Origin of the sequence: Nocardia sp. NBC_01730, from assembly GCF_035920445.1 — a bacterium.
Classification (GTDB): domain Bacteria; phylum Actinomycetota; class Actinomycetes; order Mycobacteriales; family Mycobacteriaceae; genus Nocardia.
The window spans coordinates 7,932,761-7,990,431 of record NZ_CP109162.1 but is presented as its reverse complement, the minus strand read 5'-3'; the positions used below and the strand labels follow the sequence as shown (position 1 = coordinate 7,990,431).

Below are 57,671 nucleotides of genomic sequence, written 5' to 3'. Positions count from 1 at the left end.
TCTGCACGATCGACTGCCAGCGTTCCTTGGCCGTCGGCTGCCGCCCGGCGAGCATGTCCTCCGCGATCGGACCGGCCTGGCTCAGGAATTCCCGCCACTCACCCGTGTCTTCGATCCCCGCCCCCGGCGGCCTGGTCAGCCATTCCGGCAGCACCGGTCGCGGCTCGACATACTGCGGCGGTTCGGCCATCGTGGTGCCGACGCGGAAGTCCCCGGTGGTACGGCGTAACGGCGGGAGGGTTTCGTCCGCTCGGCGCGCCGGACTCGACCGGCCCGTGTTGTCCAGGAACAGCCCCAGCACCGGGCGGCCCCCATCGCCACGAGACACCGTGAAATCACGGTCCACCACGCCGATTCCGACATCGCGGCGCTCGATGCGGACCGTCTTGTCCGGGTCGACGATGCGCACCAGCCAGTAGGCATGGCCGAGGCCGTTGTCGCCGGGAACGAACACCAGCACCCCGACGCCGTTGCCACCGCCGGGGCGGATCCGCTCCTGCCGCGCGGCGAACGCGTGCAGCGTCTGTTCCGCGTCGGCGACACCCGACAACTGCTGCGCGGGCCACCCGCCCAGCGCCCACTCGACCTGGCTGACCAGCGTCCCGTTCCCGTCGACATCGCCGAGCCGCTCCAGTAGGAGGTCGAGGTCGAGGTTGTAGAAGTCCGCGAGGTCGGTCAGCACTTCCACCGCGCACCGGTTGAGGTCGTGCGCCGACAACCATCCCAGCGGCGTGAGCTGTTCCGCGGTGCCGGGATGCTGATAGTCCGCCAGTGCAGGCCCGGCCCCGGCGGCCACATCGGCGAACACCTCGTCCACAGCCTGTCCGGCCAGGTAGCGGTCCACCTGGCCCTCGAGATCGTCCAGATGCCTGCCGAGGCGGCGGACCTTTTCGGCGCGCGGCAGCAGGCTGTTCAGCTCGTGAGCCTGGGACATGGCCGCATCCCTGGCCTTGTGCTGCCCCTGGGTCCACCACTCGACGACGTCGGCGATCACCTCGTCGCGATGGCGGCGCACCTGTTCCGGCCACCGCGGTCTATCACCGAGCTGGCTGGGTGACATCCCGTTGCGATCGGCCGCCGCGACCACCTCGTCGTAGCCACGCAGATGTTCGACCAGAAGCGCATTCCTATGTACGACTGCGTCATCGAGGTGCCGCAGTCGCGCTTCCAACCGCGCCGACTGCACCTGCCAGTAGCGGTAGGTCTCCGCGGCCGAGCGCAACCGGTCCAGCAGCCGCAGCGCCTGCGCCAGCTCGGGTGAATCCGTCGGCTCCGGAGCCGGAATGCGCTCCAGCCGGGCGCGCAGCATGACGGCGTCCTGTTTCAGCTGCCGCATCCGCTTCGATTCCCGCAGCATCGTGTACTGCTCGTCGGCGGCCTGCTGCTGCGCATGCGCCTGTCGGCGCGCGGCAATCAAGGCATCCAGCCCCCATCCCCACTTCGCCATCCGCCGGGCCTCGGCGGTGTCGGCGATCAGCTGCTCGAGCAGGTAGTGGATCCGCGCCGGGCCGGTCGCCGGACCGATGTCCGTGCGCCCGAGTACCGCCAGTACCAGCTCCGGAGTCGCATCGGACAGCAGGATTCCCTCGGCGTCGGCCAGCTCCTGCCGCACGACGCCCAGTGCCGCGGTCAATTCGGACATCGACACGGTGTCCGGGTCGAACTCCAGCCGCCCCCGGGTCACCTCGGCGAGCTTGCGCGCCTTCTCCCGCGCCATCTCGGCGAACCGGTCCCGGTCGGTCTCGGTCTTGGCGGCGAACTGAAGCACGTTCTCCGCCACGGTGATTCCCGGATGAGTGCGTGGGATCCTGGCCAACTCCACCGCGGCGTCGAACGCTTCGGCGGCTTCGCGCATCCCGGAGATGCGCTGCTCGGTTTCGGCGATCGTGTCACGCAGCGCACGCAGCTCGGCGACCGCGTAGACCATCTCCAGGGTCTCCACCGACCGGACGTTGCCCACGATTCGCTCGAGTTCGTCGTCGTCGGGCACCGCCTTGCGGCGCAGCCGCTTGCGCAACTTTTCCTCGGCCTCGGCCAGCCGCTGGTCCAGGTTCAGCTCGGCTCGCTTGTCCGCGCCGAGCACCGACCTCAGTTCGTCGACGCTGACGTGGTATTCGTCCAGGTCGAACGGCCGCCCGAGTGTGGTGGGCGCGGGCACCGGTTGCTGTGCCTCCTGCAGTCCCGCCAGCAGCTGTCCGGCCAGGTCGTCCAGGCGCACCGAATCGGCGACCGCCGTGGCGTATTCCTCGGCGGAGATCTCACCGTGGTCGCGCCGCGCGTGGGCCGCGTGCAGCCCGTCGTCCACCTCGTCGATCCGACGCTCCCACGACGCCATCCGCCGTATCTCGCTGATGCGGGAGACCGCCCAGTGCAGGCCTTGGAATGACTCTTCCGCCTCGGCCACGGCCGGGGGCTTGTCGGCCCACTCCGCCAGGTTGGCGAGTACCTGCTGCACCGACAGTTCGTCGTTCAGGTTGTCCGGCAACAGCAGTGCCGCACGGCGGTCGTGATCGGCCACCGAGGCAGTGATGCGCTCGTTCAGCCGTGCCCGCGCCTGAGCACGTTCGGATATCCAGTTGCCGTACTCGGGCGACCGTTCCGTCAGCAGGCCGGCGACAGCATCCGGGGCAGGAGACGACCCCGACTGTTCATCCGGGTCACCGAACAACAGCGACAACGACACTTGCAGCTCCCGGCGCCGGACACCGGCGTACTGCCGCAGCCGCACCAGTGCGGGTCCCAGTTCCGGAGCCGGATCCACCACCCCGCCAGAGTCTCCGGGCGGCCGGAAGATTGGTTCCTGTTCGCGGTCGGACCGCGCACCCAGGTTGCGGACCGGGTGGTCCTTGCCCGGGTGGTCCGGCGGCTGCTCGCCCGGGGCCAGCGGGTTCAGCGGCTTCCTGTGCTCGTCGAAAAAGATGCCGTACAGCGGGCCCTCGGGTTTGTCCCACTCGTCGAACGGCACGTCGCGCACTTCGTTGCCGACCAGCTCGTGTACCCGTACGTGCCCATCGGTACCTCGGTACACCACGAACATGTGCGCGTTGCCGTCGTCGAGATCGACCGCGCCGAACACCACTCCGCCGCGTTCGGCGACGACGTACATCTCGTCGTACGAGCCGACTCCGCCCGGCTGCCATTTCGCGTGCGCGGCCAGTGCCGCCGCTTTCGGGGTGAATCCTTGTAGTTGCAGCACCCGGTCCTGCATCGACGGCGTGTCCACCGGCAACCCGAGGGCCTTGGCGCCGAACCAGAACGCTTCGGCAGCACACAATTTCGGCATGCCGGGCGACAAGTGCAGCAACGAGGGATCGGTCGGCCGCTGCGGCGGTGTCGAACCGTCGCTCTCGCCGGCAGGCAGCCGCCCGGCGGGCAAGCGAGGGGGTCGGGAGCCCATCCCGTCGATCGGGGTGGTCGCGGGGCTGCCGTCCAGGATCTCCGCCTCCCGGTGCCGGCCGAGATCGATCGTGACGGCCAGCCCCATGGACAGTTCCCGGTCGAGAACCGAAAGCTCGGCACTGCGGGCAGCATCGGCGAGCATCTGCGTGGCATCGCCGACCGGTTCCCGCATGCGCTCATCGAGTTCGGCCTGTTCCGCACGAGAGCGTCGCAGCCGGCCCGCCACCTCGTCGAGCTGTTGTATCCGCTGTTGCAGCGCACCGACATCGCTGCCCCGGTCCCGGCGGGTCTGCGCGGCCGCGAGCAGTTCGGCCACCTCGGGCAGGATCCAGGCGTGGTCGGGGTTGGCTTGCTGCGACCCGAGCTGCTTCCGGTACTCGGCAAGTTCGGTGAGCCAGGCGTCACTGCCCCGATCCGACAATCCGAGCAACTCGACCAATCGGTGCGGAACCCGCGCCTGCCATCCGTCGTGTTGCGTCGCGCGCCACACGGCAAGCTGCAGGTCACGCATCTTGTTGTTGAATCGTGTTTTCGAACTGGCACTTTCGGTCTGTGCCCTGCGAAGGTCCCCCGACAGCATGGTGAGCTGATCGATCCGCTCGGTGGCGGCCAGGAACTCGTCGCGCTCCCGGATCGCTTCATCGTGGCGGCGTAGCTGTTCCACGAGCTGCAACTGCCGACTGTCGGCACCAGCGTCCCGCAATTCCCGCATCGTTTCCCGGAATCGGCTCTGCAGGTCGGCGGTACTGGGCATGCCGAGGCCCAAACTCTGCAACAGCGCCTCGACCGGTGCGAGCAGGGCCGGACGCCCGGCAACCAGGTCGTCCCGTTCGGCGCGCACCGCGGCGGGATCCGGGGCCGTCGCCTGGTTCGAGCCGCTATACCGGTATCGCATGTGGTCGGCGACGGCGGCACGCCGGGCCCGGACCAGTTCGGCGGGCAGCTCACCGCGCCGTGCCGGGGGACGCAGCGCCGGGTCACGAACCGCCTCTGCCAGCCCACTGTCGAGCAGGCTGTCGAGTAACCGGGCGGTCACAGCCTGCTCCTCGAATTCCCGGGACCACTCTTCCAAGTGCCGCAGATCCCGGAAAAGCGCTGCCAACCGTGCCCGTTCGCGGGTGAGCTCGTCGGCGTCGTCGGGTACTCGGGCCAGCTCGTCCAGCTGCGTGAACGACAGATCCCGCGGCTTGGTGCCGTCGTCGAGCAGATTGCCCAGCAGTATCTCGACCGTTTCCAGCTCGGTCCGCTGTTGCGAATTCGGCCGGATCGGCCACGACCCACGACTGTTCGACCTGCGCAGGTCCCCCGCGAGATCGTCGAGCCGCTCGGCGCGAGCCACCAGATCGTGGAACCGGTCGGGGTCGTCACTGTGCCGGGCGTTGAACAACAGCCGCCGCAGCTCGGTGATATCCCGGGCACGCTGTTCGGCGCGGTCGATCTGGTGTAGCAATCGGGTGGTTTCGTGCCGCCACCGGAATTGCTGTTCGGCGTCGCGCAGGGCCTCGGATTTACTGATCAGTGCGCGCAGGTTCGCGAGTTGCTGGTCGACGAGCGCGTCGTCTTCCAACACTGCGATCGGTATGCCGGCCAGCACCGCGAGCCGGTTGCGTGCCTCGGCGAGTGTGTCGTACCACTGCGCGCGTTCGCCCGAACTCGACTCCAGCAACTGCGGCAGCAGTTCCCGGACCCGCTGCCGGCCGGTGGCTCCCAGCTGACGGTCGTATTCGTGCCGCAGCTGGGCCTCGACCGCGCTGCGCCAACTTCGCGTCCAAGTGCCGGATTTTTCCACCAGCCGTGACAGTTCCGGCCCGATCCGACCAGCGGTGAGCAGCCCGGTGTCCATTCGCGCGCCCATATTCGACGCCGCGTAGGCCTTGCCTGCCTCGCCGCGGGTGTTGCCGTGCTCATCGAGCTGGTGCGCCGGGGTCCCGTCGGCGTTGAGGACGATGCCGTGCCAGCCGACCACCCCGGACAGCCCCCGGCGCCACACCTCGAAGTCCACCGGCGGCCGGTCGCCGTCGACGACCATGACATGGCCGTTCTCCCGGTAGAGCTCGACCGCGTGCGAGCCGACCACGCCCGCGTACTGGAAGCCGTCGAACGCCACCGAGCCGATCATCACCCCGCCCTCGGGCACCGCGTCGCGCATTGCGTCGAAACCGTTGTACCCGGCTGGATCCCAGCTCGCTCCGACCAGCCAGGCACCGAACTCACCGGCGATCCCGGCTTCCTGTACCCCGTACCATTCGATCAGCTGCAGCCGTTCCCGCAGATGGACGATGACCGGGTCGTTGTCCGGGTCGGTGATACCGAGGTGGCGGATCCGGTTCGCGATCGCCCGCTCCAAAGCCTTCCGAGCCGCTTGCGTGTAACAGTTGTTGACGGTGCCGTCCACCTGGCGCGAGAGCCGCCACCGCTGCGGGTACGCCGCGATCCCCTGCTCCGGCGCCGTGGCCACGACCCGGCCTTCGTCTCGGTGGTTGGCCAGGTCTTCGTGATCGAGTGCCGCGGCTACCAGGTCCACGCCCGGCTCGGGCCGGCGGGCGGTGTCGGTTGTATCGAGGTCGTGGTGACCGACCAGACGCACCAGCGGTAGCGGCTGGTCGGCCGAGACCCGGTCTTTCAGGAAACGGGCTACTTCCTGGGCGAGGGCCGGTGCGTCCGGGCCGGCCCACACGACCGCTGCGGTCGGCACTCCGTTCGCGGTGCCGGTCGCGACATCGTCGACTGCGGCGGCGGTCGCACGCATCGTGGTGGCGGCGTTGCCGCGCACGGCGTGGAAACTGACTTCCTGCGCATTGTCCAGGTCGCCGATCACCATCAGCGAACCGCCCAGCCCGAGCAAGGTCACCGCCGGATGCCCGGGTACCTGCGCCGCCCAGTTCTCGGCAGCGGTGACCATGTCGGTCCGGAAGTTCCACACGCCTTGCTGTTGTTGCAGCTGCTGTCGCTGCTGCGGGTCGAGGTGGGCGGCCGACTGCTGCGTCGATCGGCTGCGCATGCGCAGCATCAGCAGACGCGTCGCCTCGTCGCGCACCGAGCGCGGAAGGCCCTCGGTGCCAGCGAGTACCTCGGGCATTGTCTGGATCAGCGCCCGCCGGGTCCGCTCGTCGGTCCACTCCCAGCCGAACGCGTAATCCTGCGGCGACCTCGCCCAGTTCTGGATCGTCCGCCACCGCCGCTGTGCCCGCTCCTGTTCTTCGAGGGTGGGCTCGGGGTCGATAGCCGGCAGCGTCCGACGTGGCTGGGCGTGCACCGCGTCTATGCCGCCACGATGATTTTCGATGCGCTCTTCCAGCGCCAGCACCTGATTGTGTGCCCGGTGATAGCGTTCGGTGAGGTCCTGTACCCATTCGATCCGGCGTACCAGTTCTTGCGAGGCGGCTAGCTCGGTGGTGACCTGTTGTAGCTGCTGCGGGTCGGCAGCTACCTCGAGGGCCAACTGTCGTAGCACGTCCTGCTCGGTGCTGGCCTCGGCTGCCAACTCGCGTAGGGCTTCCAGCGCGGTGTGGTGGTCGGCACCGGTCAGATCGGTGATCGTGACCGGTAGCGAGCCGAGTATCCCGCTCAACCGCTGCCGGGCGTTGTCGTGTTCGGCGACCAGTATCCGGTAGCCGCGGCGCAGCCCGGGCGGGATCTCCAAGCTCCCGTCGCGGGAGCTGGTGTCCGATAGCCGGCTTCGGTGGCGGGTCAGATCGGCGGCGGCCTCGCGGTAGCGGCCGACCGCGAGTGCCACTGCCGGGCCGGCCGGCAACCGACCCAGACCGGCAGGATGGTCGAGGTCGAGGTGGTCGAGGTCGAGGTCGGGGTGGTTGGGGTCGAGGTTGTTGAGGTTGGGGTCGGGGTTGTTGGGGTCGGGGTTGTTGGGGTCGGGGTTGTTGAGGAGTTGTGGTAGTTGTAGCAGCAGTTGTGTGTGTTCACCGCGTTGTTGTAGGAGTGACTCGTCGACCGCGGCCAGTATCGCGGTGTGTAGCTCGCGGCGGGATACCGCCCAATTCGACAACGCGATCAGGTAGTCGGTGTCCTCGTCGGAGAATTCGGGTGTCGGGTGGGTGTCCGGGCGGGTCAGCCACCGTTGTAGTTGACGTTGTCGGGTGTCGATGTCGTGGAAATGATTCGCCGCCAGTTCCAGACGCAGCCGCACCCCCCGGACCAGGCCCGCCTCGGTCAGCTCCGCGATGACCGCGGCCGATCCCTGCGGGGTCACCACCGTTTCCGGGTCCACCCCCACCTCGGTGGCCAATCGCCACAACTCGTCGTGGGCGTGACTGTATTCCTGCGACAACACCCGGTAGGAGCGACGCAACCAGACCGGGATCCGCGTGGCAGGCGGGGGCAGTTGCCGCGGAGTCGACTCGACAGTAGTCGCTGACACCAGCGCCACGGTGACATTGCCCGGCGCACCATTGAGCAGTGCCCGGTTCACCAGTCGGGTGCCCATATCCCGCAGGTCGCGGTTGGCCCCCTCATCCAGCACGAGATCCATCTCGTCGGGGTCGGGGTTGTTTACCCACAACCCGCGGGTGGCCAGCACCACCACATCGGTGCCCGCCAGCTCACCGGTGTGTACATAGTCCCCGTGCAGCGGATCGTCACGCTCGCGTGGACCCCCGTCACGGCCGAGCGCGTTCGGGTCCTCGTCGGTCACCGTCTCGGACTCGCCACGGGCCCGCAATATGTGGACCCGGGTATCACCGACACTGCCCGCGGCATACCGGGACGGTTTCCCGTCCCGACCCGGTGTCACGATCACCGCCGCGATCGTGGTCTCGGGCGGATGCGGGTCCTGCGCGTAGTCACTGTCGGTCAAGGCCACCACCGCGGCCTGCGCGGCGTCGATGGCATCACGCACCGCCTGGCCGGCCTGCTCCGCGGTGAACTCGCCCTGCTCCTCAACAGCGAAACCCGCCAGCCGTTGCCGGGCTACCCGCGCGGCCACCCGAGCAGCCCGACGCGCATCGGTAGTGGCGTCTTCACCGTGACACACCACCGAAATCCGGATCGGCCCGACCGGGGTATGCACAACCTCGCAGTCCATCCAGTCCTGGTTATCGGGCCGGGCCGCGTTCGCACCCTGATCACTGACCCCGAAAACCTCACCCAGATCGATATCGAAATGCGCGACCGCAGCATTTATGTCCTCGGCGATGGTGGCGTCATCAGCGAACTCGACTCGGCCCCAACCACCGTCCACCTGCGCGATCGGGCGTAACACCGGATCAGCGGCCAGCCGCGCGGCAGCGGCGTGCACCGCCCCGGTGGCCTCCTGATGCGACCGCCTCGTGGCCTCGTCTACCGGATCAGCGGCCCGGAACGCGGTATCGACCAGGTTCCACCGCGCCACCACCACACCGAAGTCCCGCAACCGCTGCTGCCGCGACAGCGAAAGCCCCACACCCACACCCACACCGGCGTCGGCGTCGGCGTCGGCGTCGGCGTCGGCGTGGGCGTCGAGTGTGTCGAACAGTGCATCGATCCGGGTCTGCAACTGTGCCAGCCTGCGGGCCGCGTGCCGGGTCAGGGTGCGTGCCTGCCGTTCCCGCCGGCCGGGCCCATCCCCCGGCCGGTGTCCGGCTTCCCGATCCAGCCGCCGCGCCGCACGCAGCGCCTCGGCTGCCTCGTTCAAATCTTGGCGGGCCAGGTGATACCCGGCCAGATCAGCCACCCCCGCCGCCAGCACCGCATCAGCCATCCGCCCCGACCCCGGTCCTGGCCGCGGTGTGGTGGGTGGCTGTGGTGTGGTGGGTGGTCGCGGTGTGGTGGGTGGTTGTGGTGTGGTGGGTGGTTGTGGTTCGGTCGGAGCGCATGACACCGCGACACCGGCCAGAGCCCGGTCTTGCGGGGAGTTGTCGGCCAGCGCGGTCATCGCCGTGCTCAGATCATCCGGATGCCTAGCGAACTCCCCGGCCAGCGACGCCACCGAACGCGAGGTCCCCCCCAACCCGGCGGTATGCAGCAACAACACCTGGGAGTCGGTGACCACACCACTGCTGATGTAGCGGCCCGGATCGGTCGGCGGTCCACCCGCAGTCACAACACCAGCACCAGCACCGGTGTCGGTGTTGTTGAGGTCCGGCACACTGAAGCCGAGGGTGTGACCGACCCCGGAAACATCGGTGTCGGTGTCGGTGTCGGTGTCGGTGTCGGTGTCGGTGTCGGTGGTGATGGTGTGGGAGTTGTCCGGGTTGTTCGGGTCGAGTACTTGGACCCGGTCACCGCCGACCGAGCCCGCGGTGAACTGTCCCGGCTGGCCATCGATCCCGGTATCCAACACGACCACCGCGATACTGGCCTGTGGTGGCCGAACACCCTCGAGTAGTTCGGTGTCGATCTGGCGGCGCACCCGCGCACGGATCTGCGCTTGGGCGGGTTCACTCAACGGGTCAGCGTCTTCGGGCAGTTGTGCTTGCGCCGCGGTCAGCGCCTCACTGATCCGGCGGGTGTGATCTCGGCGGGTCAAACGCACGACCGCGGCCTGCGCGGCATCGATCGCGGCACGCACCATCTCGGCCCGATCGGATTCGGTGACCGGTGTCGCGGGGTCATGCTCCTGCAACGAGGTCCGCAGACTGTCCCGCGCCGCCGCGGCCGCGACCGGCGCCGCCCGATACCCCTCCACACTGTCGGGCACCCCCGCCGAAGTGACCGCCAACCGGAACGGGCGACCAGCCACCATGACGACCTCACCGACCATCACACCCCGATCGGCGTCACGCTGCTGGTTCGTGTCGGTGACCCCGGCCACCGAACCCAGATCCAGCTGCTCACGCTCCAGCTTCTGCCACGAATCCCCCAACGCATCAGAACAATCGAAAACCCGACGGATCAGCTTGCCCATCTCCGCCTCCGACACCCGCCCACCCCACGCCCGCAGCCCACCATCACGGTCGGTATCAGGGCCGGCAGCCGTATCAGGGCCGGAATCGGGGTCGGTGGCCGTATCGGGGCCGGTGGCCGTATCAGGGCCGGAATCGGGGTCGGTGGCCGGGGTCGGGGGTGGTTGGACGGGTAGTTGTGCTTGGAGCTGGCCGATCCGGTGTCCGAGTTCGTTGATCTGTTGCTGGGTTTCTGATTCTTCCAGTGCACGCAGTTGCGTGGTCAGCCGCTGTCTGGAGCGGGCAAGGCTATCCCGCTGCCGTTGCAGCATCCGCTGGCGTTCACCCAGCTGCTGCTGCTGGCGGGCCAACTGCCCCTCTCGCCGGGCCAGCTCTTGCGGCGACAACGCCGGCCCGTCGCGCCACCGGGGCCCCCCTGCCGCGAGGTCACGTTCGGCCTGTAACCGGCGATGCTGGGTAGCCGACACGGTCCGGTCGGAATCCAGCGCGGCCAGGTCGGATTCCCGCTGCGTGATCTGCGCGGCGGCCTGAGCGATCGCGGTTCCCAACCTTTCCTGTTCGGTCTGCAGCCGCGCGCGTGCCTGCTCCCGCAGCTCACCCAACCGCGCGATCTCCGCACGAAGCTCCTGCGGGGTGCGGGCCTGCCCCCGCGCATCAGGCAGCCCGTCGGGACCGGTCGCATCCGGGGCCGCGTCCGGGGCCGCGTCCGGGGTGGGTTGGGGTCTGCCGTAGGTCGTGGCCTCGTGCATGGCCTGTACTGCCGCAGCCCATGCCAGTGCCTGCGTCGCGTAGGTGGTGGTATCGGTCAGCCATTGCGGGGAATGCCGGGTGCGGTCGTTGATCCGCGACAGCAGCCCGGTGCATTGGTCGGCGATAGCGGAAAGCTCGTGGTAGTAGTGCGCGTTCGCCGACACCACCCGCCACTGCGAGGAATCCGGTGACCGGGCCAGCGTGGTCTCGAATTCCGGGGACAGCAACCCCGCGTGGGTGTCCTCGTCCACACCCAACCCTGCTGCCGCGGTATTCAATTGCCTACGGGCGGTATCCAACTGCTGGTTCAACCGCGCCAGCACAAAACCCACCTGCCGGCTCACCTGACTCTGCAATCCAGCCCCAGCCCCAGCCCCGGCCCCGGCCCCGGCCTGCCCGGCCCCGGCCTGCCTGGTGGGGGTCGGGTTCGCGAACCTGGCCAGCAACTCCTGGGCGGTCTGCAGGTTCTCGGCCATCACCGGGGCGCGGCGCACCACCGCCGCCAACCTACCCAACCGCTCACCGGGCCTGGTCTCGTCGGGCCTGGTCTCGTCGGGCCTGGTCTCGTCGGGCCTGGTCTCGTTCAGCCAGGCCAGTTCTGCTTCGAAGTCTCCGGCCAGCAACCGGTGTAGTTGGGCTTGTGGCACGCCCGCGGCCAAGGTCCGGATATCCTCGAGCGCTCCGACCCAGTCGGTGACCGCGCCCAGCAGCCCCACCACCCGCTGCTGGTGGCGGGACTGCTGGGCGGGGGTCGCTGTCGGGTCCGGTGGCTGCCCCAACGCTTCCTGTAACGAGTCCATGGTCTGCTCGACCTTGTGCAGGTGAGCGACGCTGTCACGCAACCGGTCCCGTGCCTCGAGCAGACGCACCTGCTCCGCGACGGTCATTGTCTCGGTGAGCGCGGGCGCGGGGAGCCGGGCCAGCGCATCGGTGTAGCGGTCGGGGTCGCGTAACGCATCCAGCACGTCCGGGTCGCTGACTCCCGCCGCCCGCGCGAGGTCATCGAATTGCGTACGGGTATCGCGATGCTCGGCGCGTAACCGGTCCAACGCGTAATCCAGTTGCCGTTTCAACCGGTCTTGTTCATCCGCGTCGAGGAACCGCCGCACCCGGTCACGCTCGTCTTCGTCGTCGGCGCCGTTGACGACATTCACGGTGTAAGGGGTCAGCTTCGAGCCGTCGAACCGGATCGCGGTCACCCAGATCTTGTCGGTGACCTCCGGGATCGCCTCCGGAGTGAAAACCTTCTTCAACCCGGTCTCCGGGTCGTAGATCATCACCACACCATGCTCAACAGATAAATGGACCACATGCCCACCGACGGTGTTGTCCCCGGAGGTATCGAAAGCCAGCACCGTCACCAAGGTGGCGCCCTCACCCAGAACCATCGTCTGGTGTTCGAGCTGATCGAACCGCGACATCCGCCGCCACCGCTCACCAGTGACCTGCCCGGTATCCCGAGACAGTTTCAGCAGCCGGTCTCTTTCCGTACCGGCCTTGGTTTCCAGCTCTTGTTCACGCTCCCGGGTCCGCTGCCCCTCGACCCGCTCACGGCTCTGGGCACGGTCCTGCAGTTGCTGGATACGCTGTGTCAACACCTGCTCGGTGGTTCGACCGGTACGCGCGGACACCCGATCCAACTGCTGCTGCAAACCCGCAGCGATCGGCTGCCCGTCCCGCACCCGCGCCAACGCGGTCTCCAACCGCCCCTGCACACGCCCGACCCGCCTCGTGCGTTTCTTCTGACGCGTACGCTGCTGCCCTTTGACCCGCTCGGCTTCCTCCCGCAACCGGTTACGCTCAGCCGCAGCCTCGCTATACAACCGTTTCGACTCCAACGACGCACTCGGCGCCAACCCACTCCCCGACCGGACCAACTCCGCACCGATCTGCCTCTGATACACATCCGAACCCACACCAGCAGGATCCGACGACCCCACCGGCCGAATACCCGCAGTCGGATACTGCGCAGCCAACACATTCGTCGACCGAGCAGCACACTGCCCCGTCAAATCGACACTGCCCACCTCCGGACCCGGACCAACCCCATCACCCCGACCACCCGAACCCGAATCACCATCCGAACCAGCCCGAGACCCACCATCAGACTCCGGCCCGACCTCACCATCAGACTCCGGCCCGACCTCACCATCGGACTGTGCGTCATCCGGAGTGCGCGAATCCGAATCCGAATCACCATCCGGATCAATCGAAGACTCACCATCAGCCCGAGCGCCGCCATCAGTGTCCGAACCAGCCCGAGACTCACCCTCGGACTCCGGACCGACCTCACCATCCGGCTGCGCGTCATCCGGAGTGCGCGAATCCGAATCCGAATCACCATCCGGATCAATCGAAGACTCACCATCAGCCCGAGCGCCGCCATCAGTGTCCGAACCAGCCCGAGACTCACCCTCGGACTCCGGCCCGACCTCACCATCGGACTCCGGCTTGACCTCACCGTCGGACCGCGTGTCATCCGGAGTGCGCGAATCCGAATCACCACCCCTGGCCGGGTCATCGGAAGTCGCGCCATCAGCCCGAGTGCCGCCATCAGTGTCCGAACCAGCCCGAGGCTCACCGTGGGATTCCGGTCCGGTCTCGCCGTTGTACTGGGTGGTTGTGGCGGGGTCGGGCGAGTGGGTTGGGGCCTGTTGGTCATCTGCCAGCCCCCCGCCGGTCTCGCTCGTGTCCGGTTGCGCGGTCGAGGAATCGGCCGCCGATTCGGGGATAGTGGCCGATTCGGGGGTGGCGGCCGATTCGGGGGTGGCGGTTGATTCGGCCTGGGTGCCAGCTGTGTCGCTGGTGGTGTCGCTGGTGGTGTCGCTGGTGGCGTGGCTGGGCGCGCTGGCCGCTTGTATTTCTGCGACGATTCCGGTGGTGTCGCGAATGATGTTGCGGAAAGCGGCCGCTGCGTCGGATCCGGCGGCCCCGGCACCGGCAGCGCGTGGCGTTGTTCGTGGCTCGGTATCGGAGGTATCCGGTACCGCGCTCGACCGTGACCGGTCCGCGCTCGTACCGCGCCGACCCGACGCGGCAGACGACGAGCGCCCGGCACCGGCAGTACTCGATGCACTACCGCTACCGGCCTGGCTCGAGCCACCCGGCACTGCCGCCGAACTCCTGCCCGCACCCGACCCCGACGCCGGTCCACCAGCAGCAGGCCCACCAGCAACAGACCCACCAGCACCAGCGGCAGGGGCGCCGGTGGCAGGGGCGCCGGTGGCAGGGGTGTCGGTGGCAGGGGCAGGGGTGTCGGCGTGTGTGGTGGCTTGCCCGTCGACCGGGGTGGGGTCTGCGGCTGTGTTCCCGGTGGATCCGAGGCCTGCTGTGGGTTCGCTGTGCTGGGTTCCGGTGACCAGCGCCCCACCGTGCGGGTCGGTGCCTACCGCACCACCAGCCGGTCCGGCACCGGTCTCGGTAGTGGTGGTGGCTGCCGCGGCAGGCGGCGCGGTCGACGCCGAGGCTTGCGATGCTTGTGGGGATCCGTCCTCGGCGGTGTTCGATGCCGCCGCAGTATCGGACCCGTTCCCCTCGGCGTGGCCGGGCTCGGTGGTGGTGTTGCTGTGCCCTTGATTCGTGGTCGTGTTCGCTGTCGGCGAGGTATCGCCGGACGCCCGACCGTTCCCGACCCCGACCCCGGTGCCGGCCCCGGTGTTGGTGCCGGTGCCGGTGCCGGTGTTGGTGCCGGTGTTGGTGTTTATCGGGGGGGTTGTGGTGGTGGTTGTCGGGTTGCTGGTTGTGGTGCCGTCACCGATATCGGGTTGTCCGGCGATGAGGGTGAAGTCGCTGCGGCGCATCCGTTGGCCTTCACCGACCCGGGGTGCGCGGAACCCGCCGATCACTCCGGGGACCGCGCCACCGGCGACGCCACCGGACCACGCGTAGATATCGGTCTGCCAGTTGTTGTAGATCAGGCCGTTGGAGACCATCGCTCCGACCTGGCCGATGAGCCCCGCGCCACCACCGACGACGACACCGGTTCGTATCCGGTCCCAGCGGGCGCCGCTGTTCCAGTTGAATTTCTGGGTCAGCTTCTGCATACCGAGCCCACCGATACCGCCGATACCGCCGGCGATGGTGGAGATCACCGCGTTCTGTTTGATCGCTTCCCAGTCCAGTTTTTCTTGATAACCCTCACGGATCATCTCGGCCTCGACGAGAAGCTCCTGCCCGGTCCCCTGGTAGAACTCTTGGAACGCTTCCTTCCCCATGTGTTTGAAGATTTCTTTCGCCACGTCACTGGTGATCCACTGCACCAGCCGTGGGGTGTCCTCGATCGCGATCCTGGTGGCCATACGCGCCAGGATCTCCGCGGTTTCCTGTGTCACACGCGAGGCCAGCCAGCGGAAGAAGATCCGGGTCGAGGCGACCGCGTACGCCTGTTGCAACGGCGCACCCGGACCCCACAGACTACTGCTGGCGAACTCGGTGCCCATCCAGATCAGCCCGAAGATACCGTTCAGCTTCGCCGAGACGACCTGACCGCGGTAACTGTGAATCCCTTTGGCCAGCTCACCATAGCCACCCGCGACACTTTTGTTGTGCGAGATGATCCGCGCCAAATATTTGTCGATACCATCCGCGCCGTCACCCTCCGGATACGCCCGACGCGATTTGTTCCGCGCCATGGCCACCACCGGAATCACCGTGCCGTTGATGTTCTGCTGCAGATGCTCGAAACCCTGCTGCACCTGGCCGACGTCGTCTTCATCGATCGTCGGCAGCTTGACACCGACCAGATAACTGAGCCACGCCATCCCCGGAGGAGGAAACGGAATACCCATGTCAGATCACCCGGACCCGACGGAAATAAGATCGGACACACAGCCCGAAATACTCAGGGACGGACCGACCACACCACACACGCGCTACCGAAACCCCATCGAAATTCGATAGCACCGAATCAGCGGACATGGCAACCCATCTCAGGTCACCAGCTGGAATCGTAAACTCCAGAAGACCGATCCGACGGCCTTACCCGACCCGGTTCGTCGTCGGCTACCTCTTGACGTTCCACCGCGTTCGGTGGGGCCAGCGACACGACCGGCGCGGCGGGGATCTGTCCCTGCACGTCGGGGAACCCCTCGACCAGGTCCGAGAACTTGGGCATCGTCATCTTCTGCTCGGTCAACGGCGCGAGGAGTTCGTCGGTCCGGCGAGCGATCTCCGCGGCGGCCTGCTGCGCGGCCTGGGTCATCGCCGCGGCGATCTCGTCGTAATCCAAATCGTCGATATCCGAGGAGAACTTGGTCTCGATCACCACACCGTCGGCGTTGACCGTCACCGTGACCCGCCGATCCCGCACCGAAGCCGACGCGGTCAACCGGGCCCGCTGCTGCTGTAACCCCGAAATCAACTGCATCTGCTGGGTAAAGGAATCCATCGCTTCCGCGAAGGAAGCGTCGGCAAAATCATCCGCCATGCCTCAACCCTTCACCGTGACGTTCGGGACAGTGTTGGCGATGGTGTGACCGGACCCGATATCGACATTCTTCAACGAATCCGCCGCATCGACCTGCCCCTTGGACGCGGCACCGACCACCTCGGCGGCACTGTTGTTTCCGTCGTGCACCGCGGTGAACTGTGTCCGCAGGCCTTGCTGCCCGCCCTTGTCTCGGATGAAGTCCTCGCTGAAATCATCACCCGCGGCGACGGTCAGGAACTTGCCCCACAACGACGCCGCTGTCCTGCTGTGGTTGATCAACGCTTCCTGGGCCTCGGCGAGAGCACCGCCGGCTTCTTTCAAAGCTGTGGTGTCGACGTCGAGGCTTTCGTTCTGCGTCATGCGCAACCCTCATCTTTCCCGCGTAACCGAGCTGGACCTGGTCATACCTGCGCGCCTTGGCGTTGCTGGAAACGCTGCTCGAAACCCTTCACGAACGTGGTCGGAGCGATCGAGGACGACGAGTGCTCCAGCACTCCGTCATCAGCGATATAGAAGATGGCCCGGCCGATCGCGATCTCACCCCGAGGTACCGGCACATACACCATCCAGCCGCAACTGAACCGGTCACCGACCAGCTGATCGAGTGGGTAACCCGTCGTGTCCAAACCACGACCCTCGACATAGGAACGGACCCGGAAGATCGCTTCCTCTTCCGGCATCTGCTGTGGCAGCGACGCCACCACCCCCGCCAGCGTCAACTGATACATCGCGCCATCGATATCGAACCGGTCGTCCTCGGCGAACAGGTTCACCACCGTGTCCCGGGTCACCACACCCACCTCGGCGGCAGACACCAAAGCCGCCGCGGCGCTGCGGTGTTGCGCGCTCGGTGGCTGCGCGGCCAAACCCGCGACGATCCCGACCACCGTGTTCGCCGTCCACACCCCCGGCACCGCCGTAGCGCACTGCTCCGCCGACGGGGACTCACCCCGATACCAACGCCCACCCTCCCACCAATAAACAAACGACATCAACCCCGTCGCTGCCCGCGGGTTCAGCACCGGATTAGCCACCCACTCCGGTGCGCCCGCATAAAACCTCGGCATCGGCGCACCATCGTTATAGGTGGCATCCAGATTCGCCGACTCCCACACCCCACCCGACAACACCGCACGACCACCCGGCAGCGAATACAACGTGCACCCACCACGCCGCGAGCTTTCGAACCAGCCCATCGACGGCAACACCCGCGGACCCCAATCCGAACCCGCCGCGACGAAAGCCGCCGAAATACACGCCCACCGCGCCCACATCTCCGGGAAATCAGGAAACTCGTTCTCCGCCAACGACGGCCACACCTTGCCCGCCCGGTCGGCCCGAGCCCCTACCGCCGCGTCCTGCGGGGTACGCGCCTGCCGCCCACCATGCCCGATATACGCAGCCAGCCACACCGGCAACGTCTCACGCGGGAACACTTCCACATCCGCGCGATAAGACTCGGGCTCGAACAACTGCCCATCCGGGAACGGCTCATCACCGAAGTCGTAATCGACCTCGAACTCCCCCACCGCACTCAACCGGACCAGCAACCGCCACCACGGCTCCCCATCCAACTCCGCGACCAACCCCCGATGCTCCCGCACCCGCTCCAACACCACCGCAGGCGGCTCCGCGCGCATCGAACGCTCACCATCGGTATAAACCACCTCGGCATACCCATTGACCGTGGTCAACGCGAACACCGCATCCAACTGCCGCCACCCCTCCGGAGCAGCCCCAGCCAACGCATCCGCGATCTCCCGCGCCAACACCCGATCCCGGCCCTCAGCCGCCTCACCACCCCCCTCAGCCGCCTCACCACCCCCCTCAGAAACCACGACACCCTCAACTACATCCGGCGCATCCGCAGCATCCGGCGCATCCGCAGCATCCGGCGCATCCGGGGCATCCGGGGCATCCGCAGCATCCGGGGCATCCGGCGACAAACTGAAACCGACATCCGGCGCCTCGTTGTTCTCGTTGGCGTCGCCCGGGATTTCCCCGCCTGGGTTGTCCTTGTCCTGATCGCTCACTGTTCGCTTCCGCCGGTCATCCTCATCGGCCCCCATGGCCTTGCCTACAATCCCCCCATTCTTGCATGCCGCCTGAAACGCACGTCCCCAATCACAGGCTCCCACGAGCGGGAAGCCTCCCGGTGCGGCAGGATCGACATCGCCGCAAAGGCCGACCACCCCACCGCACCGTGCACCGACAGTGAAGGTGGGTGTGCCGCGCCAGTCGACCACGCGGCACGCCTGGCGCGACGTCCTGTTGCGCCCGCCATTTACTTCAGGCGACGTCGCGGTTCGAGCACGCTACTGGTCGGACAGCGGACACTCGGGCCGACGTCACCGTCGAAGGGAATGACTTTGTGTGTCAATGCACCTTTTGCGTCAATACATTCGGCAGAATCACTGCCCGCTGCCTTCGGTGAGCCACTCGGCATGGATTTGGAGATCGTCGGCAGCGCGCACCCGGTGGGGCCTTCTCGCTCGATCCGGTCGGCCGACCTGGGCACCGGTGACAGTGTCATCATCGAGAACCAGGAGAGGCCACCGACCATTCATATCTCGGGCGGCTGCTGACCTACGCGGCGCGCACGGACGCGGTCGATATCGTCTGGGTGGCGCGCGAGTTCCGAGGAGCACCGTGCCGCTCTGGATCGACTCGACATCCACACCCACGCCACGCAGATCGGCGGGCGTCGGGGGCGGCTGCCAGTTTCGGGATTGTTTTGGGTGTAACGGTTTTCGATCGCGCAGTGGTCATGACGCGCTTCCGTCAGAGCTGATCTCGTAGGCGTCCGGAGACCGTGTCGGCGCAGTCTGCTGATTCGAACCGCACCGCCCCCGCCTCAGGCAACGGCACTCCGACCTGATCACCGGCTGAAGCCGGATAGCCGAGCTCGAATCCGGTGACCACCTCCAGCGAGCCACCCTCGATCGAACTCAGCACCGTCATGGCCGACGACTCTGCGGCAACCAGCCGCCACTGTGGTCGGAATCGCCAACCAAGTCCGAACTTCGCCGACTACCGAGGATCTCCATCGGCGATCAGTCGCGCAGCACCCTCGCCAGCGAGGAGATCTCGCGCGGCGCGGCGGCCAGTGGCGAGCAGCAACAGCGCGGCGACGGGTCCTTCGATGGCGAGCCCGTCGCCAGCAGTCCATCCCACATCAGTTGCCACGAGCCGATACCCGGTCAACTTCTTGCGTGCATCGAACGGAATATTCATAGTCCAGACTCGTTCGAGAGCCGATCGTGCAGCGTTGATGGGCATTTCGCGGGCGATGCCGAGTGGAACCGCGATGTCTTGGCCGTGTACGAGCAAGTCCATCAGCCGATCGGCAGGGGTGGTGCCGACCACAGTCGAGCGAAGTCCGATACTGTCGCTCAGCTCCGTGAGCAGCTGCGCGGTCGTCGTGTTCTCGGCGTGGTGGATGGCGGTGTCTCGGATCGCTCGGTCCAGGTTGCCGCGGGCGCGAATCAGGTTGACCAGAATCCAGCCGACGCTGGGGCGTGCGGACAAAACGATATGCGCAACGACATCACGAACTCGCCAGCCCTCGCAGAGGGAGCCATGGTTCCAGCTGTCCTCGGACAACGTCTCCAGTAATTCGACCAGGCTTGCCCGCTCGGCGGCAACAGCCCGCCAAATCTCTTCGTTGGTCATCGTTGCGTCGTTCGCCATTCGCGTCGCTCCATCTCCCGTGGGTGTTCCACTACGGTAGGAACTCCACCAGGGTGGAGGTTCCAGCAATCGTGACGGACATCACACAAGACGGCAGCTTGGTCAGCATCGGCGAACTGTCGCGACTGACCGGTGTTCCGGTCCGCACCATCCGCTTCTATTGCGACGAAATGATTCTGGAGTCTCGACGCACCTCGGGCGGGCACCGGATGTTCGACCCGGCCACCGCCGTCGATCAGCTCCTACTGGTGCGCCGACTTCGTGCGCTCGGTCTGAGTCTGGCCCCGATCATGGACGTACTCGCCGGCACGATGTCACTTGCCGAGGCGGTCGCGGCAGAACGTAGGACGCTCGACACCGAACTGGCCGCGTTGACGTGGCGGCGGGCCTCGCTGCTCGCAGTCGAAGACGCGTCGCCCGCCGAGCGGGCCGCCCGCTTGGAATTGCTTGCCGCAGTCCAGGACCGACACAGCGCCCACGACTCGCTCGTGCGGTTCTGGCGACACATGCTCACCCCCATACCACTGGAAATGTTCGACGGGTTCATCGCGATGAACGTGCCGGACCTGCCGGACGATCCGGCACCCCACCAGGTAGTGGCCTACGCCGAACTCGCCACACTCATTACCGATCCCGCGCTTCGCGCCGTGATCTCACGCCAGCTCTGGCGATCCGACCAGGCCCGGATCCGCCACAGGCAGGCACTCCTCACCGGAGTCGCTCGAGCATATGAGTCCGCAAGCCACCTCCTCCTCGCCCATGAGCGGCCTCGGCCCGGCCCCGAGCTCGACCAATTCGTCGACGCCCACGCAGCTGCCCGAGGCGAACGCGACACGCCACAGTTCCGAAGGCAACTCCTGGTCGGCGCCGCCGACACCGACTACCGCATCCGCCGGTACTGGAGCCTCACCGGCGAGTTCACCGGCACCCCCACGGTCGGCGCTGCCGCCGACTGGCTGTACGAGGCGCTCAAACGATCCGCCACCCCGGCATCCGCGCTCACGTCATGACTACCGCACCGCCCTGCTCCATCCCACACCGTCGCGTTGTACCTGGCTGGTCATGTGACACGTTTACGTGCCCACACTCGAAACACCACGCCGCCGCGGCTGGCGCCGTCGAACACTCGATGGCGAACCCGGCGGCGGTGAGGTAGCCGACCGGCTCGCGTGTCAGATGATCGGCCGCGATCCGCACCACCAGCGGTTCGGCCCATCTCATCACGGCCGCAACCGCCCTGGCGCAGGCCGATGAATGCGACGAAGCCCCTGGCGATGCCCGATGCAGCCAGGGGGCTTCGTCGTGCCGAATCCGTTCAGCCCTTGACCAGTTCGGGAGTCGTGGTCTCGGGCTCCTCGGCTTCTTCCGGGATGGCGGCCCGGCTCGGCAACAGCACTGCCATGACGATCACGATCAGCGCCAAGGCCGCGGAGACGAAGAAGGCCACGCGCATGCCATCGAGGTGGGCGTTGAGGGGGTCGGTGCCATCGGCGACGAGCGTGGTGCTGCGGGCCGACATCACCGTCACCACCAGGGCGGTACCGAAAGCCGCGGCGACCTGCTGCAGGGTGCCGAGCATGGAGCTGCCGTGCGAATACAGATGCCGCGGAAGCGCGCCGAGGCCGAGAGTGAAGACCGGGGTGAAGGTCGCGGCCAGCGACACCATCAGCAGAATATGCAGGGCCAGCAGCTGCCAGTACGGCATGGTCGCCGAGATCTGGGTGAACCCGGCCAGCGACGCGGCGATCCCGATCGACCCCGGAATCACCAGCAAGCGTCCGCCGAACCGGTCGAACAAGCGCCCAATGGTCGGCCCGAGCAGACCCATCGCCAACCCACCCGGCATCACCAGCAAGCCGGTCTCCAATGGGCTCAGGCCACGCAGGTTCTGCAGGTACAACGGCAGCAGGATCATCGACCCGAGCATCGCCATGAACGCGACCGACATCAGAACCAGCGCCTTGGTGTAGGTACCGGACAGCAGGACCCGCAGATCCAGCAGCGGAATGCCGGTGCGCTGCAGCCGCAACTGACGTAATACGAACGCGATGATCAGCGCCGAGCCCGCGGCGACGATCAGCGCCGGGCTGGTGAGGTTGCCGCTCTCGAACCGGCTGAGCCCGAAGACCAGCCCACCGAACCCGAGGGCGGCCAGTGCCACGCTGGCTGCGTCGATCCCCCCGGCTTGCGGTTCACCGACGTTCTCCAGCCGACGCAGGCCCAGCCAGGTGATCACCCCCGCGATCGGCAGCACCAGCACGAAAAGCCAACGCCACGAACCGATCTGCAGCACTGCTCCGGAGATCACCGGACCCATCGCGGGTGCCACCGAAATGGCCAGCGTGACATTGCCCATCACCCTGCCGCGGTCATGCTCGGGCACCACCGTCATCAGCGTGGTCATCAGCAGCGGCATCATCACCGCGGTACCACCGGCCTGGATGATCCGTCCGAGAAGCAGCACCGCGAACGACGGCGCGAACGAAGACAGCGCGGTACCGGCCAGGAAGACCCCCATCGCCACGGCGTAAGCCTGCCTGGTCGACACGCGCTGCAGGAACCAGCCGGTAGTCGGGATGATCGCCGCCATCGTCAGCATGAACGCGGTGGACACCCATTGCGCCGCCCGCTCGGTGACCGCGAGGTCTGCCATCAGCCGCGGGATCGCGTTGATCATGATGGTCTCGTTCAGGATCACCACGAAAGTCGCGAGCACCAGCACCCGGATGACAGTTGGTGTCCGTCCTCCCGAGGCGGGAGCGGATGGTTCGGCGGACATCGAATACCTCCGGAGCATGGGTCGTTGGCAGGAATGTGGCCCGTTGCCGAGTCACCGGATCGTGTCCCGGCGCCACGCTGGTTGAGACGGAATCGGCTGCTCGAACTCATCGGACGCGGGTCAGTATTCCGGTCGGCACCGACACAAATCACTCGATTTTACGGCGATCCACCCAGCACCATACCCGGAAACGGCTGGTCAACAGCCTTTCCCACGAGCTGTCGATATCAGATCGTGAGCCTGGTCACCTACCTCCGAACGGCGTTGCCACCGCACACGACATCAGCTTTACGCCGGCAACCCGCGCCGGGGCATACCGACTCGACCCGACGAGCCGGCACAACGGACGAGTGGGATGCTGTTGCAGTCTGGGAGCAACACGTAGGCGGACCTCCGCCGGACCAGCTCGGCGCGGAGGACGAGAGGAACTTCGCCGTCAAGATCCGGTCGGAGGTCGTGGTCGACAGCCGAATTCACGCTCAATCGAGGGCCTTCCGTCCCGGCCACGGCCGCGCTCCCCCGCCCATCTCGGATGCGGGCCGCCCGGTGCTTGCGCCTGCTTCTCCACCGCCGACTTGTTCGATGCTGCCTGCACCGTCATCGTGGTCATACAGAACTCTCGGATATCGCGGAGCAGTTCGAATCCCTCCCAGGCCGTTGCGTCATGCCTGCAATCCGCGCGGAATTCGCGGTGCTGCTCCGCGGTGATCCACCCGAACGATCCCCACTTGATCGCCGTGTTCACCAGACCCCACTCCGGCGGCCCGATCGAGGTGCCAGATCGAGCAGCACCACGGCCGTTTACCGCGAGTGTTCGCCTGGCGGTGACGCACTTCTGTACCCCAACTCCGATGTGATCACCGATCACACGCTGACTGTGCTGGGTATGGCGCGCGTACTGCCCAGGATTTGTGCCAGCCGACCGGCCTGCTGCGTAGGCGCGGCTGACCGCCTTGGTACCCAAGTCCACCTACGGCTGACAGAGCACAAGATCGAAGCCCCGGCCAACTCGACGCCGCGCCCAGAAATCGCAATGACAGCGGTTGAAACCTCTCCGGCGGGCCAGCACCTGAAACCCTGTGGCGTCACCACGTCCGATCGGGCATCCTGCATATGCCAGGAAGGTGAGTGCGAATGCCCGAGTCAGACGAAGCCCTGGCCGAATTGCGCTGCCTCGCCATCAAACGCATCTGTGGTGACCAGGTCGGATCGGACCAGTTGATCGATGCCGGTCTCCGTGCTCTCCTGACCGGCGTGGACTCTCCGTCCCTTCGGTTGCTGGCAGGGTTGGGGCGGCGGGAGGAGCCGGAGGCGCCGGACCTCTTCATGCAGGTGCTTGACGAACTCGGACTCGATGTTCCCGACTTACCTGCCGATCATCATCAAGCACTGTGGGTGATGGCCCGGTGGTGGGCCGACCTGATTGTCGGCGGGAATCTCGACCCTTTAGACGGAGCCGACCTGATCTGGTGGCGTGTGGCCAGCGAGTTGGGCTACCCCGAACAGCTTCGAGCGATCGTTGAGGGCGCGATAGCCGGCGCCGACTGGGACGAGAACTGGACCGTCTCGCTGGAACAGATCAAGAGCGACATCGTCCGAGCTGCGCATGAGTTCCTGGCCGGTCCGGGATCAACCCAGTCCAACGATCGTTCGCAGAGCCCCACCTGATCAGCGCGGCTTCCTACATCACCAGCGAACGCGACCGACCTGCAAGATCCGCAGGGCCTGTCCGCCGCGGTGGCGGTCATTGGTTGTGCCGGTGAACTCCGACGTCGTTCATCGGTGATTGCCGCGCCGGCCGGCGGGGTCGAGAGCTACTGACGTCGCGGCTCTGGCAAGTCCCAGCGGCCGCGCGTGTCCCAGAAGAACAGTCATGCGTGCCTATGTTCGAGTGATCGGGATCGAGAGTCGCCGGCTTCGGGGTCCAGCGCTGGGCGGTCGGGCGCCAGTAGTTGGATCAGTGCTGTAATGCTCTGCTCACCCCGGCCCTCGGCTACCGCCCGGCGCAACAGGTCATGTATCGGAGCATGCCAGGACATATCGACACCGGACTCTCTGCCGAGCTGCTCGTCGTAGCCGATCGCAGCATGGAACAGTGCGATCGACGAGCCGAGTCGGGTGTAGTCCCGGTTGTCGATCTCGTCGGCAATGACTGGTAGAAGTGACTCGATCATTTGAAGCCATTTGATCGAGTACGGCACCATCGAGCGCGCCGCGACACCGCGGTCGGCCAGTACGGCCGCGCCTTCGAAGAACCCGAGCAGAGCGGGGAGAAGAGTGGCGCCGACGGCGGATTCGTAGAGCGCCGCCAGGTCCGGTTCGGTGCCTAGATGGACGAGCTCACCGCCAAGTACCCGCAGTGTTTCCGCGTGCTCGTCGAAGACCGCTTGCTCGCCACCGAAGTACAGCAATGTGTCCGGCTCTCCGACGGCCGAAGGCACATTCTTGATCGCGCCGCCGAGGAAACGTGCACCACGGCCGGTCGCCCAGCGCGCGAATTCCCGCGCGTCGGCAGGTGTTCCGCTGTTGAGAGTGACGAGGGTTCGCCCTTCCAGCTCGGTCTCAGCAGCTGTCAGACTGTCGCGGGTGGCTTGGAATGTGGTCAAGCATGTGATGATCAGCGGGCTGGCGACGATGGCATCGGCGACGGCCAGCTGCTGGTTCGCGCCTGCGGCCACGAGCGGGGCTGCCCGCTGCGCGCTGCGGTTCCACACGGTGGTCGGATGTCCCGCCGCAAGGAAGGCTTCTGCGAATGCGTAGCCCATCGAACCCGTCCCGAGCACGGTCACTGCGGTTTTCTGATCGATCATGCGACTCCCCTTCGCGGGCTATGCCGATGAGGCTCAATGCCTCGTTCACGAGGCCCAGTGTTGACGCCCTCAGCGATCAGCGACAAGTACGCACTTTCGAGGGCAGTTGCACACGTTCAGGTAAGCGACCAGTACACGGCGAACCGCACCGTAGGCGATATTGCCGGAGTCACACCGGTATTGGATGGGCATCGGCAACCAGGCGGGTCAGCGTGCACGCAAGCTCGAGCTGTGCGGTCATCGGCGTTGCCGGTCGTGGCGGCGCTGCGCGGCCACGACCTCGACCGTGTGTCGACGGATCCAGTCCAGGAACTGCTGCAACGACTCGGTGAGGCCCTGGCCGAGTGCGGTGAGTTCATAGCTGACCCGCGGCGGCGTGGTGGGCTCCACAGCACGCGCGATGAGCCCATCCCGCACGAGCGCACCGGCTTCCTGACGTGGCAGTCGTTTGGTTAGAGCGCCTCTGAGTGCAGCGGGACGGCGCGATGTCGGGCGATGTCGGCATCGGCTCGCGCAGCCCGACCGTGGCGCGGCTGGTGTTGCCTTCGGGTAGCGGCCGGTGACCGATCCAGGGCAGCAACGATGATCCACACGATCTGACCGCTGCCCTCGCCATCGCGGGTATCGCCGTGCAGGAAGGCGTCAACGCTGCCCGCCACCGGTGGCGGTCGACACCGCCACACCGACGGGAATCCCGCACCGGCAGGCAGTCCTCCAACAGCACCACTCGGTCAACACCAGCCGACGCTCACCGGACGCGGCATCGGCATCGGCATCGGCGAGCTCGAACTCGCCGGGCGGTGCGACCCGCCGCCGGGCACCACGCACAGGCTCGACACGGCCACGCAGTCTGCCCGCCAGAACCCCTCCCACGACCCCAGAACCCGGGAACCATGCCCGAACTCCGCAACCAGCCCCGAACACCAAAACCTATACCCGAACAGGACAACTTCTGTCCGTTCTGCGCGAACGTTGCGGACAGCGACCGACTGACTGAACAGAGGCAATGATGAAAACCGTCAGCGACTCACGTTCGTCGTTGAGGACCCGGGTGGGTGGATAACTTCGAGCAGATCCTGCAGAGCGGTCAGTGCAGAACCCCATCCCAAAGCCGATTGACATGCAACCATGGCTTCCGTGGACAGGCCCTTTCGTGAGATCCGTGGCGTATACGATGCCGATACGATTACGGTGTACCAGGCATACGGCCCGCAGATTGCCGTTCCCGCTGCGGCTTCTGGACGGTTCCCGAGCGCCTTCAAGCGAGAGCGCATGAGGTGCCCGGTTCCCTCCGGACAGTGACCCCTCGTAGGGTTGGTGAGGTGCCCGGTTCCCTCCGGACAGTGACCCCTCGTAGGGTTGGTTACTCGAAGTGAGAGGGAAACGGGTCGTGGGTCATCAGAGGAGAAAGTACTCGCCCGAATATAAGGACGAGGCAGTGAAGATGGTGCTGGAGAATCCGGGACGTCCGATCGCGTCGATCGCGCGGGATCTCGGAATTCATGAGGCGACGTTGGGCAATTGGGTGTCTCGGTATCGGGAAAGGAATCCGGGCGCGGAGGAACCGTTGACGGTTTCGGAGCGGGCTCGGTTGCGGGAGTTGGAGCGGGAGAATCGCGAGCTGCGCATGAAGGCTGAGTTTTTGGAAAAAGCGGCCGCCTTCTTCGCGAGCCGCCAGCAGTGAGATATACATTCATCGCAGAGATGGACGCGGAGAAGGCGTATCCGGTTGCCTTCATGTGCACGAATCTGAATGTGTCGAGATCGGGGTACTACGAATGGTGTTCCCGTCCGGTGTCGGAGACCGAGAAATGGCGTGAAGATCTGAAACTGATGATCCGGGCAATCTTCGACGACAGTCACGGCACCTACGGGTATCGGCGCATCCATGCGGTGCTGGTGGCCTCGGGCTACGCCGTGGACGACGATACCGTCCGCCGGCTGATGCGTGAGCTTGATCTGGTGCCCTGCCAGCCGAAACCGTGGCGGCCGGCGACCACCGAGGCCGACATCAACCACCGAATCCCCGACCTCGTACGCCGCGACTTCACCGCCGAAGCGCCGGGCGAGAAATTCGTCTCCGATGTCACCTATATTCGAACACAGGAAGGCTGGATCTATTTGGCGACCGTGATCGATTGTTACACGAAAATGGTGGCAGGCTGGTCCATGGCCGACCATTACCGAACCTCGCTGATCGAGGACGCGCTCGACATGGCAGCCACCCGAATCGATATCGCACCGAGTGCGATATTCCACAGCGACCGTGGTTCGAACTACACCAGCTACGATTTCGGCAAGAAGCTGAGGAGCATGGACATGCGTCAATCCGTCGGCCGCACTGGCGTGTGCTGGGATAACTGCATGGCCGAATCGTTCTTCGGTGCCCTGAAGAATGAGTGGCTACACCGCGTGACGTTCCTCACCCGCGGCCAGGCACGGCGCGCAGTTGTAGAATACATCGAGACATTCTACAATCGGAAACGAATCCACTCGGGGATCAACTACAAGACCCCGATACAGGTTCATGCCGATTATCTGAATCGGCAGGCAGCAGCATGAAATAGCCCTTCAGGGTACTGTCCGGAATCCGCCGGGCCCCTCAGCATGACCTGGGTCAAGCCATCATTTCTGTGGATGATGTACCGATCCGGCTGGGCCAGTAAGCCCGGGCAGGAACATGTACTGGCCGTCCGAATCTCTAGCCCGGGCTTCGAATGGGCACTTCGCCATTCGGCGTTCGCGCACTTCGACAGCGCTGTACATCAAGACCATGCTCAGTGGAAGACCAGCTTGGCTGCGCCAGTTCGGATTCAATGGGATCCCGAGCGTGACACCACATTTCGACCCTTACCTTTCCGATCGCTGCAGGTGGGGCTTTCCGGTGAAGCGGTGCATCGCTATTGCGACGAGTGGATCGTCGGGATCGAAGACGTAACCGGACTCGCTCATGAGATCGGACGTGAGGCAGCCGCCGGGAGACTCGTTCCCGATCGCCTGCCCGCGGAAAAGCCGTACCCAACCCCACCTGATCTGCGCGAGCTACTAGGAATGAATACCGGAGTATTCACACAATAGCCAGTGGCCGAGGTTCCTGTCGCCCTTCGGCGATGCCGGGATTTGTGGCCATTCGCGACGCGCGGTTCACCTATGATTGAACAGCCGGTATGCGGGCCGTTCCCTACGTTGCATTATGCGATTCCTGCCTGCGCTCGATCTGCGCTTCGGCTCCCTGCCGCACGATCTGACTATCCGAATCGCGCAGCCGAACTAAAGCGGCTTCAGCTTCCGGCCCAGGTGTGTCGCCAAGCGCCCAGATCGCTTTTGTTGCGAGGGCCCTGTTCTCGTCGTAGTCGAGATAATCCGGGATCCACGTTGTAGCTCGATACAGTGCGTCGACCGCAGCCGACGTCCGAAGCTGCCCCAGTCTCGACACCACGGCCTCATGCATGTAATGCCATTCTGCTGAACTCAATCGCACCAAGATATCGAGATAGTCCGTTGTGATCCCGAACTCCGAGCTCACAATCAGGGCGAGTTCGACACCGTCGGCGTCGCGATCTTCGGCCGCTTCTTTCAGCAGCGTCAATCCGAGTTCGCAACCATCGCTTGTTCCGAAGTGGCGGAGTACTTCGTCAGCCGAACCAACCCGCGTCTGACTGGACGGATTGTAAACCAGCCCGAGTATAACCTTCTCATCCTCTGGAGTCATCTAACTATCTCCCTCCACTTGGCTATCGCGTTGTTGAATATTTCCAATGCAGGACCTCGACCCAACCCGATATTTATGATTGCAGCCGTCGGGCAGCAGGCCGAGAGGGTCCGCCCATACTGTCGGGTTGTGGGGATAGGTACTGGGATTCGGCGCCGGCGATAGACCGAGCGGGTCTTCGGTAAGGAACCTGCCCGTAGCAGGGTCATATATGCGGCAAAGATTATAGTGGAGGCCAGTTTCGGGATCGTGTATCTGGCCGGGAAACCTTAGTGGCGTGGCTACCTGGCCGCGCCACACCATGCGGCCCCACAGATCGACAGTCGTGGTGCTCGCCGTTGCGGCGCTATCGGGATCGATGATTTCTGTGGGCGTACCGACAAGGTCGGTGACGATCGCGTAGAACTCGCGTTCGAAGGCGTCGTGGTCAGTGGCTTGGGTGACGAGTGTATGGGAATTCGGTTGGTATTGCCATCGGGTCGAGACCCCGTCGGCGCGCTGTTCGATGAGATGCGTACCGTCCCAGGTGTAGTCGGTGCGTTCGAGGACGGTCCCGTCGTTGGTGAGGTGTTGTTTGGTGGTTCGGCGACCGAGTGCGTCGTAGGTGTAGTGCCACCATTGGTGGTCTTGACCAGTCCCCGATAAGGCGACCACCCGGCATTGGAGTCCGGGTTGTTTCGTCCGGATTCAGTTGATGCTGCAGGCCACGGGGTGGTGGGTGTGGCTGCAGCGGGCAGCGTACTCGGCAGGGGTCAGATAGCCCAGCGCCGAATGCCGATGCCGTCGGTTGTGTTCGTCCTTGAAGTCGCCGATCACGACGCGGGCCTCGAGCAGGCTCGTCCAGTGGTTGCGGTTGAGGCACTCGCTGCGTAACCGCCGGTTGAACGATTCGATATGGCCGTTGTTCCACGGCGTGCCGGGCGGGATATAGACGATCCCTACCCGGTCGGCGCAGAACTGTTGCAGCGCATGGGAAATCATTTCAGGACCGTTGTCCATACGCAGCACCTTCGGTGGCCCAGCGCGCGCGGTGAACACCTCCTGCAACTCGGCCACCAGCCGCTCGGCGGTGATCGAGCGCTCCACCAGGTGAAGCAGCGATTCACGGGTGTGCTCGTCGATCATCGAAGCGATCTTCACCGCGCGCCCATCCGTGGTGGAGTCGAACTGAAAGTCCAACGCCCACACCACCTTCGGTGCATCCGCATCAACCAGCGGCGTAGTCGAGCACCCCGCCCGCTTGCGTGGCGAGTGCGCCCGCACCTGCAAGCCTTCCTCCCGCCAGAGCCGGTGCACCCTCTTCTTGTTCACCTGCGAGCCCTCATCGAACCGCAGCGCCGCCCACGCACGCCGGAACCCGTGCCCTTGATGTTTCGTGGCATAGGAACGCAGCCAGACCCGCAACCCGACATCCGGATCGGCGGGGGTCTGCGCAGCTGGCAGCTGCCGATACGTGGACCGATGCAGCCCAACCACCTTGCACGCGAACCGTTCCGACATGCCCATCACCTGTTTGAGCATGTCAACAGCCCGCCGCTTGCTGGCCGGGCCTAAAATTTTCCCCTCGCGATCTCCCGCAGCGCGTCCTTCTCCAGCTCCGCGTCCGCCAGCAGCCGCTTCAACCTCGCGTTCTGCTCACGCAGTTCCTTGAGCTCCTTCGCGGCATCGGTGTCCACCCCGCCGTACTGGCGGCGCCAGTTATACAACGTCGCCGCCGACACTCCCAGATCAGCAGCGATCTGCTCACCCGTCTGCCCAGCGGCAGCGAGCTCGTCGGCACGGCGCAGCTTCCGCACGATGTCCTCCGCGGAATGCCGCTTACGTCCTGCCATGTCCCTCAGTGTCCCTTCCAGCCCTCACCAGGGCCAACGGGACTCTAATACCGAGTGGTCTCATTCATTGGGAACGGGCCAGTCTGGGGTCCAGACATCGGTGAGTTGGTCGAAAGAGTTGTACCGGTAGTGCCATATGTCGGCTTTACGCGACAACCGGGCGATGGTCTTGCGGATGAGACGGCCGGCCCCGTCGTAGTGGTATCGGGTGCGGCCGTCGCGGATGAGTAAGTTGTTGCGGTATTCACGGCGGCTGTCGGCCTCGGATTCGGGCTGAGGCGTATAGGAATCGTGCGGGTCGGCAACCGTAGCCGTCGTGCTGGTGTTGTCAGGCAGTCCTGATTGCAGCGCACTGGTGATGTTACTGAGTGAGTCGTAGGTGTACTGCTCGGCGATCGTGCTGTTGCGGGTGATCGATGTGACGCGCCCGACGGGGTCGAGGATGTAATCGCTCCCCACAGAATTGGTGTCGGGGCGGGTGAGGGTGTGGTTTATGAGGTAGCCGTCGGGTCGGTAGGTATATTCGTCGTGACGGAGTGTCCGCGGGCTGGACCGTGGCCCGGTGTCGAGGCTCAGTGATGTGGCAGGGTGGGCGATCACGTGCTGGCCTGTGACACGGCTGATTTCGGAAAGCGTTCGGTCGATAGCGATTTCGCCGACACGCCAACTCTCGAGACGCCCGATCGAGTCGTAGCGGAAGGCGAGTTTGTGTCCGTCGGCGGTAAGGCCGCGGACTCTACCGGTGCCGTCGTAGTCCCAGCCGGTAGTTGCGCCGGTGGGGGTCGTGCGTCGGATTCGGCGACTGTATTGGTCGTGTTCGTGCCGCATCGTCGGCTGGTCGTCGAGTTGTTGTGAGGCGAGTTTGCCGGTGGCGGTATAGGTGAATTCGAGAGTGTGGGTGAGGTCTTCGTTTGTTCCCGCGATCGCGGTCAGGACTCGTCCAGCTACGTCGTGGGTGTATCTGATCCACTCGCCAGTGTCGGTGGTGACCGCGGTGAGGCGGCCGAGGAGGTCGCGGGTGTGGTGGCGGGTGATGCCGGTGGCCGGTGTGATCGTGGTTGCTCGTCCGGCGGCGTCGTGGGTGTATCGGGTGGTGGCACCGGTGTAGTCAGTTTGGGTGATCAGTCGCCCGGCTGGGTCGTAGCCGTAGGCCCAGGTTTGACCAAGAGGGTTGGTGACCCTGGTGAGACGACGTTGGCTGTCCCAGGTGTAGTGGGTGGTCGAGCCATCCGGGTCAGTACGTGAACGCAGCAGATCAAAAGCGCCATAGACGAAGCGGGTGAGATTGCCTGCGCGGTCAGTATGCGTCAGCGGGTTGCCTTCGCCGTCGTAGGTCCACGACTCGGCATACCCGTCCGGGTCGACGCGGCGCAGCAGTTTTCCGTCCGGCGCCCACTCATAGCCGGTTCGGGCGTCCATAGGATCTGTAACTCGGACGGGACGGCCACAGGAGTCGCGCTCGATGCGCGTGGTTGCGCCAGTCTGGGCGACAACCTGGACAGGCAATCCGGCTGCATCGACTTCGATACGTGTCGAGGTGTTGTCCGCATCGATGAGCTCAGCGATGGCACCGTTGGAGTGGTAGGCGTATTCGGTTCGGGCTCCCGCCGAGTCAACAGAGGCGGCAAGGTTCCCGTTCTTGTTCCATTCCTGTTCTCGTACAGTGCCGTCGGCGTCAGCGACTCGGGTGGGCCGGTTACGCCACATGTAGTCGATCTGCACGGTGTGGCCGTCGGGGCGGACGATTTCGGCGATGTCGCCCTCGCCGGTGTAGCGGTAGCAGGTCACCGCGCCATCGGGTGCGATGACCTTCAGTGGTTTGCGGTCGGCGTTGTAGTCGATATGCGTGCGGCCACCGACGGGGTCGACGAGGTCGCGAAGACGGAAGTCTCGATCGAAGCCGTGGGATGTGGTGGCGCCGAGGGAGTTGGTGACCGTGGTGAGACGGCCGGTGCCGTCGGGGAATTCGAGGTAGTCGAAGTCGGTGTCCAGGATGCCGGCGGTTCCGCGCTGGAAGATGACACGGCCGGATTCGTCGTAGGTGTTGACCATCTGGTTGCCGTTGGAATCGGTCCAGGACCTCAGCCGATGTTCGTCATCGTAGGTGTAGCCGGTAGTAGCGCCGACAGCGTTCGCAACAGTTGACAGCTGGCCTGCCTCGTATCCGAATTCCCTTATTCGGATTCGTTTTTCGGCGCCGTCGTAATCTTTGTCGAGTACGGACAACCCGGTGACGCGCCCTGCGGCGGTGTCGATACGTACTCGGTATCCAACGGAGTGTGACACCTCGACCGGTGCGCCGTCGGTGTCGTAGTGGAAGCGGATCCGGTTGCGGTGGCGGTCGGTGATCGCGGAGATGGCGTAGTTGCCCAGGCGCGAATCGATGCCATCGAGGGTTGGTTCAGGCGCGAAATGCCAGAGTATTTCCCGCTGTTGATCCCAGATGCGGTAACCGCCGACCTCGGTTCGGGTCAGCGTCCACGCTTGTCCACCGGTCACCGGTTCGGTGGCGGCACCGACCTCGGTGTGCGGGTAGGCCAGCATGATGCCGTCCTCTCCGAGGAAGGTGACTCCTTCGTGCTCGACGACCAGACGCATGTCCAGGGTGGTCGCCCACGAGGGGCCGAACCAGCGGCCGTACCGGTAGTTCGAGCGATGTGTGCGCCGCAGGGTCAGTGCGAGGACACCGGGGAGGTTGACATCGGTTTCGGGGAGCAGGAATTCGCCGGTCGCGATATCGACGGGGTCTTCGGAGCAGGTTTTCTCACCCCCGGTGCGGTCGTTGTCCGCACCGTTCTCACGGGCGGTGTCACCGGCGCCTTGGTCTGCGCTGGCACGCTCCTCCGGAGTCGGGTGCTCCTGCAGCGAATCATGATGGGTCGGTCGGGTTTCCGGGTCGTGATTGTCGTGTCCATTGGGATTCGGGCCGTCCCCATCCGGGTGTGTGGGTTCTGTCCCGTCGTGGGTTTGATGCGAACTGCCGTCACCATGATCTGTTGGGGTGTCAGGTGAATCGGTGCGAGCGGGCGGGCGGGAGTCGGGGTCAGGGTGCTGGCCGGGTGTGTCGCTCGGGTTCGGTCCCGAGGACACCTCGGAATCCGGTCGAACCGCAGGTGTGTCGGAGGGCTGCTGGTGCGGTGTTTGGGGCGTGTCGCCGGGATGTTCACCGCTGGGGTGCGAGTCGGGCGCCGCCTGTTCGGGGTACACATGCTGTGGCGTGTCCGGCTGAGTGTGTCCCGGTGTGGTGTCGTCAGGCCCTGGCGTGCCGGAATCTGATGTGTGCGTTGGAGTTTCAGGTTGCGGGTTGGTCGGTCCCGGTTGCGTCGGCGACTCGGTTGTCGCGTGTGGTTGTGTGCCCGGTTCGGTGGTGCTCGGGTGGCTCCCGGTCGAGGTTGGTGACGGCGCTTCCGTTGTCGGGTGTGCGCTCGCTGGTGTGCCCGGTTCGTGGGCGGCCGACGAGGGAGTGTGGGTCGCGGGGGGTGCTGCTCGGGGTATGTGGCGTGGTGTGCGGGGCGTGTTCGGCTGCGCTGGTCACGGCGTGGGTAGTTTTGCCGACCTTCGAGACGTCACCGATCTTGTCCAGCGCCGACAGCGCGGGTTTGGCCGCACCGGCCCCTCCGGTGCCGACGGTGGTGATCAGGTCACCGGTCAGCGAGCCCAGGAATTCCGACGGGTTCTTGCGCGCACCGGACAGGATCGAAGACACCGTCGCCCCGGGATCAGCAGCCGCGACCACCAGCCCGGTGCCCAGATCCGACATCCCCGACAGGTATTCGGCCGGATGGGTGAGGTTGTAGGGGTCCATCGGGCTGACCTGGCGTACGAACTGCACGATCCCGGTAAAACTGGTCAGCAGTCCGGAGGTGAAGTTCAGCTTCGCCTGATCGACCGCCCCGGACAGGTCCGAGAGATTGTCCGACCAGCGTTCGGTGAACGGCGGCTCGGTCGGGGCGGCCTCGGTCGCCGCCGCCAACGCCGCCGCGGCCGAGTTCGCCGCGTTGTCGCGCTGTGAGCGTGCGCCGCGCAGGATCTCGCGGGCCTCGTTGCGGATCGAGGTCCACGTGTCGGTCAGGGGTGTCTTGCGTTTCTGCTCATCGGACAGGGTGTTCCACTGGTTCTTCCTCGTGGTTTCCTCGGTATCGGCCGCTTCCCATCTCGCGATCGCATCGGCTGCTTTCGTCTGTGCCGCGGTGACCTCGTGGTACCAGCTGTCGAGCACACCCGATGCTTTGTGCATCGCGTCGGCGCCCTCCCACCACAGCTTGCGCTGTTTCGCGACGGCAAGTACCTGCTGCGCTGCAGCGACCCGAAACTGTCTGCCGAAGACATCGCCCTGGGATACAAGCAGCTCCTCGAAGTCGAACGCGGCTGGCGCGACATGAAACAGGTCCTCGACCTGCGACCGGTCTACCACCGCCTCGAGGAACGCATCCGCGCCCACGTCATCCTCTGCTGGCTCGCGCTGCTGCTCATCCGCATCACCGAAACCACCACCGGCACAACCTGGTTCAATGCCCGCCGCGAACTCGACCGCCTCCACGTCGGCACCTTCACCGGCCCCACCGGCACCTTCCGCCGAACCACCGAACCCACCAAGCCCCAACGCGACCTACTCGCCAAGCTCGACATCCCTGCACCCAAGCAGATCATCGAACTCACCCCAACCCCCTGACCAGCACCGACACCCACGCCTAGAGACACGGTCTCCCGGCGCACTCACCCATGTCCACGCAGTTCAGGACCCAAATCGCGGCTCCAGGCGACCAGAATTACGCGGAATGCGGGTCTGCGTGACCGATTCGACGCCGTGCTCGACCGCGTCGCCGACTTTGTCGACGAAATCACCGAGACCACTCACTTATCGCCCCCACCTCGACCATTCATGATCTCCGCCGCCCGCTCGGCAGCGCCGGTGTTCCACTGCCGCGGGATCCCCGGTATCGGACCGTTGTTGCCCAACGCTGCCGGGCCCACCGCCTCGATCACCTCGATGTTCCTGCCGTTATGGGTGAAGGCATTCTGGAACGATTCGGCGCTGTAGTCGGTGTGGCGGACCTGGTTGAACTGGTTGTCGGCCAACGTGTCTCCCCACGACCGCGCATCAATCTCTTCCTTCGACAGATGCGGGTTCCCCGTCAGCTGCGTGAACATCTCCTTGAACGTGTTCGAGAACTTCTCATCAATGATGTGATAACGCCCCGCCGCCAACCCCAACGTCTTCGCGATCTCATTGCCCGCCTGCACCAGCGTCCGCACACCCCACGACCAGCGCTCGGTGAAGGTCTCGAACGCGTTCTGCACCGACGCCTTACCCGCCTCCATCGGCGACAGAGCCAACAACGAGAACCCACGCCCCATCGCCCCGGTCTCCCCCACACCCAGATCCGACAACTCACCGATGACCCCGGTGATCCCCTCCGCAGCCTGCTGCAGCACCGCAGGGTCAACATCCAGCTGATCCCCCACCGCTACCTCCCCTCGCCAGCGGAATCCTCCGGCACCTGCGGCGGAAACGCCATCGGCGCCGAACCGGTGATATCGACAGCCACCCCCGTCGAGGCCGATCGCCCAGCCGCGTACTCGGCCAGCCGCCACCCCAACAGCGACTGATACCGATACTCCTGATCACCAGCGACACCTCGCGCAGCCATGTACCGGGCGTACTCCTCGACGCTGGTGAACGCGCAGATCCAATCGACACCCCCGAGCCGGGATGTGCACAGGCGATCATCATCAACCAACGGCACCAACAAAACAGCCCCCCGGAACGCTGCCTGCAGCACCTCCGGCTGCCCGAAACCGGCATAGAAGGCCGCGATCTCCGCCCGCAACGCGCCACCGCTGTCGAAATCAGCCAATCGCCTAGCCACCCCGCTCACGATCTATCGGCCACCCACCAAACCAAGCCTTCGCAGCATACCTATCGCTCACCGGCCGCCGCCCGCTCCAGGAATGCTTGCCATCCTGCCGGGATACCGAACCGGCCGCCGACACCCCCCGGCAACCATGCATCGTTCACACGCCGAACACGCTGCGGGCGTGGTTGGCCACCAGGATATCCACGTGCCCGAACTCCGCGACTGCCTCGTCGATGACCTGTTGCGGTGCGGCAGGATCAGCGAAATCGACGCTGCGGTCGAACACCCGGGATACCGCCGAGAGCTCTCGCCGCACCATTCCGATATCGTCGGCGCCCCACGGCTGAGCCTCGTCATGGGGCACCCAATGGGTGACGTACAACTGTGCGCCCATCGCTGCCAGTCGCCACGCGACAGCGAAACCGATCCCCTGACGGCGACTGACACCAGTGACGACCGCGACGCGTCCGGACAGATCACGGGAGGAGGTCATGAGATCAGTCCATACCCAAGAGCAGCAGGGCCGCAACCGAATACGGCCACCACGCCCAGAAGATCGCTAGAGACCCATCCGGGCGTTCAGCTGTCGCCTCGTGCGCCGACGAACGTAGTGCCGATCTCTACCATCCGCTCGACCGCGTAGGCCGGGTCGAGTAATGCCTCCGGGGTGTGGGTGCCCGGCGCCACGGCTTCGCCGCGCAGACCGAGCAATCGTTCGACGCCGAGGGCGACGCCGAGTGCGGTCAAGGGGCGCTGCCCCGCCCGCCGATGAGATCGCCCGCGTCATGAGCACCGCATACTTCGCCTGCGCCACCGAAATGCCGGAATTCGACGCCATTTCCGCTGCGCTGAAGGGAAATCCGGAAATGGAGGCGATCCGGTATGAGATGTTCGACAGCTACACAGAGTTGATGGCCGCCACACTCCAGCCTCACGACCGAAGCGCTTCGGCTGCGCTGCGTCGGCGTACTGGGTGCGGCCGAGGCGATTGCCGCCGAGTTGAACCGAGGGCGGCAACCGCCGCCGACGCGATCACCGCGCCGACCGACCTGATCGTGGGCACCGTCGACACCAGGACCGACCGCTAGGCCGACCTCGATCCGGCGAAACCCCTCCTGCACAGGCGAGTCCGCAGTTCGAGAAGCCATACCACCGGCACAGCCGAGGAAGCGGACACTGCGGGCTAGTTGTCGGGGAGAGAGTTGGGGTCGGGTTGGCAGGTGAGGTCGGCACCGGGGAGGGTGCCGTCACCGAAGTAGGTGTTGACGATGTCGTTCACGCACTGGCTCAGATCGGCGCGGAGGATGCCGTGAACGCGGGTGTCCGCCAATGTGACCATTCGTGACGCTGTCAGGTCCTGGTGCAGTGCAACGCCTTGCTGGTAGGGGGTGCGGGTATCGCGGGTCGCCTGCAAGATCAGGGCCGGCGTCGAGTTGTGCACCGTGGTGGGTGGCTCGATCGGGTCCGGCCAGAACGCGCAGGCGGTGATGTTGTTGGCGAACGCGCCGAACACCGGTTGGCTCGCCCGGACGCTTTCGATGTTGCGGCGATACCAGGCCGGATCTCGGGGCGCGCCCTTGTCGCCGCACAGGACTGCGGCCATGCCCGAGGCGTCCATCTGAACGGGGCCGCTGATCTTCGCTTTCAGCTGCCCCATGTCGATGGGCAGCCCGGACACTGCGTCGGCTACCAGCCGCACGACCTCGGCGAGGTTGGCGTTCTTCTGCGGATTCGACAACAGCGCCAGCAGCATCATCGGTACGGTGTGTTCATCGATGAGATAGCCGTTGCCGATCACCGGATGCGTGGCGGCACGTCGGATCATGTCCTCGACAAAGGCTCGGACCTGCGGTCCGCTGCTACCGAAGTGGTAGTCGGCGTCGTGGCGGGCCGCCCAGGTCGCCCAGTCGTCGAGCCCGGCCTCGTTGACGGCACCCATGTCCTGGTACGTGCCGATCCAGTAGCGGTCCGGGTCGATGGCGCTGTCCAGCACGATCCGGTCAGTGCGCTGAGGGAACATCTGCGCGTACACCGCGCCCAGGTAGGTGCCGTAGGAGCCGCCGTAATAGTTGAGCTCGCGTTCACCGAATGCGCTGCGGATGACATCCATGTCCCTGGCGGTATTGCGGGTGGTGATGGACCGGGCCTTCTCACGATCGGGTGCTACGCAGGAAGCCGCGAACGCGGCGGCCAGGGTGGCGTCGCGCGCGTAACCGAAGGCGTCGAAGCCGGCCGAGAACAACATGGTGGGCAGCGGCAGCACACATTTCATCGGGTCCGATCTGCCGATACCACGCGGGTCCATGCCGATCAGGTCGTACTGGGCACGGACATCCGGCGTGAGCCGATTTTGGAGGTCGACCATCATGCTCAGGCCCGGACCGCCGGGACCGCCGGGGTTGGACAGCATGATCCCGCGCCTGCGGGCCGGGTCGGTGGCCGGGATGCGCGAGATCGCTACGGTCAGCGTGCGTGAGTCCGGTCGGTTGTAGTCGAGCGGTACGACAACGCCCGCGCACTGAGCCCCCGCCCCATCGAGAGCCGCGTCGTTACACGGCTTCCAGTCCAGCTGCTGGTGATAGGACGACTCCAGCCCACCCGGTATGTCATCGACCGGATCGGCGCTTGCCAGCCCCATAGGCAATGTGGCGAATGTGGCTGCCGATATGACCCCCAGTACGAGCCCTCGAATCCACAGTATCGGCATCGTATCTCCTGCCCGTGACCTCCGTGTACGCATCCTGTTTCTGCCGCACAGCCATTTTCGGGGTCTCGAACCGCGACCATACTGCCGTTTGCTGAAACTGGCCAGGCTGAGCAGAGTTTCCCAGGTGCATCACCCATACTTTCCCCGGTCACATCGGGGTTGAGCCTTCTACATCATATTTTGTGGGGCGCGCCGACGCGCACGGATCACAGGTTGGCGCGATAGCAGCGTATGCCAAGCAATTGCCTGCCATGTCTATGCCAGCACCCGCGCTGGTATCGGCTCGGTCAAGCGGGCCTTCTCATCCTTGCTGGGCGGCGATAACAGTTGTCGAAACTTTTCAGCTGTGAACATGGAGTCGTTATGCTATCGTGATCTGGACCCAAAACGGTGTAACGGGTCGGTGCGGGCCCGCAGTGCCTGCGCGTCGGATAGTCGGACGCGGGAGGCGCGATGGAATCCGGGAATACGTTATCGACATATCGGAAAAATGCGTGCTGCACAGCTACCGATGCGCCTGGCCTGCCGGTCGACGGCGCGCCCTGGCAACCAGTGATGTGGTGGCGGATCGGTCGGCAATGGCTTGCGATCCTCGCGCTCGCGTTGATCACGCTGCCGGCAGCATTGTCGATGCCGGTCGCGCGAGCCGCAGTGCCGCCCCCTCGTGACGATCCCTTCTATGCCGCACCCGCCGATCTCGCATCGCATCCGAACGGAGCGGTGCTCGGGTCGCGGACGATCACACTGCTCGGCCTGCCGATACCGGTGGCGGCGTGGCAATTACGTTATCGCACAACCGATTCCGAAGAGCATCCGCAGCTGAACGTGACGACGGTCCTGGTGCCACCGGTGCCATGGACCGGGCCGCGGCCGGTGTTGTCCTACCAGATACCCGAGAACAGTCTCGACAGCCGGTGCGCGCCGTCCTCCACGCTGCGCGGCGGAAGCGCCACCGACATGGCGAGCACCATGCAGGATGCGCCGTTCATCGCGGACGCACTGCGGCGCGGATGGGCCGTCGTGGTCAGCGACTACGAAGGGCCGCAGTCCCGACTCTTCGACGGCGTGACATCCGGGCGTGGAGTCCTGGACGGAATCCGGGCCGCACGGTCCTTCCCGCCGGTCGGCATCGATGCCTCGAGCCCGATCGGCACATGGGGATACTCGAGCGGAGCCTTCGCCACGCTGTGGGCCACGCAGTTGCGCCGGGAGTACGCACCAGACGTGCGGATCGTCGGCACCAGCGCCGGCGGAGTCCCCACCGATATCCCGACCATGGCACAACGCGCCGACGGCGCCGTTGGGGGATTACTGATCCTGCTCGGGCTGGCCCGCAACGAACCCGACTCCCAGCTGGCCGACTTGCTGAACGACCAGGGCCGCCGCGCGCTGCTCGCCACAGACACGTCCGCCTGCAGTGCGGATCTGGCTCAGAAATACCCCGACATTCACATCGAAGACTTCGCCGCGGTCCCGGACTTGCTAGCGCAGCCCGCTTTCCGCAACGCAGCCACGCCCAACGAACTCGGCGGCACCGCCCCCGACACCCCGCTGTATCTGTACCACAGCGTGTCCGACGAGAAGATCCCCGTCGCCGGCTACACCGCCCTCGTGGATACCTACTGCGCTCAGGGCGCCACCCTCACCGCGATCCACTCGCCGTTCCCGACGCATATCGGAGCCGCCGCGGGCGAAGCATTCGGCGGCATGAAATTCCTCGCCGACCGCTTCGCCGGCACGCCACCGGCCCCGGGGTGTGTGGTGCAGTAAGCGCCGACCCACCGGACCGAATGCAATGCCCGCCGCCATCGGCGGCGGGCATCGGACCAGGCCACAGACACCGGCCCACCTCGAGGTGGTCAGAAGGCTCGCACCGGGCTGACGCTACAGGCTGCACCCGTCGCATGACCGAACCATGCCGCAGCTTTGTCAGTTCGACGCGAGACAGCCAGTCGCCCCGCCGCATGCTGATCCCGACCGGGTTGGCGGCGTCATCGCGTTTGACGCCGAGAGTGACGCTCACCCGGTGACCCCGGATTCGGTACCGAGTACGTCGAGGTCCAGTACCGCCGCTGAGGATCAAGCCAGTGCGGTCGCGACGGCCAGGTGCAGCCGCAGATCGTCCGGTTCCTCGTCTTCGACGGCCCAGACGATTTCCTCCATCGCACGCATGAACGCCCAGCCTCGGGCGCGATCGGTGTCGATGTCCAGCGCGGCCGCGGTGCGCTCGACGACCCTCCCGGCATGGTCCGGCTCGGGTGCACTCTGCACCTGAATCATCACCAGGAAGCCCGCGTCGAAGGCTGCCTCACCCAGATACGCCTTCGGATCGATGAGCAGCCACGGCTCCCGTTCAGCCGCGACGATATTGCCGAGGTGGGTGTCCCGGTTGACGATCAGCAGAGGCCCGTCGGGCACCGCAAGCTTTTCGCACCATTCTGCCGCCCGCTCCAGGAGCGGAGCCGGAATCGCCTGCACCACAGTGAGTTCCGGATCGACAAAGCACCGGGTCCACACCGCCACCACGTCGACGACCGCGGGCAGCGCGGGATAGTTCTCCGGAACGCTGACGGGTTCGCGCCGCAGCCGCCGGTACAACCGGCAGGCGAGCTCGACTTTCTCGACGTTCTCCGGCCGGCCCTCGAGACTCGGGAAACCGGGCTGGTACACCAGTTCGGTCCCCGGCCGCGCCCATTCCAGCAGCATCGCCCCGGACCCGGAATCGAATTCGTACAGCCGTACGGCCCCCTGGCCCTGATAGCAGAACAGCCCGGTCGGCTCCCCCACGTTCTCCGCATCGACGACCGGAACCTTCAGCACCGCCACCGACCCGTCGCTCCGTCTGACCGGAGCCACGTACGAATGCGTGCCACCTGTGAATCCGTCCCCGATCACGTCCAATCCCCACGCCGCGCAGCGTGCCTCCACGACGCCGGGCAACTCGGCGAGCCATCGATTCCCGCGTTCCCGGAAAACCTGCCCGATATTGTCGGCGACGTCCTGTGGCGGTGAGATCGGCACCTGCCCAGCCTGCCCGGCGACAGGCCGGGCAGACAAACCGCCCCGCGAGTTCCGTCACCCCGGGAAGGATGGGCAGCCGCCGATCATGGCACACCAGACCCGCGAACTGCTCCACAAAGGCCCATCACCTCACACGGTCGCGCTGTCGGCGACGTGCTGCCTCGGAACCCGCATCCCCGATAGCGCGTGCTACCCGACAATGACGCCGCGGATCCTCTGTCATCCGCACCCACCGTGGAGTCTGAGATCAATACGTTGATGCTGCTGACCGACGAAGAACTCGATAGGCGCATCGGCCCACGAGACCTCAGACGCCGGCCATCTCACCGCTCCTGCGCTCGGTCTGGAAGCTGGCCGCAGCTCGGCATGCGCCTGGGGATTGCATCCGGCGGGCTCGGATGATCACGGCGAGTTGGGACGGTAAGTCCACCGCGGAGATCGCTGGCGAGCTGGGCTGCCATCCACAGACAGTGCGAGAGCGGTTGCACCGGTTCAACTCTCACGGCCTGGATGGGCTGGGGGATCGCCCTGGGGCAGGGCGTAAGCCTCGACTGAGTGAAGCCGAGCGCAGCCGCATCGTGACCTTGGTCGCCACGACACCGCTGGGGCGTTTGACACGGCATCCCGATGGCGAACTGCGCGCCGAGAAGGACGCGGCCGGGTCGCGCTGGACACTGGACGCGTTGACGGAAGCGCTGCGCGGCGAAGGCATCGTCGTCGGTCGCAGTCAGGTACGCAGAATACTTGTGGCAGAGGGTGTTCGATGGCGCCGTCCGCGTTCGTGGACGACGAGCAAGGACCCGTACTTCGTCCCAAAAAGGACCCACATCGTCGGTCTCTACACGCAGCCACCCGAGGGCGCGACGGTCGTCTGCGCCGACGAGTTAGGTCCGGTCTCGCCCCGCACCTTCGGACCCGCACCGGGGTGGTCGGTCGGCGGGCACAGGATCAAGGCGCCCCTGGAGTACTCACGAGGCCCGGACAGGACCTGGGTCTACGGATCGTTCCGCGTCCGCGATGGCCACGTCGTCACGCTCACCGCGTCCTCGCGCAACAGCATCAACTATCAAAGATTCCTCGAGATGATCGAACACGACAACCCCCCACGGCGACATCTACGTGATAACCGACAACCTGTCCAGCCACAACAGCAAATCCACCCGCGCATGGCTCGAGGACCCCCGGATCAAACACGCCTTCATCCCCGTCAGGGCGTGCTGGCTCAACCTCCAAGAGGCGTGGTGGCGGGTCTTCCGGCGAGAGGCTCTCGCCGGCCAGACCTTCACCGACAGCCGAGAAATCGACCAGGCCACCCGGCCAGGCCACCACCGCCCTCAACGCCCGAGCACGACCATGGGTCTGGGGCCGACCCGCCCCGAAACCCAGGACCCTACGCCGCCGGTTTGTTTATCACCTTTGAGGACGCAGCACTAACCTGCGCCATTCACGGTATTTGAGTTGTCGGCACCCTGGATATGTGAAAAGGTGTTCCGACCTGCGACAATTCGGCTTGTCGAGAGTCGAATCAGCAGAAGAAGGAAACACCTTTTCGGTGCGTGAGTCTACGTGGTATCCGCGGCTGGCCGCGGACGGGGATGGGTCGGGGCTGGTGTCGCAGGCGGGAACGCTGCTACTGGTGCGCACCGCGGAGAAGATCGGACTGGTCAAGGGCCTGTCGCAGGCGTTGGCGCCGTGGCGCAAACCGATGTCTACGCACAATCCGGGCAAGATCGTGCTGGACTTGGCCATCGCGGTCGCGGCCGGGGGTGACTGCGCTGCGGATGTGTCGCTGCTGCGCACCCAGCCAGCCATGTTCGGGCCGGTCGCGTCGGATCCGACGGTGTCGCGGTTGGTGTCCGCCCTCGCCGAGGACGTACCGAAAGCGTTGTCCGCCATTGCATCAGCGCGGGCCGCGGCGCGGGCCTCGGTGTGGAAACGCGCCGGAGAATCAGCACCCGATCACGGGATCGACGCGGAGAATCCGTTGATCATCGATCTGGATGCCACCCTGCTCGACGCGCACAGCGAGAAGGAGAAAGCCGCCCCAACCTTCAAGCGCGGGTACGGCTTTCACCCGTTGTGCGCGTTCATCGACCACGGTCCCGACGGCACCGGCGAGCCCGCGGTGATGCTGCTGCGGCCCGGGAACTCCGGCGCCAACACCGCCGCCGACCACAAACAGGTTCTCGCTGACGCGCTGGCCCAGCTGCCGTGGCGTCCCTCGTGGCGAGTCGGTCGAAAAGTGCTGGTGCGCACCGACGCCGGCGGCGGCACCCACGAATTCGTGAAGTACTGCCACGCGAGGCGGGTGCAGTACTCGCTCGGGTTCACCCTCACCGACGCCCTCGTCGACGCGGTCAACAAGGTCCCGAAGAAGGTGTGGACCCCCGCCTACGACGCCGACGGGAAGGTTCGTGACGGCGCGTGGGTTGCCGAGATCACCGGCATGGTCGACCTATCCGGCTGGCCAGCGGGGATGCGCCTGGTCGTGCGGAAAGAAAGGCCGCATCCGGGTGCCCAGCTGCGGTTCACCGACCTCGACGGGCTGCGGCTGACCGCGTTCGTCACCAACACCCGCCGCGGGCAGATCCCCGATCTCGAGCTGCGCCACCGCCGCCGGGCTCGCTGCGAGGATCGTATCCGCGCTGGTAAGGACACCGGAATGCGTAACCTACCGTTCAAATCCTTTGCGGCCAACCAGATCTGGCTGGCGCTGGTCGCGCTCGCGCTCGATCTGACCGCCTGGATGCAGATGCTGGCACTCACCGGCCAGGTCGCCCGCCGATGGGAACCGAAAACCCTTCGCCTGCACCTGTTCTCACTACCCGGCCGCATCGCCCGCCACGCCCGCAAAACCCGGCTGCATCTACCCCGATCAGCCCCGACCACCAGCCTGCTCCTCGCCGCGATGACCCGCCTCGAAGCGACCTGACCAGCACAAACCGCCCCCACGAGACCAGAAAGACCACCACCGGGTCCGTGGAACCCGGCAGCCACCCGCTGACACGGGACGGCCAGCCACACCCACCAGCCCAGATACCCGCCAAAAACCGAAATCCGAACGCGATCGGGCCAGCACGTCACCCGCAAGAAAGATCGAGGCTAAGCGCCGAGTCTCGCCGCTGACACTCACGTGTCTTAGCAGGCTGGACTGCGATGCCGTGGCCCTCACGATTCACAGTTACGCTCGTCGGATCCGTCTCCGCAGTCATCGTCCCCATCGCAGAGCCATTGTTTCTGAACGCACCTGTCGTTGTCGCATTTGAATTCGTTGGGCTCGCATGGGAATTTCCCGCTGCGGCATTCGAATTCCCCGACGTGGAGCCCCTCGGGGCCGAATCGGAAATATAGCGGCGTTGCTGTGCTGCCGGGTGCGGCAGTATCTGCCATGGCCGGCGCTGAGACAAGGGCCAACCATATGGCGGTTATCCATACAGCGGTGGCGACGGCGGAGACAAAACGCATGATAACCACTCTCCGTAACGAGACTCGGTCTCTAGGCGTACGAAACTTCGATCTCCTCCGGGCCCGCCGCCGCACGCACCTCGCGGAGATCCCGCACGACCGACAACCCCACCGCCCCTTCAACTTCACTGCTGGAGCATCATCAAAAGCGCGATCAGCTCAGAGTATCTGAAGTTGAGTCAGAACGGCCAAGAACCACACAAACACGGAGACCCCCAGTCCGGCAAGGGAACCGGGACCGAAGAACCCAACGAACTCCAGAGGTACTTTTTAGCGGCAACGCGTCCCCGCTACCCGCCGAGTCCGAGTTCGCGGCCGTACGGTACTTCGCGTTGAACGGAACCGACCACCGCAGCCACGGCGAACAGGACGCGGCATGACCAGGTGCGTCTCGACGTCGGCCCCGCCGTCCACGCCCGCGAGCAGGGGTGCAACCGAGTGCTGTCTTGCGTCAAGATCTTGGCAGGATCTGAAGGTCCGCAACGACCGGTAGCCGGGATACGGCCGGCCTGATCGATCGCTTCGATGGCGGCTTGGCAGCGGCCAGTCGCGGACCCAGTGGAGTTTGTTTTCGATCGACCAATGTCCTTGCAACCATCTGGCTATCTGGTGGGGTTTGGCGTCAGCGACAGTCATCGAGGTGATGGCGTAGACGGTTTCGCTGGTGGGTTTCCCGGCGGATCGGACGGTGCGGGTGCGGGTGATCTTCAAGACCTGTGCGGCGGCGGGGAAGCCGATGCCGGCGCGGATCTCGGTGGCCTTGAAAGTGCGCCGGACCTGTCGGCCGTGGCTGTGGTCGAGATCGGTGTGTAAGGCCGGAACCTGGCTCCAGGGTATGTTTTTCAACTTCTTGCGCAGCGTCGGCTGGTTCCCTTTGACGGTCAGGATGTAGTGGCCGCCGCGGTCGGTGATCACTCGAGCGGTGTCACGCTGGCAGTGGAAGGCGTCGGCGGTGATCACCGTACCGAGGATGTCGAGTGTCACCAGAAGTGCTCTCTGCATGGGTATTTCGTTGGTTTTCGCGCCGACCGCGAGTTGCGCGAGGACGGTGCCGGTGTGCTGGCACAACCCAGCCAGCAGATGAGTCAGGTTCCCGGCCGTGTCCTTCGCGCCTCGCAGCGTTTTGCCGTCGAACGCGATCACCCGTCGCCCATCGATCACACTGGTACGCAGCCACATCCACGCGCCGATCACCGCATCGAGGGTGTCGGCGGGCACCTGCCCGAGCACGCGCCGGATCGCCGGCTCCGAGGGCACATGCTGTGCTCCCAGCTGCGCCAGCACGGGCGCGGGTGCGTCGGCGGCCCACTGGGCGATCGCGGCGAACGAGCGGGCACCGGCCACGGTCGCGGCCAGCCCGATCGCCAGGACCGATGTCAGCCGATACCGCACACCACGGGGTTTGCGCGGATCGGCCCCCTTCGAGCATTTCCAGCAACCCGACGGGAACCGGTGGTTCTTCGTGGACAGTGACCGCCGCTGAGGCGGTGGCAGGGGTCGACTCGACCCGGACGGCAGCAACAGACGATGATGAGAAAGCGGGCACGGCAACGGCTTTCGGACGATCCTGTGTGTGGTAACCAAGATCATCACCGAGTCCGGCCGTGCCCGCTCCAACGACACACCATAACTGCTGGTCACACCATCAAATCAGACTTTGACGGCACCCTGGGTCATGTTCGAGGTCAAGAACGGCCCCAATGGCCCGCAAGCCGCCAACATCAAGCCGGTATAGAACCACAGCAGTTTCGAGCCGCACTCGACTCGGCCACCGACTGTTGACCGGCAGGTTACGGGGATTCCCGACCACGGATCAGAAAATCTGTAGTCCGCCGCTGTTCGAGTCGGCGCTGACCGCCGAGAACCGACGCGAAGTGCGCGGACCTGGCGGTCAACGCCGTGAAACCTCCGAAGAGCCCGTCGGGCAGGCGCGGTTGTCCGAACACCCCGTCATCAATCAGCAGTGAGTTCGAACAAAGGACACGAAGGTCACTCCGCCGACCGCGATCTCAGTAGTCCGGAGAACATCTTCGTGTTCAAAACCGGACAATCAGCAGCTCAGGCCGTGGCGGCGCCGCTTCGCCGCTGGCCGCTCAGGCGCGCAGCTGGGCCACCTGCTCAGCAGTGCGGGCGGGGTAGGCGCCGCAGTCCGGTGCCCCATTTCAGAAGGGGGCAGCTTCGCCAAGCGAGTGGATGAAGTCGCGGGCGAGTTCCGAACCTTCTTCGGTGGCCGCCGTGGTCGCGGCCTGAGTGATGCCGGCGGCAATCGGCGAGAGTAGCCCCTTGATCATCGTCAGGCCGCGCTTGACGATGCCCGGGTTCGGCTCTTCGTTGACGACTTCGGCGAGCACTGCCTCCGCTTGTCCGCGGACCTCGGCAGAATCCTCGGCGTTGAGCGGGAGCCGGGCCAGCTCTGCGAGCAGGTTGGCGAGAGTCGCCGCCAGCCGTTCATAGCCTGGGGCGATTTCGTCGCGGCGGGCCTGCCCCTGGTTCACCGTGTCGTTGTTCCAGGCGAGCTGAGCGTGGTCCCCAGTCACCGTGACCACAGGTCCGTTGTAGTTCGTGACGGTAGCCGCAGGCGGGTAGATACCATCAGGGTCCGCTTCCAGCGGGACGCGCACCGGGTTCTTCGCGAACTCCTTCTCGATTTCGCGTGTCATCCGCCGGATGCCCTCGCGGTTGATCTTGAACCCCTTGGCCACTGCTGGTCCTCCTCGTCGAGCTTTCGATCCCAACGATCTCATGCGCAACCGATATCATTCGCGAGGTTGGCTGTTGAGAATCGATCGGTTCTCGGACACTCGGCCGTTCGGGCGGGAACGGCAGGTCCTCAACGGGCTCGCGCTGTGCAAGAAACGTGTTGAGCAGCCGGTAGGGGTCGATACTGGTATCGGCCGCGCTTCACAGGCCCGAGGTGACGATAGTGATTAGTGGTGCCAGCCGTAGTGGTTGGCCCTAGCATTGGTTTGGTTCGGCGGTGCTGGCCGCCAAGGGATTTCGAGGTGGGATAGTGGATCCGATCGTGATGGCTGCCGGGACTGCGTTGGTGAACTTGATGACCACCGACGCCTGGGCCAGGGCCAAGGATGTTGTGGTGGGCTGGTGGCGGCGGGTGCGTCCGGATCACGCCGATCGGGTGGGCCTCGAGCTCGGCCAGCTTCGTGTCGACGCGGTCGCCGCCCGCAATGGCGGCGACTCTGCCACCGAGGACGCTTTGGCGGGGGTATGGCGGCTGCGGTTGCACCGATTGGTCGCGGAGAACCCCGGTCTGCGCGGGGAACTCGAGCGATTGCTGCGCGAGGACCTCACACCGATGTTGAGCGCCGGGGACCAGAGCGCCATCGCCGCCATCACCCAGACCTCGGCCGTCAAAGGCAAGAACAACACCACCGTGCAAGCCGGACGCGACGCCACCATCACACCACCTTCGTGACCGAGGACCGCGACCCGGCGCGGCAATTGGATAAAGCCCGTCCCGACGGCATGGTCGACCAAACGGTGAACGTCGAGGGGATCGACAACACCACCGTCGTCGTCGTCGGCAACGCCAACGTCGTCGTCCACCGATACACCCCGGATGCCCGCACGGCCTTCGCCAAGTACCTGGCGCCGTCGCTGCTGGCGGCGTTGCTGGTCTCGATCCTCGGCGAGGAGCTGGGACTGGTCGGCAAGATCTCGGCGGCTGTAGCTGTTGCCGCATGGATGGCATGGACAGCCGCTCGCGACACCTACCTGCGACTGGTCCAGCGGATCGCGCTACCGGCCATCGCCGTCACCTACACCACCAGCCTCACCGTCCTCACCGCAGTGCCCGGCATTCCCGCACCGCTGCAGATTGCGATTCCCGCGATCTTGTGGACCACCGCAGCCGCCATCACCCTGCGGCTCATCGAATCCGCCCACAAACACCGCACAGCATGGCAATACATGGGCGTTGCGATGATCGGTATCGGCGTCGCGATGATCGGCATCGAGGTCGTGGCAATCGGTGACGAGGTCACTTTGCTCACGGTCGCGACCATTGCCGCTGGGGTCGCAGGGATCGGCGTCGGGGTCGCGATGATCGTCGGCCGGGAGACCCCGTTCGGCATCGCGATGCTCGGCATCAGCGTCGCGCTGATCGGCAGCGGGGTCGGAGCAACTGCCGGCGGGGACACCCCGCGAGGGATCGCGCTGATCGTCATAGGCGCCGCAGGGATCGGCATCAGCGTCGCGCTGATCGGCAGCGGGGTCGGAGTAACTGCCGGCGAGGGCACCTCGGTCGGGGTCTGGGTGATCGTCGCGGGCGTCGCGATGATCGTCCTTGGTGCCGCACGGATCATCGACGAAGACGTCATTCTCGGGGCCGCGACGATCGGCGTCGGACTCGCGGTGATCAGTGGCGGTATCGCGACGATCAGTGCCGGAGAGACCTGGTTCGAGATCGCGACGATCGGCATCGGCATCGCGGCGATCGGCATCGGTGCTGCGCGGACCCTCGACGGGGAGAACGTGTTCGGACTCGCGCTGATCGGCTTCGGGATCGCAGTGATCGGCCGCGGGGTGGTGGCACTGGCCGGGGGCCACTCTTCGTCACGTCACGATGCCGGAGAGTAGTTGCCAGATAACTAGGGTTATCAGGCACTGCTGGCGAAGGTGTCCGTCCAAACCCCCTGCGGTTCCGAATAATTTGCTGATGCAACGGCCGAATTCTTTGCCTCGCATCGCCGTCTGTCATCAGGACGGATTCTGATCCTGGCGTGAGGGGTTGACTGTGTCTGGTATCGGCAATGCAGGTGGACCGTTTGTCCGGCGTGCTGTGACTGCTGCGGGTGCACTGGCAGTGGCCGCGACGGTGGCGGTGTCAGGCATGGCCTCGGCGACTGCGCAGACGATGCAGAACAACCGGCAAGCTTCCTATTGCCACGGAGGCTGGAACTACAGCCCTTGGTGGGGAACCTCGGCAGGGAGCAAGTGCTGGAATCCCGCTTACGTCAAAGGCTGGGTCGCAGACAGCTATAGGGACGGTAAATGCGTGCAAATGCGCTTCGACTGGTACCGGAACGGAAAGTGGGCCGGTACCAAGTACTCACCCCGCGTCTGCGACCGCGCCCAGACAAGGAACTTCGAGCTCACGTCGCCCGATCCGCATGCCGACTCGGTGAATTGGGACTTTTACCGCGTCTAGTGCGGTACCGAAGAGGCGACGGCACCCAGGCAACCGACGCCGGTATCGGCGCAAAGATCGAGTGCCTGAATACCCAGCGAACCCCGGGCCGGCGTTACCGTTCAGCCTGTGGCGGCCTCGGCTCGCAGGTAGCTGTAGACGGTTTCGCGACTGACGCCGAATTCGGTGGCCAACGCGGATTTTCGTTCTCCGGCTGCCGGCCCGAGCGCGCACCTGCTGTGCCTGCTCAGGGGTGAGGGCGGGTCTGCGGCCGGTGTACGCGCCGCGGGCCTTGGCTGCGGCAATGCCCTCCCGCTGGCGTTCCAAGATCAACGCACACTCGAACTCGGCGAAGGCACCCATCACGCTCAACAGCAGGTTCGCCATCGGCGAGTCCTCCCCGGTGAAGGTCAGGTTCTCCTTCACGAACTCCACCCGCACTCCCTTGCCGGTCAGGGTGCGCACCAGCCGCCGTAGATCGTCGAGGTTGCGCGCCAGGCGGTCCATCGAGTGCACGATCACCGTGTCGCCGTCACGGACGTACCCGATCAGCTCGCCCAATTGCGGGCGCGCGGTGTCCTCCCCGGGTCCGGGAATTCGCGGTGTCGGCTCTCTGCGAATTCGGTCCCGGTGTGACAGGTTCGTTGGAGTCGGTGCGGCGGCGCTCAGACTTCCCTGCGCGGCGTCAGGCGTTGGTGCTGCTTGCCGAGTTCGGGTGGAATCGCATCCCTGCGGAGGATCTGCGGGTGTTGCAGCGGTTGATCCAGATGAAACAGAAGGCCGAGACACCCCCGCCGCTGAATTCCGAGTACCTGGATGGATCGTGGTATGCCTTGCCGACCACCGATCAAGCCGCGGTCATCAACGCATTCGACCTGCGCGACCCGGTTCCCGTGACGATGCGCATGGGATTCGCGCCATGGCAGGGGAGAGCGCCACTGCGCGTGAACGCCGATCATTGGGCGAACATGGACGGCGACATCTGGGCGGAGAACTCTCGGCTGTACGAGCGATACCCCTATCCCGAGGTGTTCATCACTCCGGTGCTGGACGGCTGGACGCTGGTGTTCTACCGGGACCACGCACTGGGAGGAATACCGGGCTCACCCTCCGTGGAGATACAGGACGAGACCTACCAGCGCGTGGAGGAATTGAGCATACGGTTCGGAAGCGCTCACTGGTATGAGCAATTCAGTGACGATTACGAACCGGGTTGTCGGAGCCAATGGTGTGTCGCCCGAGACGGTGAAGTCCTCATGCATTGCGTATCTGCTGGTGACGTGAGAATCCGCCGGTCCGAAGAAATCGATCAGGCAGCGCCGCTCGACCGGTTGTATGCATGGCTGGAAGCCAACGACATGGGCCGCGGACCGCGCCTGTCGAGAGCGGAAGCAGATCGTGTCGAAGCGTATGTGAAGATGCTGCGCGAGCACTCCGACATGGGTTTTCTGCCAGACGATGACGAGGAACTCGAGTCCGTCATGGCATCTCCCCTGCAACACCAGGTATTCGGTACGCAAGGGGCGGCACGGCGATTGTCGGTAGGCCTGGAAACCCTCGGCCCGCAGACCCGGGTCCGTGCCGCTGCGGCTTGGTCTGCTGATCGGACTCAGTTGTCGTCATGCTGAAACGGGAATTCCTTCCGTGCATTTATACCGCCGACCTGGCCTTTTATGTCATGCGTGTGAAGCGACCCGAGCCTAATCCTCTGGCGACTGACGGGCTATACACCGGGCGCATAGCGGTCAGCGACCGGTCGGTATAGCGCCTCCGCGGCCCGAAACACAGGCTGGACCTTGACCGAATTCGCCTAACCAGAAGGTCTCCGGCCATGTATTCCCTTGCTATATACCAGGCTGTCGCGCTGTGTGATCCGGCAGCCCATCGGGCACCGCGCGTGCCGTTCACTGTTTCGCAAGCGCACGAGATCGTGCAGATCCATGTAGCCTGCCGGGCAAAACAGTGGCCGCGAAAGGCAGCTGCGCAAGACACGCTGGTCGCGGCTGGCCGGTTGGTTTTGAGCTCGACCAAACCGCGGTGGGGCGGAGAGATTCCCCTTGACGTATCCAGCACATCCACATCGAATGCGGTGCGCTCCGGTTGGACTACCAAGCCAGCGCCGAGCAGGTCCGGAGCGTGGCTGATGCACTGGCACAGGGGTTTCCGAAGCTCATCGTGACGGTCGATGACGACGTGCGTGCGGATCTGCCACATTTGCCGTTGGGTGCGAGACCGCGCCCCAGTGACAGCGGGAAGAGCACAAGTACCTCCCAGTGCCCGACCTCGTCCGGGCCCTCCCGGCAGTATCCGCTGCGCTATAGGCTTGGGCATCAGCCTCGTCTGGATCTGGGTAGGCCATCGCCGGGGTGTTGGCGCGGCTCTCCGAGGTCCGTTCCGACGCTCTCGAAGGCGTACATCCCGGTGGCGCCAAGCGGTCCGTGTGCCCAACGCAGCACGCCAGGGCCGAGGAGGTCGCTCTCCATCCACCACTGGTGGACGAGGAACGGGCTGCGGTGCAGCTGCCACGGCACCGGCATGCCCGCGGTGTCCCGCCGGTAGGGTTCCAGCCGGCCCCAGGGAAAGGCGCCGGCCAATGCGGCCAGGTCGGTGGCACGCCGCAGTGCGCTCTCCGGGGTAATCCCGGTGCTGGTCATCGTCGCCGTGACCAGCTGGTCTCCACTGACCGTCCAGAGCAGGTTCAGGTTGTGCGCTGCTCGCAGCACCTCCGGGACGGACAGCAAGAGGGCGGCGAACCTGGGATCGTCGGTGTGCCGCAACTCCCCGGGAGCACCGACGTCCACCACCGGGGCGATCTCCTCGACCAGCCCGGTGTTCCAGGCGGCTAGCGAGGACAGGTAAGGCAGGGGGTACGGCAGTGTCACGGCACACACGGTCAGATAACACTTCGCGGACTCGACAGCCTGGTCGGCCCTGCCCATCCTGGCGAGGTTGCCGAGGTCGAACTCGTTGACCACCTCGAGGTCGAAGACGGTGACCGGGAAGCCGCCGCTTGGCATGCGCAGCACGCCCTCGGCGACGAGCTCTGCCGCGTGCCGTGCTCTGGCCGTATGCCTCGGGTCCCCGTTCTCCACGACGTTCTGGTCGACGCGCCCGAATCGGGCGGCCAGTGAGGGCGAGCGCTCCTCATAGGTCATGTCCATGTGCTGGCCCAGCCTCCGGCGCCGGGCGATCAGGTCCTCGTGGGCACGTCGGTCCTCGTCGCGCATTCGCGCCGCCTCGGCGAACTCCCGGCGCGTGAAGGCGTATCCCGCGTACAACAGTGCCGCCAGCCACAGCACGAAGACGACGAGCAGGCCGATCCACCCCGCCAGCACGAACACCGTGATGAACAAGGCGATCGAGACCGCCGCGACTATTTGGTTGTACGGCGTCCGCGCCAAGATATGTTTGCCTATTTTCGTGCGGTTCACCAGAATTTCCCCTTCATTGCACGTGAATACATTCTGTCGGTTTGACGGACGCCAGTCCCGGGGCGCTGAACTGGGATTTCAAGGTTTCCGCAGAGTTTCGGCGAGACGCTTCGCGCAGAGCGGAAGCCATGAAACCGCGACCCTGGTGGATTTTGTGTCAGAAACTGCCGTAGTTACTGGTCGGCCCGCCGTGGTACTTCGACCAGATCGGCGGCTTTTTCGGGTCGTATGGGTCCGGGATGATGATTTCGCCGGTGAGCCGCGCCCACCCGGATACCACGGTCTTGTATTTCTCTTCCAACGCGCGCTCGGTCTCCTGCCCCCAGCGCACGCGGGTGTATCGGTGTTCCGCCCGCTCCGCGGTCAATGCGGCGTGGACCTCCTGCGCCGTGTGCTCGCCGCTGCCCCCGTCGTCCAGATTCCTCAGGTAAATCCAGAAGCTGCGCCCGCCTGAATACTTGCTGATCTCGTAGGACCACACCGTGCCGGACGCGTCGGCGATGGCCTCGGTTCGCTTCTGCCTGGCCTGTTCCTCCTCGCGCCGTTTGCGTTCCTTCTCCCGTTTGTCGAATTCCTCCAGGTACTCGGGGAGGTCACCGGTGCTCTTCCGGTAGGCCGCGAGCGCGGTGCCGAAGTCCGATCGCAGCTGCGCGCTCGCCTCGTCATATCCCGTGCGCAGCAACCAGTTCCGCCGCGCGTACCTGATCCGCCACCGCAGGCCGCCCCGGAACGGCGCACGCAGGTGGAGACTGGCGGCTTCCTCGCGCTCCTGCAGGGCGCGGATCTCGACCAGCAGCCGGTCCGTCGCCGAGCACCACCGGTCGTGATCCTCGGGGCCGGCCCTGACGACCCTGTCCGAAGAGGAACGGGAACTGCGGGAGCCATGGGCGCACAGCAGCCGGCTGTGCTCACTGAGTTCGGTGCCGACCACGTTGACCGTCCAGCCGCCAAGCAGCTTCCCGAGGTCCGTGACATAGAGTTCGCGCTCCATAGACCCATTCACCCGACCGGTGAAATGATCGTGCGGCCGTCGATTGTGATCGGGCCCGAGATACGTCTTGCTTGGACTACCTTGCCTTGGACGCTACCGCCAATCGAATTCGCGACGGGGCCAATCCGGACGACGTCGCCGTAAACATCGCCAATGATCGTACGACCGCCGATTGTGATCGGGCCCGAGATACGTCCTGCTTGGACTACCTTGCCTTGGACGCTACCGCCAATCGAATTCGCGCCGGCCGAGCTGATCTGGCCGACATCACCATTAATCGAATTCGCGCCGGCCGAGCCGATCTGGCCGACATCACCATTAATCGAATTCGCCGGGCCGATCTGGACGACGTCGCCGTAAACATCGCCTGTGATTGTCGCGCCCTCCCACATGACCACATTGCCGTACACATTGCCCTCGATGGTCCCGCCCTTCATGAACACATCACCACGCACGTCGCCTTTTATGAATTCGCCATTGAAGTGGTTGACGCGCAACTCTTGGCCGCCATCCACCTGACCCCGTGCATAGCTGACCGCGGCGTGGAGCGCGGCTGCGCCGAGGGCGGCGGCCACCGCGGCCGCTGAGCCGATGGCCGGGTAGATACCGCCGCAGCCATCGTCTCCCGGGCCGCCCAGGGTGTTGACCAGACCGCTGGTGCACTGGGCGACCGCTGTCGCCGGGGTAAGTAGCAGCGCGGTGAGAATGGTGGTCACGAGGATGACGGCCCGTCCGAACATGTTACGCATCAACAACCCCGATCTGTGCGGACTTCGAGACCGGTCTTGAGGTCCTGGACGCGCCGCCGCCGCAGTGCGAGGTCCACGTCCGCCCGGTCGGGGTCCTGACGTGCCTGGTGCCAGTGGCACATGCCAAGGTCGAGCTGGGCCTGGTACAGACGGGACAGCCGACGATAGGCACGCAGACCACCGCGCCGGAAGGCGTCGACGCGGGTGCGAAACCTGCGGGCGGGGTTGAGCAGCACCGGCAGCTCGGCGGCGGTGACCGCGTCGTACCCGCTGTTCGCCTCGTGCCGGAGTTCGACGGCGAGCGCGGCGCTCTGATAGCGCAGGCCTCGGCGCAGCAGCAACAGGTACATCAAGAGGAACGGGCCGAGGAGCAGCAGAACCAGTAGTGGCAACACGACCATGGCGAACACCGGCTCACTGACTCGAAACATCAGCGGCAGCAACGAGATCAGGCTGTTGTACAGGTAGTGGCCGCAGATCGCGGTCAGCAACCCGCAGCCGATCACGGCGAGCCGTGTCCTCGGGTTCCGCACCTGCCGGGCGGCGCCGATCGCCGCGCCGCCCAGCGCAGAAAACGCTACGTGCATCAACATGATCCCGACCACCTGCCGAACCCAGTGCTGGTACAGGGCGCCACCCATGCTGGGGGCCGCCATGTAGAACATCGACTCGACGAAGTTGAACCCCAGACCGACACCGGCACCGGCGACGAGACCGGACACCAGGTCGGTGACCCACCGCCGCGCCACGACGGCGATCAGCAGCACGCCGACAGCCTTGACCAGCTCCTCGACGACGGGCGCCTTGAAGCCGTCGATGATCGCGACGAACCTGTTGTAGCCCAGCAATTGGTAGCTCAGCGAGTCGTACAGGAGCGGCAGCGCCAGGCCGAGTCCGGTGGCCACCACCGCGCCCCAGCCGAACCCGGCGAGCAGAATCCGGAACGGCATCCGCCGATAGCGTTGCATTCGGTGCACGGCCCAGAGCGCGATCGCCGTCGTGGGCAGCGAAAGCAGTACGGCGGATGCCAGATCCGCCCCGCTCTGGACCATCCCGTGGATCAGCTT

General features: G+C 65.5%; 39 protein-coding genes and 3 pseudogenes (2 of these 42 running past the window's edge). 14 read left to right on the top strand and 28 right to left on the bottom strand.

The annotated features are described in order from the left end of the window. The 6 genes from OHB12_RS33240 to OHB12_RS33215 all read right to left on the bottom strand — a co-directional run. Window positions 1-15,772, bottom strand: partial view of a LacI family DNA-binding transcriptional regulator gene (locus OHB12_RS33240; protein WP_327114044.1) — the beginning only. It extends 93,992 nt beyond the left edge of the window; 15,772 of the gene's 109,764 nt are visible here — the first part of the coding sequence; the start codon lies at window positions 15,770-15,772; the stop codon falls past the left edge of the window. 146 nt (window positions 15,773-15,918) lie between these two features. Beyond that, window positions 15,919-16,410: a YbaB/EbfC family nucleoid-associated protein gene (locus OHB12_RS33235; RefSeq protein WP_327112624.1), complete on the bottom strand. Its 492-nt coding sequence runs from the start codon at window positions 16,408-16,410 to the stop codon at window positions 15,919-15,921. Window positions 16,411-16,413: 3 nt separating this feature from the next. Continuing rightward, complete coding sequence (locus OHB12_RS33230) at window positions 16,414-16,773, bottom strand: hypothetical protein (protein WP_327112622.1); 360 nt, start codon at window positions 16,771-16,773, stop codon at window positions 16,414-16,416. A gap of 41 nt (window positions 16,774-16,814) precedes the next feature. Beyond that, window positions 16,815-18,446: a hypothetical protein gene (locus tag OHB12_RS33225; protein ID WP_327114042.1), complete on the bottom strand. Its 1,632-nt coding sequence runs from the start codon at window positions 18,444-18,446 to the stop codon at window positions 16,815-16,817. Between the two features lie 748 nt (window positions 18,447-19,194). Next, complete coding sequence (locus OHB12_RS33220; protein WP_327114040.1) at window positions 19,195-19,374, bottom strand: hypothetical protein; 180 nt, start codon at window positions 19,372-19,374, stop codon at window positions 19,195-19,197. Window positions 19,375-19,443: 69 nt separating this feature from the next. Next, entirely contained in the window at window positions 19,444-20,103 is a 660-nt protein-coding gene (locus tag OHB12_RS33215; RefSeq protein ID WP_327114038.1) for a maleylpyruvate isomerase family mycothiol-dependent enzyme, read from the bottom strand. Window positions 20,104-20,174: 71 nt separating this feature from the next. Here OHB12_RS33215 and OHB12_RS33210 point away from each other — a divergent pair, with 71 nt between their 5' ends. Further along, window positions 20,175-21,113, top strand: coding sequence for a MerR family transcriptional regulator (locus OHB12_RS33210; protein WP_327114036.1), 939 nt, complete (start codon window positions 20,175-20,177; stop codon window positions 21,111-21,113). Between the two features lie 305 nt (window positions 21,114-21,418). Here OHB12_RS33210 and OHB12_RS33205 read toward each other — a convergent pair whose 3' ends face one another. Further along, complete coding sequence (locus tag OHB12_RS33205; RefSeq protein WP_327114034.1) at window positions 21,419-22,882, bottom strand: MDR family MFS transporter; 1,464 nt, start codon at window positions 22,880-22,882, stop codon at window positions 21,419-21,421. 1,134 nt (window positions 22,883-24,016) lie between these two features. Here OHB12_RS33205 and OHB12_RS33200 point away from each other — a divergent pair. Further along, on the top strand, window positions 24,017-24,550 hold the full coding sequence (locus OHB12_RS33200) for a hypothetical protein (protein WP_327114032.1): 534 nt from the start codon (window positions 24,017-24,019) through the stop codon (window positions 24,548-24,550). Window positions 24,551-24,753: 203 nt separating this feature from the next. On the opposite strand, the gene OHB12_RS33195 is transcribed toward OHB12_RS33200, so the two are convergent. The 3 genes from OHB12_RS33195 to OHB12_RS33185 all read right to left on the bottom strand — a co-directional run bounded on the left by OHB12_RS33195 (window position 24,754) and on the right by OHB12_RS33185 (window position 26,565). After that, window positions 24,754-25,692, bottom strand: coding sequence for an NAD(P)-dependent oxidoreductase (locus OHB12_RS33195; protein WP_327114030.1), 939 nt, complete (start codon window positions 25,690-25,692; stop codon window positions 24,754-24,756). Window positions 25,693-25,929: 237 nt separating this feature from the next. Beyond that, on the bottom strand, window positions 25,930-26,283 hold the full coding sequence (locus tag OHB12_RS33190; protein WP_327114028.1) for a winged helix-turn-helix transcriptional regulator: 354 nt from the start codon (window positions 26,281-26,283) through the stop codon (window positions 25,930-25,932). Window positions 26,284-26,334: 51 nt separating this feature from the next. Next, window positions 26,335-26,565 (bottom strand): hypothetical protein, encoded by a 231-nt coding sequence (locus tag OHB12_RS33185; RefSeq protein WP_327114027.1) that lies wholly within the window; start codon window positions 26,563-26,565, stop codon window positions 26,335-26,337. A 255-nt stretch (window positions 26,566-26,820) separates the two neighbouring features. Between OHB12_RS33185 and OHB12_RS36545 the strand changes: the two genes are divergently transcribed. From OHB12_RS36545 to OHB12_RS33175, 3 genes are all read left to right on the top strand, one after another. Then, on the top strand, window positions 26,821-26,994 hold the full coding sequence (locus tag OHB12_RS36545) for a DUF4291 family protein (RefSeq protein WP_442799905.1): 174 nt from the start codon (window positions 26,821-26,823) through the stop codon (window positions 26,992-26,994). Between the two features lie 88 nt (window positions 26,995-27,082). Continuing rightward, a protein-coding gene (locus OHB12_RS33180) for an IS3 family transposase (RefSeq protein WP_327114026.1) occupies window positions 27,083-28,254 on the top strand; the annotation gives its coding sequence in 2 pieces (ribosomal slippage) (window positions 27,083-27,338 and window positions 27,338-28,254; 1,173 coding nt in all). 45 nt (window positions 28,255-28,299) lie between these two features. Next, window positions 28,300-28,770, top strand: coding sequence for a DUF4291 domain-containing protein (locus OHB12_RS33175; protein WP_327114024.1), 471 nt, complete (start codon window positions 28,300-28,302; stop codon window positions 28,768-28,770). Between the two features lie 103 nt (window positions 28,771-28,873). Here the strand turns inward: OHB12_RS33175 and OHB12_RS33170 are convergent, their stop codons facing one another. The 5 genes from OHB12_RS33170 to OHB12_RS33150 all read right to left on the bottom strand — a co-directional run bounded on the left by OHB12_RS33170 (window position 28,874) and on the right by OHB12_RS33150 (window position 35,473). Continuing rightward, window positions 28,874-29,404 carry a HEAT repeat domain-containing protein gene (locus OHB12_RS33170; RefSeq protein ID WP_327114022.1) on the bottom strand — a complete coding sequence of 177 codons (531 nt, stop codon included), beginning with the start codon at window positions 29,402-29,404 and terminating at the stop codon, window positions 28,874-28,876. Further along, entirely contained in the window at window positions 29,405-30,058 is a 654-nt protein-coding gene (locus OHB12_RS33165; RefSeq protein ID WP_327114021.1) for an RHS repeat-associated core domain-containing protein, read from the bottom strand. 33 nt (window positions 30,059-30,091) lie between these two features. After that, a protein-coding gene (locus OHB12_RS33160) for an IS3 family transposase (protein WP_327109662.1) occupies window positions 30,092-31,236 on the bottom strand; the annotation gives its coding sequence in 2 pieces (ribosomal slippage) (window positions 30,092-30,960 and window positions 30,960-31,236; 1,146 coding nt in all). Between the two features lie 60 nt (window positions 31,237-31,296). Next, a complete protein-coding gene (locus OHB12_RS33155) occupies window positions 31,297-34,326 on the bottom strand; it encodes a DUF6531 domain-containing protein (RefSeq protein WP_327114020.1) in 3,030 nt (1,009 codons plus the stop codon). 202 nt (window positions 34,327-34,528) lie between these two features. Further along, complete coding sequence (locus OHB12_RS33150; protein WP_327114019.1) at window positions 34,529-35,473, bottom strand: putative T7SS-secreted protein; 945 nt, start codon at window positions 35,471-35,473, stop codon at window positions 34,529-34,531. A gap of 39 nt (window positions 35,474-35,512) precedes the next feature. Here OHB12_RS33150 and OHB12_RS33145 point away from each other — a divergent pair. Then, window positions 35,513-35,908: pseudogene (locus OHB12_RS33145) on the top strand (IS1634 family transposase); the annotation flags it as partial. Window positions 35,909-36,090: 182 nt separating this feature from the next. On the opposite strand, the gene OHB12_RS33140 reads toward OHB12_RS33145, so the two are convergent. The 4 genes from OHB12_RS33140 to OHB12_RS33125 all read right to left on the bottom strand — a co-directional run bounded on the left by OHB12_RS33140 (window position 36,091) and on the right by OHB12_RS33125 (window position 37,841). Next, on the bottom strand, window positions 36,091-36,702 hold the full coding sequence (locus OHB12_RS33140) for a hypothetical protein (RefSeq protein ID WP_327114015.1): 612 nt from the start codon (window positions 36,700-36,702) through the stop codon (window positions 36,091-36,093). A 2-nt stretch (window positions 36,703-36,704) separates the two neighbouring features. Further along, complete coding sequence (locus OHB12_RS33135; RefSeq protein ID WP_327114013.1) at window positions 36,705-37,094, bottom strand: hypothetical protein; 390 nt, start codon at window positions 37,092-37,094, stop codon at window positions 36,705-36,707. 157 nt (window positions 37,095-37,251) lie between these two features. Beyond that, window positions 37,252-37,587: an SDR family NAD(P)-dependent oxidoreductase gene (locus OHB12_RS33130; protein WP_327114011.1), complete on the bottom strand. Its 336-nt coding sequence runs from the start codon at window positions 37,585-37,587 to the stop codon at window positions 37,252-37,254. Between the two features lie 86 nt (window positions 37,588-37,673). Next, window positions 37,674-37,841 carry a hypothetical protein gene (locus OHB12_RS33125; protein WP_327114009.1) on the bottom strand — a complete coding sequence of 56 codons (168 nt, stop codon included), beginning with the start codon at window positions 37,839-37,841 and terminating at the stop codon, window positions 37,674-37,676. A gap of 38 nt (window positions 37,842-37,879) precedes the next feature. On the opposite strand from OHB12_RS33125, the gene OHB12_RS33120 reads away from it, so the two are divergent. Then, window positions 37,880-38,182, top strand: coding sequence for a hypothetical protein (locus OHB12_RS33120; RefSeq protein WP_327114007.1), 303 nt, complete (start codon window positions 37,880-37,882; stop codon window positions 38,180-38,182). 95 nt (window positions 38,183-38,277) lie between these two features. On the opposite strand, the gene OHB12_RS33115 is transcribed toward OHB12_RS33120, so the two are convergent. Next, complete coding sequence (locus tag OHB12_RS33115; RefSeq protein ID WP_327114005.1) at window positions 38,278-39,801, bottom strand: alpha/beta hydrolase; 1,524 nt, start codon at window positions 39,799-39,801, stop codon at window positions 38,278-38,280. A gap of 555 nt (window positions 39,802-40,356) precedes the next feature. Between OHB12_RS33115 and OHB12_RS33110 the strand changes: the two genes are divergently transcribed. After that, the gene (locus tag OHB12_RS33110) at window positions 40,357-41,571 is read left to right on the top strand and encodes a lipase family protein (RefSeq protein ID WP_327114003.1); all 1,215 of its coding nucleotides are present in this window, start codon (window positions 40,357-40,359) and stop codon (window positions 41,569-41,571) included. Between the two features lie 309 nt (window positions 41,572-41,880). Here the strand turns inward: OHB12_RS33110 and OHB12_RS33105 are convergent, their stop codons facing one another. Beyond that, entirely contained in the window at window positions 41,881-42,822 is a 942-nt protein-coding gene (locus tag OHB12_RS33105) for an aminoglycoside phosphotransferase family protein (protein WP_327114001.1), read from the bottom strand. Window positions 42,823-43,220: 398 nt separating this feature from the next. Here OHB12_RS33105 and OHB12_RS36540 point away from each other — a divergent pair. The 3 genes and pseudogenes from OHB12_RS36540 to OHB12_RS33100 all read left to right on the top strand — a co-directional run. Continuing rightward, a pseudogene (locus OHB12_RS36540) lies at window positions 43,221-43,925 on the top strand (IS630 family transposase); the annotation flags it as partial. Window positions 43,926-43,941: 16 nt separating this feature from the next. After that, window positions 43,942-44,256, top strand: coding sequence for a transposase (locus tag OHB12_RS36535; protein ID WP_442799904.1), 315 nt, complete (start codon window positions 43,942-43,944; stop codon window positions 44,254-44,256). A 118-nt stretch (window positions 44,257-44,374) separates the two neighbouring features. Continuing rightward, window positions 44,375-45,754 (top strand): IS1380 family transposase, encoded by a 1,380-nt coding sequence (locus tag OHB12_RS33100; protein WP_327113998.1) that lies wholly within the window; start codon window positions 44,375-44,377, stop codon window positions 45,752-45,754. Window positions 45,755-46,557: 803 nt separating this feature from the next. Here the strand turns inward: OHB12_RS33100 and OHB12_RS33095 are convergent. Further along, entirely contained in the window at window positions 46,558-47,877 is a 1,320-nt protein-coding gene (locus tag OHB12_RS33095) for an ISAs1 family transposase (RefSeq protein ID WP_327121701.1), read from the bottom strand. Window positions 47,878-48,449: 572 nt separating this feature from the next. After that, a complete protein-coding gene (locus OHB12_RS33090; protein WP_327113996.1) occupies window positions 48,450-48,989 on the bottom strand; it encodes a hypothetical protein in 540 nt (179 codons plus the stop codon). Window positions 48,990-49,297: 308 nt separating this feature from the next. Between OHB12_RS33090 and OHB12_RS33085 the strand changes: the two genes are divergently transcribed. Together OHB12_RS33085 and OHB12_RS33080 are read left to right on the top strand one after the other, a co-directional pair. Beyond that, window positions 49,298-49,720, top strand: a complete 423-nt coding sequence (locus OHB12_RS33085) for a hypothetical protein (RefSeq protein WP_327113994.1) — start codon at window positions 49,298-49,300, stop codon at window positions 49,718-49,720. Then, entirely contained in the window at window positions 49,717-50,883 is a 1,167-nt protein-coding gene (locus OHB12_RS33080; RefSeq protein ID WP_327113992.1) for a hypothetical protein, read from the top strand. The genes OHB12_RS33085 and OHB12_RS33080 overlap by 4 nt, the downstream gene beginning before the upstream one ends. 672 nt (window positions 50,884-51,555) lie before the next feature. On the opposite strand, the pseudogene OHB12_RS33075 reads toward OHB12_RS33080, so the two are convergent. Beyond that, a pseudogene (locus OHB12_RS33075) lies at window positions 51,556-52,030 on the bottom strand (recombinase family protein). Between the two features lie 35 nt (window positions 52,031-52,065). Between OHB12_RS33075 and OHB12_RS33070 the strand changes: the two are divergent. Next, entirely contained in the window at window positions 52,066-53,061 is a 996-nt protein-coding gene (locus OHB12_RS33070) for a hypothetical protein (protein WP_327121808.1), read from the top strand. 702 nt (window positions 53,062-53,763) lie between these two features. Here the strand turns inward: OHB12_RS33070 and OHB12_RS33065 are convergent. From OHB12_RS33065 to OHB12_RS33050, 4 genes are all read right to left on the bottom strand, one after another. Continuing rightward, window positions 53,764-54,864 carry a hypothetical protein gene (locus OHB12_RS33065; protein ID WP_327113990.1) on the bottom strand — a complete coding sequence of 367 codons (1,101 nt, stop codon included), beginning with the start codon at window positions 54,862-54,864 and terminating at the stop codon, window positions 53,764-53,766. Between the two features lie 157 nt (window positions 54,865-55,021). Further along, window positions 55,022-55,855, bottom strand: coding sequence for a hypothetical protein (locus OHB12_RS33060; protein ID WP_327113988.1), 834 nt, complete (start codon window positions 55,853-55,855; stop codon window positions 55,022-55,024). An 8-nt stretch (window positions 55,856-55,863) separates the two neighbouring features. Then, a complete protein-coding gene (locus OHB12_RS33055) occupies window positions 55,864-56,604 on the bottom strand; it encodes a hypothetical protein (protein WP_327113986.1) in 741 nt (246 codons plus the stop codon). After that, window positions 56,604-57,671: the 3' portion of a PrsW family intramembrane metalloprotease gene (locus tag OHB12_RS33050; protein ID WP_327113984.1), read on the bottom strand. It continues 597 nt past the right edge of the window; only the last 1,068 of its 1,665 coding nucleotides appear in the window; its start codon lies off the right edge, out of view — the gene reads right to left on this strand; the stop codon is at window positions 56,604-56,606. The genes OHB12_RS33055 and OHB12_RS33050 overlap by 1 nt, the downstream gene beginning before the upstream one ends.

Excerpts from the sequence above, each read along its gene's own strand:
- OHB12_RS33120 (WP_327114007.1), top strand. The coding sequence starts at position 37,880 with ATGAGCACCGCATACTTCGCCTGCGCCACCGAAATGCCGGAATTCGAC.
- OHB12_RS33115 (WP_327114005.1), bottom strand. The coding sequence starts at position 39,801 with ATGCCGATACTGTGGATTCGAGGGCTCGTACTGGGGGTCATATCGGCA.
- OHB12_RS33060 (WP_327113988.1), bottom strand. The coding sequence starts at position 55,855 with ATGGAGCGCGAACTCTATGTCACGGACCTCGGGAAGCTGCTTGGCGGC.
- OHB12_RS33055 (WP_327113986.1), bottom strand. The coding sequence starts at position 56,604 with ATGCGTAACATGTTCGGACGGGCCGTCATCCTCGTGACCACCATTCTC.
- OHB12_RS33095 (WP_327121701.1), bottom strand. The coding sequence starts at position 47,877 with ATGATCTTGGTTACCACACACAGGATCGTCCGAAAGCCGTTGCCGTGC.
- OHB12_RS33230 (WP_327112622.1), bottom strand. The coding sequence starts at position 16,773 with ATGACGCAGAACGAAAGCCTCGACGTCGACACCACAGCTTTGAAAGAA.
- OHB12_RS36545 (WP_442799905.1), top strand. The coding sequence starts at position 26,821 with ATGGCTTCCGTGGACAGGCCCTTTCGTGAGATCCGTGGCGTATACGAT.
- OHB12_RS33130 (WP_327114011.1), bottom strand. The coding sequence starts at position 37,587 with ATGACCTCCTCCCGTGATCTGTCCGGACGCGTCGCGGTCGTCACTGGT.
- OHB12_RS33205 (WP_327114034.1), bottom strand. The coding sequence starts at position 22,882 with ATGTCCGCCGAACCATCCGCTCCCGCCTCGGGAGGACGGACACCAACT.
- OHB12_RS33235 (WP_327112624.1), bottom strand. The coding sequence starts at position 16,410 with ATGGCGGATGATTTTGCCGACGCTTCCTTCGCGGAAGCGATGGATTCC.
- OHB12_RS33220 (WP_327114040.1), bottom strand. The coding sequence starts at position 19,374 with ATGACGGTGCTGAGTTCGATCGAGGGTGGCTCGCTGGAGGTGGTCACC.
- OHB12_RS33200 (WP_327114032.1), top strand. The coding sequence starts at position 24,017 with ATGCCCGAGTCAGACGAAGCCCTGGCCGAATTGCGCTGCCTCGCCATC.
- OHB12_RS33170 (WP_327114022.1), bottom strand. The coding sequence starts at position 29,404 with ATGACTCCAGAGGATGAGAAGGTTATACTCGGGCTGGTTTACAATCCG.
- OHB12_RS33150 (WP_327114019.1), bottom strand. The coding sequence starts at position 35,473 with ATGCACAAAGCATCGGGTGTGCTCGACAGCTGGTACCACGAGGTCACC.
- OHB12_RS33110 (WP_327114003.1), top strand. The coding sequence starts at position 40,357 with ATGTGGTGGCGGATCGGTCGGCAATGGCTTGCGATCCTCGCGCTCGCG.
- OHB12_RS33215 (WP_327114038.1), bottom strand. The coding sequence starts at position 20,103 with ATGGCGAACGACGCAACGATGACCAACGAAGAGATTTGGCGGGCTGTT.
- OHB12_RS33195 (WP_327114030.1), bottom strand. The coding sequence starts at position 25,692 with ATGATCGATCAGAAAACCGCAGTGACCGTGCTCGGGACGGGTTCGATG.
- OHB12_RS33175 (WP_327114024.1), top strand. The coding sequence starts at position 28,300 with ATGACCTGGGTCAAGCCATCATTTCTGTGGATGATGTACCGATCCGGC.